The 57671-nt window shown below is 47.7% G+C and carries 43 protein-coding genes, 2 pseudogenes and 1 riboswitch (1 of these 46 running past the window's edge); of the genes and pseudogenes, 41 read left to right on the top strand and 4 right to left on the bottom strand.

Annotated elements, in window-relative coordinates; all coding sequences use genetic code 11:
- Positions 1–467 precede the first annotated feature (467 nt).
- The 12 genes from ACR0QT_RS08305 to ACR0QT_RS08360 all read left to right on the top strand — a co-directional run bounded on the left by ACR0QT_RS08305 (position 468) and on the right by ACR0QT_RS08360 (position 16367).
- Positions 468–1835, top strand: a complete 1368-nt coding sequence (locus ACR0QT_RS08305) for an MATE family efflux transporter (RefSeq protein WP_432630351.1) — start codon at positions 468–470, stop codon at positions 1833–1835.
- Positions 1836–1862: 27 nt separating this feature from the next.
- Positions 1863–2477, top strand: coding sequence for an AAA family ATPase (locus ACR0QT_RS08310; RefSeq protein WP_432630352.1), 615 nt, complete (start codon positions 1863–1865; stop codon positions 2475–2477).
- A 287-nt stretch (positions 2478–2764) separates the two neighbouring features.
- Positions 2765–4630, top strand: coding sequence for an ABC transporter ATP-binding protein (locus ACR0QT_RS08315; RefSeq protein WP_432630353.1), 1866 nt, complete (start codon positions 2765–2767; stop codon positions 4628–4630).
- Positions 4627–6468, top strand: a complete 1842-nt coding sequence (locus ACR0QT_RS08320; RefSeq protein ID WP_432630354.1) for an ABC transporter ATP-binding protein — start codon at positions 4627–4629, stop codon at positions 6466–6468. The genes ACR0QT_RS08315 and ACR0QT_RS08320 overlap by 4 nt, the downstream gene beginning before the upstream one ends.
- Before the next feature lie 311 nt (positions 6469–6779).
- Positions 6780–7766, top strand: coding sequence for a Gfo/Idh/MocA family protein (locus ACR0QT_RS08325; protein WP_432630355.1), 987 nt, complete (start codon positions 6780–6782; stop codon positions 7764–7766).
- 155 nt (positions 7767–7921) lie between these two features.
- A complete protein-coding gene (locus ACR0QT_RS08330) occupies positions 7922–8845 on the top strand; it encodes an AEC family transporter (protein WP_432630356.1) in 924 nt (307 codons plus the stop codon).
- Positions 8846–9040: 195 nt separating this feature from the next.
- Entirely contained in the window at positions 9041–9502 is a 462-nt protein-coding gene (locus tag ACR0QT_RS08335; protein ID WP_432630357.1) for a site-specific integrase, read from the top strand.
- Between the two features lie 149 nt (positions 9503–9651).
- Positions 9652–10878, top strand: a complete 1227-nt coding sequence (locus ACR0QT_RS08340) for an RNA-guided endonuclease TnpB family protein (RefSeq protein WP_432630358.1) — start codon at positions 9652–9654, stop codon at positions 10876–10878.
- Between the two features lie 241 nt (positions 10879–11119).
- Positions 11120–11536 carry a hypothetical protein gene (locus ACR0QT_RS08345; protein WP_432630359.1) on the top strand — a complete coding sequence of 139 codons (417 nt, stop codon included), beginning with the start codon at positions 11120–11122 and terminating at the stop codon, positions 11534–11536.
- A complete protein-coding gene (locus ACR0QT_RS08350; protein WP_432630360.1) occupies positions 11485–13011 on the top strand; it encodes an ATP-binding protein in 1527 nt (508 codons plus the stop codon). Before ACR0QT_RS08345 ends, ACR0QT_RS08350 begins: the two co-directional genes overlap by 52 nt.
- Before the next feature lie 285 nt (positions 13012–13296).
- Complete coding sequence (locus ACR0QT_RS08355; protein ID WP_432630361.1) at positions 13297–15219, top strand: S8 family peptidase; 1923 nt, start codon at positions 13297–13299, stop codon at positions 15217–15219.
- A 179-nt stretch (positions 15220–15398) separates the two neighbouring features.
- Entirely contained in the window at positions 15399–16367 is a 969-nt protein-coding gene (locus tag ACR0QT_RS08360) for an amidohydrolase family protein (protein WP_432630362.1), read from the top strand.
- 33 nt (positions 16368–16400) lie between these two features.
- On the opposite strand, the gene ACR0QT_RS08365 is transcribed toward ACR0QT_RS08360, so the two are convergent.
- Positions 16401–16940, bottom strand: a complete 540-nt coding sequence (locus ACR0QT_RS08365; protein ID WP_432630363.1) for a methylated-DNA--[protein]-cysteine S-methyltransferase — start codon at positions 16938–16940, stop codon at positions 16401–16403.
- Positions 16941–17546: 606 nt separating this feature from the next.
- Here ACR0QT_RS08365 and queD point away from each other — a divergent pair.
- From queD to queF, 5 genes are all read left to right on the top strand, one after another.
- A complete protein-coding gene (queD, locus tag ACR0QT_RS08370) occupies positions 17547–17972 on the top strand; it encodes a 6-carboxytetrahydropterin synthase QueD (protein WP_432630364.1) in 426 nt (141 codons plus the stop codon).
- A 71-nt stretch (positions 17973–18043) separates the two neighbouring features.
- Complete coding sequence (gene queE, locus ACR0QT_RS08375; RefSeq protein ID WP_432630365.1) at positions 18044–18751, top strand: putative 7-carboxy-7-deazaguanine synthase QueE; 708 nt, start codon at positions 18044–18046, stop codon at positions 18749–18751.
- Positions 18752–18959: 208 nt separating this feature from the next.
- Positions 18960–19607 carry a GTP cyclohydrolase I FolE gene (gene folE / locus ACR0QT_RS08380; RefSeq protein WP_432630366.1) on the top strand — a complete coding sequence of 216 codons (648 nt, stop codon included), beginning with the start codon at positions 18960–18962 and terminating at the stop codon, positions 19605–19607.
- 219 nt (positions 19608–19826) lie between these two features.
- Positions 19827–20537 carry a 7-cyano-7-deazaguanine synthase QueC gene (queC, locus tag ACR0QT_RS08385; protein ID WP_308451615.1) on the top strand — a complete coding sequence of 237 codons (711 nt, stop codon included), beginning with the start codon at positions 19827–19829 and terminating at the stop codon, positions 20535–20537.
- Between the two features lie 203 nt (positions 20538–20740).
- Positions 20741–21238, top strand: a complete 498-nt coding sequence (gene queF / locus ACR0QT_RS08390; protein WP_177977261.1) for a preQ(1) synthase — start codon at positions 20741–20743, stop codon at positions 21236–21238.
- Positions 21239–21255: 17 nt separating this feature from the next.
- Here queF and ACR0QT_RS08395 read toward each other — a convergent pair whose 3' ends face one another.
- Entirely contained in the window at positions 21256–22593 is a 1338-nt protein-coding gene (locus ACR0QT_RS08395; protein ID WP_432630367.1) for an MATE family efflux transporter, read from the bottom strand.
- Positions 22594–22965: 372 nt separating this feature from the next.
- Between ACR0QT_RS08395 and ACR0QT_RS08400 the strand changes: the two genes are divergently transcribed.
- The 7 genes from ACR0QT_RS08400 to bsh all read left to right on the top strand — a co-directional run bounded on the left by ACR0QT_RS08400 (position 22966) and on the right by bsh (position 31633).
- Entirely contained in the window at positions 22966–24444 is a 1479-nt protein-coding gene (locus tag ACR0QT_RS08400) for a DUF2812 domain-containing protein (RefSeq protein WP_432630368.1), read from the top strand.
- A gap of 226 nt (positions 24445–24670) precedes the next feature.
- Positions 24671–24786, top strand: a riboswitch (FMN riboswitch).
- A 432-nt stretch (positions 24787–25218) separates the two neighbouring features.
- Positions 25219–26409 carry a bifunctional diaminohydroxyphosphoribosylaminopyrimidine deaminase/5-amino-6-(5-phosphoribosylamino)uracil reductase RibD gene (gene ribD / locus ACR0QT_RS08405; protein ID WP_432630369.1) on the top strand — a complete coding sequence of 397 codons (1191 nt, stop codon included), beginning with the start codon at positions 25219–25221 and terminating at the stop codon, positions 26407–26409.
- A gap of 27 nt (positions 26410–26436) precedes the next feature.
- The gene (ribE, locus tag ACR0QT_RS08410; RefSeq protein ID WP_432630370.1) at positions 26437–27129 is read left to right on the top strand and encodes a riboflavin synthase; all 693 of its coding nucleotides are present in this window, start codon (positions 26437–26439) and stop codon (positions 27127–27129) included.
- A gap of 159 nt (positions 27130–27288) precedes the next feature.
- Entirely contained in the window at positions 27289–28503 is a 1215-nt protein-coding gene (locus ACR0QT_RS08415; protein ID WP_432630371.1) for a bifunctional 3,4-dihydroxy-2-butanone-4-phosphate synthase/GTP cyclohydrolase II, read from the top strand.
- 214 nt (positions 28504–28717) lie between these two features.
- A complete protein-coding gene (ribH, locus tag ACR0QT_RS08420) occupies positions 28718–29185 on the top strand; it encodes a 6,7-dimethyl-8-ribityllumazine synthase (RefSeq protein ID WP_432630372.1) in 468 nt (155 codons plus the stop codon).
- A gap of 161 nt (positions 29186–29346) precedes the next feature.
- Entirely contained in the window at positions 29347–30372 is a 1026-nt protein-coding gene (locus ACR0QT_RS08425; protein WP_432630373.1) for an NUDIX domain-containing protein, read from the top strand.
- A 268-nt stretch (positions 30373–30640) separates the two neighbouring features.
- Entirely contained in the window at positions 30641–31633 is a 993-nt protein-coding gene (bsh, locus tag ACR0QT_RS08430) for a choloylglycine hydrolase (RefSeq protein WP_432630374.1), read from the top strand.
- Here bsh and ACR0QT_RS08435 read toward each other — a convergent pair.
- Positions 31602–32441 carry a YihY/virulence factor BrkB family protein gene (locus ACR0QT_RS08435; RefSeq protein ID WP_432630403.1) on the bottom strand — a complete coding sequence of 280 codons (840 nt, stop codon included), beginning with the start codon at positions 32439–32441 and terminating at the stop codon, positions 31602–31604. The two genes, bsh and ACR0QT_RS08435, sit on opposite strands and share 32 nt — an antisense overlap.
- 558 nt (positions 32442–32999) lie before the next feature.
- On the opposite strand from ACR0QT_RS08435, the gene ACR0QT_RS08440 reads away from it, so the two are divergent.
- The 17 genes and pseudogenes from ACR0QT_RS08440 to ACR0QT_RS08520 all read left to right on the top strand — a co-directional run bounded on the left by ACR0QT_RS08440 (position 33000) and on the right by ACR0QT_RS08520 (position 57431).
- Positions 33000–34745, top strand: a complete 1746-nt coding sequence (locus ACR0QT_RS08440; RefSeq protein WP_432630375.1) for an ABC transporter ATP-binding protein — start codon at positions 33000–33002, stop codon at positions 34743–34745.
- Between the two features lies 1 nt (position 34746).
- A complete protein-coding gene (locus tag ACR0QT_RS08445) occupies positions 34747–36507 on the top strand; it encodes an ABC transporter ATP-binding protein (RefSeq protein WP_432630376.1) in 1761 nt (586 codons plus the stop codon).
- Between the two features lie 514 nt (positions 36508–37021).
- A complete protein-coding gene (locus ACR0QT_RS08450; RefSeq protein ID WP_177977270.1) occupies positions 37022–37525 on the top strand; it encodes an NAD(P)H-dependent oxidoreductase subunit E in 504 nt (167 codons plus the stop codon).
- A 3-nt stretch (positions 37526–37528) separates the two neighbouring features.
- Positions 37529–38815, top strand: coding sequence for a complex I 51 kDa subunit family protein (locus tag ACR0QT_RS08455; protein ID WP_432630377.1), 1287 nt, complete (start codon positions 37529–37531; stop codon positions 38813–38815).
- Positions 38812–40533 (top strand): NADH-dependent [FeFe] hydrogenase, group A6, encoded by a 1722-nt coding sequence (locus tag ACR0QT_RS08460; protein WP_432630378.1) that lies wholly within the window; start codon positions 38812–38814, stop codon positions 40531–40533. The genes ACR0QT_RS08455 and ACR0QT_RS08460 overlap by 4 nt, the downstream gene beginning before the upstream one ends.
- Before the next feature lie 153 nt (positions 40534–40686).
- Positions 40687–41877 carry a LysR substrate-binding domain-containing protein gene (locus ACR0QT_RS08465; RefSeq protein WP_432630379.1) on the top strand — a complete coding sequence of 397 codons (1191 nt, stop codon included), beginning with the start codon at positions 40687–40689 and terminating at the stop codon, positions 41875–41877.
- Between the two features lie 588 nt (positions 41878–42465).
- Positions 42466–44544 (top strand): annotated as a pseudogene (locus tag ACR0QT_RS08470) (alpha/beta hydrolase domain-containing protein); the annotation flags it as partial.
- A 54-nt stretch (positions 44545–44598) separates the two neighbouring features.
- Positions 44599–46890 (top strand): annotated as a pseudogene (locus ACR0QT_RS08475) (glycoside hydrolase family 3 N-terminal domain-containing protein); the annotation flags it as partial.
- Between the two features lie 396 nt (positions 46891–47286).
- Positions 47287–47433, top strand: a complete 147-nt coding sequence (locus ACR0QT_RS08480; protein WP_432630404.1) for a hypothetical protein — start codon at positions 47287–47289, stop codon at positions 47431–47433.
- A 310-nt stretch (positions 47434–47743) separates the two neighbouring features.
- The gene (locus ACR0QT_RS08485) at positions 47744–49288 is read left to right on the top strand and encodes a DUF1538 domain-containing protein (protein WP_432630380.1); all 1545 of its coding nucleotides are present in this window, start codon (positions 47744–47746) and stop codon (positions 49286–49288) included.
- Between the two features lie 142 nt (positions 49289–49430).
- Positions 49431–50120, top strand: coding sequence for a P-II family nitrogen regulator (locus ACR0QT_RS08490; protein WP_432630381.1), 690 nt, complete (start codon positions 49431–49433; stop codon positions 50118–50120).
- Positions 50121–50387: 267 nt separating this feature from the next.
- Entirely contained in the window at positions 50388–51176 is a 789-nt protein-coding gene (locus tag ACR0QT_RS08495) for an electron transfer flavoprotein subunit beta/FixA family protein (RefSeq protein ID WP_432630382.1), read from the top strand.
- Positions 51177–51269: 93 nt separating this feature from the next.
- A complete protein-coding gene (locus tag ACR0QT_RS08500; RefSeq protein WP_432630383.1) occupies positions 51270–52523 on the top strand; it encodes an FAD-binding protein in 1254 nt (417 codons plus the stop codon).
- A 1-nt stretch (position 52524) separates the two neighbouring features.
- Positions 52525–53952: an FAD-binding oxidoreductase gene (locus ACR0QT_RS08505; RefSeq protein ID WP_432630384.1), complete on the top strand. Its 1428-nt coding sequence runs from the start codon at positions 52525–52527 to the stop codon at positions 53950–53952.
- Positions 53953–54304: 352 nt separating this feature from the next.
- Positions 54305–55132: a purine-nucleoside phosphorylase gene (locus tag ACR0QT_RS08510; RefSeq protein WP_432630385.1), complete on the top strand. Its 828-nt coding sequence runs from the start codon at positions 54305–54307 to the stop codon at positions 55130–55132.
- Positions 55133–55294: 162 nt separating this feature from the next.
- Positions 55295–56653, top strand: a complete 1359-nt coding sequence (locus tag ACR0QT_RS08515; RefSeq protein ID WP_432630386.1) for a sodium-dependent transporter — start codon at positions 55295–55297, stop codon at positions 56651–56653.
- Between the two features lie 97 nt (positions 56654–56750).
- Positions 56751–57431, top strand: coding sequence for an HAD family hydrolase (locus ACR0QT_RS08520; RefSeq protein ID WP_432630405.1), 681 nt, complete (start codon positions 56751–56753; stop codon positions 57429–57431).
- A gap of 76 nt (positions 57432–57507) precedes the next feature.
- On the opposite strand, the gene ACR0QT_RS08525 is transcribed toward ACR0QT_RS08520, so the two are convergent.
- Positions 57508–57671, bottom strand: partial view of a peptidoglycan-binding protein gene (locus ACR0QT_RS08525; protein ID WP_432630387.1) — the 3' portion only. The gene runs 1138 nt beyond the window's last position; only the last 164 of its 1302 coding nucleotides appear in the window; its start codon lies off the right edge, out of view — the gene reads right to left on this strand; it ends in the stop codon at positions 57508–57510.

Genomic DNA, 57671 nt, shown 5'->3' on the forward strand with positions numbered 1-57671 from the left:
AGGAATCCGAATGGATGGATCTTCGAATAAAAACATCTTTTAGATTGAGCAGAATTTTGCTATAATTAGGATACATCTATAAGGGGTCACCTCCGTAGCATTAAACTTTGGTCGGTAAAATGATTTGGGAGGCTTCTTATGGATGTATTTTATTACAACAAAAAGAATGTTGGAAGTATGTTTTTCAACACACCCCAACATTCAGTATAGAACCTGTTTTTATACAAGAAGTTTGTCCCGAAAAATCAACAAGGTTTGTGTAGATCCAAGAAGAGATACGGAAAACTAGGTACAGAAAAAAGAATACGGGTATCCAAAATCAGTGTGTAGCTTGTCAGCGTAAGTCCAACTTGTCAACTTACGGGGAAAGATGCACACTTTTTTGATTTTATGGGGCAAACGTTGCTGTTTGCGCAACGCATAAACAACAACGCACAAGGAAAAGAGAAGAAGGAGGAGAAAAGAAAATGGCAGAGAGCAACAAAATGAAGGAGATGCCGGTGGGAAAGCTGATGATTCAGATGGGAATCCCGATGATCTTATCGATGGCGCTTCAGGCAGTCTACAACATTGTGGATAGCGCCTTTGTCGGAAATATGAGAACGGGAAGTGAGTCAGCGCTGAATGCGTTGACACTGGTTTTTCCGATCCAGATGTTGATGGTCGCAGTCGGAATTGGAACAGGAGTCGGAACGAATGCGCTTCTTGCGAGAACCCTAGGACAGGGAAACCAGAAGAAAGCGGGAATGGTTGCGGGCAACAGCCTGTTTCTCGGGGCAGTGATTTATCTGATCTGTCTTTTGTTTGGAATTTTTGGAGTGAGAGCCTACATCTCGTCTCAGACAATCGATCCGGAAGTGCTTGAGATGGCGGTGAGTTATTTAAGAATCTGCTGTGTCGTCTCATTTGGAATTATCTATTTTTCTCTGTTTGAGAAATTGCTTCAGGCGACGGGACGTTCCCTCTACTCGACGATCGGTCAGGTAGTCGGTGCGGTTGTCAATATCATCTTAGATCCGATTATGATTTATGGACTCGGTCCGGTTCCGGAGATGGGAGTTCGCGGTGCGGCGTATGCGACGGTGATCGGTCAGGTGGTGTCTGCGGGACTTCTTTTGATCTTTCATCTGAGACTCAACCATGAGTTTGAGCATGGTGCGAAGATGATGAAGCCGAATGGTGCGATTATCCGGGAAATCTATACGGTCGGACTTCCGGCAATCATTGCGCAGGCGCTGATGTCGATCATGGTATATGCGATGAACCTGATTCTCAAATTCAGTCCGTCCGCGCAGACTGCATATGGGCTCTTCTATAAGGTTCAGCAGTTTGTGCTCTTCCTTGCCTTTGGTTTAAGAGACGCAATCACGCCGATCCTTGCGTTTGGTTATGGAATGCGAAGCAGAAAGAGAATTCAGGATGGAATCAAATATGGAATTTTGTATACGGTGATTCTGATGATTTTTGGTATCTTTGTGACAGAAGGATTTCCGGTATCGTTTGCGACGTTATTCAATGCGGGGCAGTCGCGAGAGTACTTTATCGGGGCAATGCGTGTGATTTCGATCAGTTTCCTCTTTGCAGGAATCAATGTTGCCTACCAGGGCATTTATCAGGCATTAAACCGCGGACTCGAATCGCTCGTGATCTCTCTGCTCAGACAGCTTGTGATCATTTTGCCACTCGCAGGCGTGTTCTCGATTTTCGTGAAAAATGGTCAGGCAGATCTTACGTTGATTTGGTGGTCGTTTCCGATCACGGAAGCTCTGTCCTGTCTGGTTGGCTATGTGTTCTTGAAGAAAATCACAAAGACAACCGTGGATGTTCTGAATTAATTTTGAGTGAAAAAGGAGGAAGACGCAATGAAAAAGAGAATCATCACAATCAGCAGAGAATTTGGAAGCGGGGGACGTTTTATCGGGGAGGAAGTCGCAAAGAAACTTGGAATCGCTTACTATGACAAGAATCTGATCAACCAGATTGCACAGCAGTCGGGACTGGCTCCGGAGTATATTCAGGAGAGTGCGGAACTCTCCCCGCGAAAAGGACTGTTTGCCTATGCATTTTCCGGACGGGACAGTGCCGGGAAATCGATGGAAGATCTCGTCTATGAGGTCCAGAGAAAGATCATTCTGGAAATTGCAGAGAAAGAACCGTGTGTGATCATCGGAAGAAATGCGGATTTTGTTTTGAGAGATAGGACGGATGTGCTCAACGTGTTTATACACGGAAATCTGCCGGAGAAGATGCAGAGAATCTGCCGGATCTATGCGGTTTCTGAGCAGGAGGCGAGGAAGATGATGGCGGACACGGATAAGAGAAGGATGACGAATTATAATTTTTATACGGACCAGAAGTGGGGAAAGGCGAGCAACTACACGCTGTCATTAAATAGCTCAGAACTGGGGTATGAGAGATGTGAGAAGATCATTCTGGAATGTTCGGGAATGTATGGAGATGGAGTAGCTATGGAGTAGTCGTACATGGAAATCTGCCAGGGATAAGACTTTCTGAACGAAAAATTCTGTGTGATACAATGGTAGGGCGGATTGTGCAGTGCATGATGAACGGGAACGAGCTGGATGTGACAAGTTGACAAGTTAGACGATTAGCTGAGAGCTGGGGGCAAACAGAAAACAGGATTTGCAGGATTTAGAAAAACGCGGTAAACTAAAACTTAGAATGATTCAAGTTTGGAAAAACAGATAAAAACCGGAAATATCAAGTTTTTGTAAATCGGTGAGGGGTTGGGGAAGGGTTGCTTATGTGGAAGTATATTCGGCGTTATCTTCATTTTGCGGTATTGGCGGGGCTTTTTATGGTTGGAGAGGTGACGATGGACCTGCTTCAACCGAGAATGATGAGTCGGATTGTGGATGAGGGTGTTCTGGGACTGAATCATGGCGGGGTCGGAGATCTGGCTGTGATCTGGAATCTGGGTCTGAGGATGATCCTCATTGTGCTCCTGGGATGTTTCTGTGGTTCGATGAACAACGTTTTCGTACACATTTCCGGACAAAATATTGGAAATGAGATGCGAAAAGATTGTTTTGATCGGATCATGAAATTCTCCTTTCCCCAGATGAATCAGTTTGGAACCGGTTCTCTGGTGACGAGGGTGACGAATGACATCACGCAGGTGCAGAATTTCGTCTCCCAGTTTGTCCGTGGCATGCTTCGCACTCTGCTGTTGACATTTGGAAGTATGTACTGGATGTTTCGCCTTGACGCGCGATTTGGGGAGATTGTCGCATGTGCGTTTCCGTTCCTTGTCGGCACACTCGCGTTCTGCCTGTGGAGATCAAGACCACTGTTTTTGAAATTGCAGGATCAGCTCGATCAGATCAATGCGATCATGCAGGAGGATATTTCTGCGATCCGCATCATCAAAGCCTGTGTCCGCGAGGCTTATGAAAAAAAGCGGTTTGGAAAGGCAAATGAGGGGCTTGTCGGGATTCAGCTTCGGACGCTCGTCATTTTTGCGTTTATGAATCCGGTCATCAATGCGATGATGTATCTGGTTGTGGCATTGATTCTGCTTGTCGGCTCGTTTGAGGTAGGAGCGGGGAGAACGACACCGGGCAGTATCATGGCGGGAATCACTTACACAACTCAGCTCCTTCACGGAATTTTGATGATGGTTATGCTGTTTCAAAATATCTCAAGGGGATTGGCATCATGGAAGCGTGTGAAGGAAGTGCTTGAGAGCAAACCGGAGATCAGAGATGGAAAGTTTGTTGGAACTTGTGCAAAAACGGAACAAAAAATAGAGCTGAAAACAAAATCGAAGAGTGAGCCGGGAGACGAAAAGATTGGGGAACGGAGAGGCGAAGAGAAAGGCATAGAAAGCGGAGAAGAAAACGGAGACAAAAACGGCGATCTGAAGGGCGAGATTGAGTTTCGGGATGTCTCGTTTGCCTATCCGGGAAACACAGAGATGGTCTTATCCCATATCAATCTCTCGATTCACGGAGGGGAGACGATCGGCATTATGGGGGCGACGGGATGTGGAAAGACAACCCTGCTGAACCTGATTTCCCGTTTCTATGATGCGACGGAGGGCAGTGTCCGCGTTGACGGAGTCGATGTCAGGGAGTACCGGCAGGAGGCTCTGAGAGAAAAAATTGCGGTTGCCCTTCAAAAGAGTGAGCTGTTCTCGATGACGATCGGCGAGAATATCAGCTGGGGAGATCCAAATGCGGATGAGAAGGCAATCAGGCGATCTGCCGTGATCGCGCAGGCAGACGAATTTATCTCATCGACAGAACTGCAATATGACACGCAGGTCGCAGAGCGCGGAATGAGCCTGTCCGGAGGGCAGAAACAGCGAATCTCGATTGCGAGAGCGGTGCTCAAACCGGCAGAGATTCTAATTTTTGATGATGCGACGAGTGCGCTTGACTTAAAGACCGAGGCTTTGCTTTATCGGGCGCTGAGGGAGTCTCATGCGGACTGCACGAAGATCATTGTGGCGCAGAGAATTGCTTCTGTTTGCCATGCAGATCGGATTATTCTGATGGAGAATGGAGAGATTTCTGCCTGTGGAACGCACGAGGAACTTTTGCGAACCTGTCCTGCCTATCAGGATATCTATCGCTCTCAGATCGGGGAGGAGGGAGTATTTGCATGAACGAAGGAAACGAAAAAATTCCGAAGTTGGTTCAGGGAAACCTCCCCGGAACGAGAACGAGGGGACAGAGATTTGCACAGATTGAGTATGCAAACGATATTCGCGGAACCTTAAAGCGACTGCTCGCTTATTTTGCGCGAGAGCGGGCGGTTGTCTTTGCGATGCTTGGTGTGGTTGTGTTTGGAACAGTCTGTGGCATTTATGCGCCGAGTCTTCAGAGCCGGGCGGTGGATATCATTGCGAAGGAGAAACATGGAAATCTGGGTTCCTGCCTGATCGCGATGATTTTCGTCTATCTCTGTTACAGTGTCAGTGGGCTTTTCCAGAGACTTTTAAGTGCCAGACTTGGTCAGAGCGTTGTAAAGCAGATGAGGGAAGAATTGTTTGGAAAATTTGTCGATTTGCCGATCCGATACATGGACACCCACTCACACGGAGATGTGATGAGCCGGATGACAAACGACATCGAAAATATCTCGACGACGGTATCGCAGTCCCTGCCATCCTTCTGCTCCGGGGTGCTCACGATCGTTGGAACGATGATCGTCATGATCTGGTATTGCTGGCAACTGGCGCTGTTAAGCCTGATCACGGTCTTTCTGACGTTGCTTGCAACGAAGGTTCTTTCGGGACAGGTGCGCAAGTTCTCAAGAAAGCGTCAGATGCTTCTCGGACAGTTAAATGGCACGGTCGAGGAGATGGTCTCAGGCTATGCGACGATTCTCGCTTACAACCGTCAGAAAATCACAACACAGGAATTCTGTGAGACCGCGGATGCCCTCACAAAGGCGGGAATCCGGACGGATATTTTCAGCGGAGTCATGGGACCGATCATGAATGCGATCGGCAATACGGGATTTGTGATCATTGCCGTCTTTGGCGGATATTTTTCCTTAAAGGGAATGATCTCCGTCGGTGTGATCTCGGCATTTATCGTCTATGCAAAACAGTTCAGTCGTCCGATCAATGAGATTGCTCAGATTTACGGTCAGTTGCAGACTGCGGTCGCAGGAGCGGAGCGGGTGTTTCGTGTTCTCGATGAAAAAAATGAGGAAATGGATGGAGAACCGTTTGTCCGTGCGGTTCATGCAGAACAGGGACAGGCTTCGGTGGAATTTCGGGATGTCAGCTTTTCGTATGAGCCTGGAAAACTGGTGATCCATGACTTCTCACTGACGGTTCCTGAAGGAAAAAAGATTGCGCTCGTCGGGGCGACCGGAAGCGGAAAGACGACGATCGTAAATCTTTTGATGCGGTTTTATGAGATTGACAGCGGGGAGATTCTGATCAATGGTCGTGATATCCGAACGATTGCGCGGGATGATCTGCGAAAACACATGGCGATTGTGTTGCAGGATACAGTTCTGTTTTCCGATACCGTCCGCAATAACTTAAGATATGGCAGAGAAGGGGCGAGCGAGGAGGAGATTGAGCGGGCAGTGGAAATGAGCTACTGTGCGGAGATGATTCACCATCTTTCAGAGGGATACGATACAGTTCTCAAGGGCGCAGGAGCGACGATCAGTCAGGGGCAACGCCAGCTCCTTGCGATCGCCCGCGCGTTTGTCGCAGACCCGGAGATTCTGATTCTCGATGAGGCGACCTCAAATGTCGACACGCGGACGGAGAAGGCGATTCAGACTGCGATGCAGAAAATCATGCAGGGGCGCACGAGCATTGTGATCGCACATCGCCTGTCAACGATCCGCGACTCGGATCTGATTGTCGTGATGGATCACGGCGAGATTGTGGAGAGCGGAACCCATGAAGATCTGTTAAAGAGACAGGGCAAGTATTATGAGTTATATATGACGCAGTATTCCGGATTTGCGATCTAGCCTGTCGCATGACTGTTTAGAGATAGGCACTTTTGGAACCGAAAGTGCCGTAAGATAACGTGGTGGTAGCGGGAATTTGCCGTATTTAAATGCGAAGCCACGGCAAATTCCGTTACTGGGCACGTGCGCGTGAACAGTGACAATCATTTCGGAGTCATTTCTGTTGTAACAGAACAGATCTTTTGATAAAATAAATTTGTCGTAACTGGGAAGATGCGGAATCGTTACCATCTGTTCATCTGTCAGGAAACGATTTATGGGTGGAAAGAAGGGATTCCACTCGTACAGTGAAAGAAAGTGGGGGAGTTTACATGAAGGTTCATTTTGCAGTGATTGGGACAAATGTGATTACAGACACCTTTCTTGAGGCGGGAAGGAGTGTTCCGGGATTTTGTTTAAAGGGAGTCTATTCCCGCTCGAAAGAAAAGGCAGAGGCCTATGCGAAAAAGCAGGGGGCGGAGCTGACGTTCGATGATTTAGACGAGCTGGCTGAGTGCAAGGAGATTGATGCCGTGTATGTGGCAAGTCCGAACAGCCTTCACGCCGATCAGAGCATTCGGATGTTGCGTGCCGGAAAACATGTTCTCTGCGAAAAAACGATTGCTTCCAACAGCCGGGAATTTCAGCAGATGAGAGAAACGGCGTTAGAGAATGGAGTAATTTTGCTTGAGGCCATGCGAAGCGTGTACTCACCGGGATTTACGGCAATCAGGGAAAATCTCCCGAAACTTGGAACGATCCGCAGAGCGACGTTTCAGTATTGCAAGATTTCGAGAAGGTACGATAACTTCAAAAATGGAATTATCGAAAATGCGTTTAATCCGGAGCTGTCAAATGGAGCACTGATGGATATCGGAGTTTACTGCGTGCATCCGCTTGTCGCTCTGTTTGGAATGCCGGAGAAAATTTTAAGTAGCAGTATCAAGTTCTCAAATGGAGTGGAGGGAGCGGGAACGATTCTTGCACAGTACAAGGAGATGCAGGCGGAGTGCCTCTACTCGAAGATCGCGAATTCCAAGCTTCCGAGTCAGATTCAGGGAGAGAATGCGACGATGGTGATCAGGGAAATCCCAAATCCGCGGAACGTTACGATCTATTACCGCGATGGACGAGAGGAAAACCTGGATATTCCGGAAGTGTCCAACAACAATATGTCTTACGAGATTCAGACATTTATACGGCTGATTCAGGAAAACAAGGCAGATCATCCGTATCTGAAGAACTCGGAGATGGAGATGCAGGTGATGGATGAAGTGCGCAGACAACAGGAAATTGTCTTTCCGGCGGACCGCAAGTAAAATCGCCGTATTTGCAGTTTTTTGATGGTTTGCCGGTAAGAGGATCGTCACGGAGGAGGTCATTGAGGAGCACGTCGATGAAATTGGAAGTATAAAGAAAAAGTGACTCCGTGAATAAAATTGTTGGGAAAGGAAATGGGAAGAAAAGAGGAATTATGATTGCGGTAATTTTGATGAAAAAAATATGCTCACTATTCCTGATTATGGGAATGGGAGCAATTTTGGTAAGACTTAAAATTCTAAAGGCAAATGAGAGCAAAGTACTTTCTTTGCTCAGCTTATATCTGATTATGCCGTGCATGATTCTCACCTCTTTTCAGGTGGAATGTACGAAAGAGGTTCAAAGTGGTTTGCTTCTGGCATTGATTGCGGCGATTGTTGCCCATGTGATTTTGCTGATCCTTTCTGTGCCGCTAAAAAGAATATGGAATCTGGATGCGGTGGAAGTGACATCGCTGATCTACTCAAATGCCGCCGGTCTGATCATTCCGCTGATTCTTGCGATATTGGGAAAAGAATGGGTGATTTATACCTCTCCGTTTGTCTGTGTACAGCTTTTCTTACTCTGGAGTCATGGAAAATCTGTTTTGTGCGGAGAAAAAGGAATTGATTTAAGAAAGGTCTTCATGAACATCAATATGATTTCTGTTTTGATCGGGATCATTCTTTTTGCCACCGGAATCCGTTTCCCGGCAGTTGTGTCAGATGCGATTGAATCGGTTGGCAATATGATGGGACCTGTCGGCATGCTCGTGACGGGAATGTTGATTGGCAGTATGGATATGAAGAAAATTTTTTCCTACAAGCGTCTGCTTCTCGTTGTACCGCTTCGTTTGGTGGGACTTCCGTTGCTGATTCTTCTGGTATTTAAGTTCAGCGGAGTAGGAAAAATGTTTCCAAATGGAGATACCATTCTTATGATCAGCCTGCTTGCGACGATGACGCCATCCGCGTCCACAATTATGCAAATGGCGCAGATCTATGACAAAGATGCAGATTATGCCAGTGTGATCAACGTTGCGACTACGATCTTGTGTATCCTTACGATGCCACTTCTGATCGCACTTTATCAACTTTAAATATGTGGGGAAACCCAAAAGGCTGTTCCTTTCGGAAACGATCGGGACAGCCTTTTTGCAATCAGATTGGAGTAAAGATTGCAAAAAAGATTGGTGAAAAGATTGCGGAAAATCGTTTTGGAATGACTGAGGAGTAAAAAGAGACGAAGATTGGTAAAATACAGGTATCTTTATTTGGTGAAGGAGAGAACTATCATGACAATGACCGAAAAAAATCCTGTACTCAGTCAGAAAAACGTGGAAAGGTATCTGATTTGGTTGCGCGAGCAGGAGTGCAGTCAGGCAACATTACAAAAATATGCGCATGATTTGAAGGCGCTAGGAGTGTTTCTGGAGGAAAATGGATCGTTGAGATTGACAAAGACAAGTCTGATTGCGTGGAAAGAGAAACTCATCAGTCTGTACGCGCCGTCCTCCGTCAATGCGATGCTTGCGGTGGCGAATGGGTATTTGCGGTACATGGGGTGGAATGATCTGATTGTGAGACCCTTAAAAATTCAGCGCTCGCTGTTTCTTGAGGAGGAAAAGGAGCTTACCAGAGAAGAATATGTGCGTCTCGTGCGTACCGCGCAGAGACAGGAAAAAGAGCGATTATCGCTTGTGATTCAGACGATCTGTGCCACGGGAATTCGGGTGTCGGAACTCAAATTCATCTAAATGCGGGCAGGATACTCCGACCTCTTAGGTCGGGGAGGAATGCCCGCTACACCTCGCTTTCTCAAATGCTAGATTTTCAGCAAAATATATGATAAAATAATATTGCTGATGAAAGTATTATAATTTCTTAGAAAGTCAGGTGCTGAAAATTGTCCGACCTAACCAAAACAATAAAACTTCGCATCCATGTTTCTCCGGAACAGGAGATTTTGTTTTGTCAGATGACTGAGCAGTACCGCCAGGCTTGCAACTTTGTGTCAAAACACATCTTCGACAATCAGTTTAACTTGTCTTATCAAAACCTCAATAAGGAGCTGTACAACGACCTTCGCGGTCAGTTTGGCTTAAAGTCACAACTTGCACAATCGTCTATTAAGACAGCCATCGCACGATACAAAACGGTCAAAGAACAGTTATCTCAAAATCCATTCAAATACAAAAATGAGAATGGCAACTGGAAATATATTACCAAAACGCTTGAATGGCTCTGGAAACCTGTATGTTTCAGCCGTCCACAAGCAGACTTGGTTCGCAATCGTGATTATAGCTTTGTCGATGATGGGCAAACCCTATCCATCAATACGCTTGGTAAACGAACCAAATGTACCTTTGAAGGCGAACATTTCGCTGAATATCTCGATGGTTCGTGGAGCCTTGGCACCGCGAAGCTGATCAAACTCAAAGGTCTGTGGTATTTGCATATCCCTGTTACGAAAGCTGTTGAAGATTTTCAGAAAGAGAACATCCGTCATGTTGTTGGCATTGACCGTGGCTTACGTTTCCTAACTGTCAGCTATGATGAACAGGGTAAAACAGAATTTGTTTCTGGCAAGAAAATAGCAACGAAACGACACAAATTTCAAGAAGTTCGCCGTCAGCTCCAATCAAAAGGTACAAAATCTGCAAAGCGTAGACTAAAAGCCATTTCAGGACGAGAGAACCGTTGGATGTCCGATGTAAACCATCAGATTTCTAAGACACTCGTTGAGAAATATGGCAAGGATACGTTATTTGTTCTGGAAGATTTGACTGGCGTGAGCTTTGAAGAAGAGAATCTCTCCAAAACCGCAAAACAAAATTACGACCTGAGAAGCTGGAGTTTCTATCAGTTCGAGCAGTTTTTGATCTATAAGACTCACGAAAATCGCTCAGAAGTGCTGAAAGTCTCGGCAAAATACACCTCTCAGCGTTGCCCGAAATGTGGAACAATCCACAAGGAAAACCGTAACCACCACAAGCATCTGTATCGTTGTCAGTGTGGCTACAAATCCAATGATGACCGAATCGGTGCAATGAATATACAGCTTCTCGGTACAATGTGGATTTCTGGAGATACCCATCCTCGCTACGAAAAATTAACAAATACCTCAGAGTAAATCTCTTTGGTAAAACGGGCATTGTCAACTGTCCGATGATGTAGGCAGAATGAGGGAGACATCTTGCGATGTCGTTATTACCTATGCTTCTCTGACTTACAAGCTCCCGCTTCTATAAGCGGGAGTAGTTGACTTTGTTGTATGATAATTGCACGATACATAGAAATTGCATCAGCTCATTTGCATTATATGGGAAAAATAAGGTTTTTCAAGTCTCTTTCTCCATTTTTGGACAAAATGAGTGGTCGGTGTCATCAATGATTATGTTGAGTTTGCGACGAATTGTCTTGATCGGACGTTGCATTTTGAACTGGTTGGTTTTGATTCTCAGGAAGAGCAGTTGCAGGCGTTAAAAGAAGGACAGATCGACCTGATTTTCCATATCAGCCAGAATCCCTATTATGCTGAGCAGAATAAGGTGGCGCTGTCAAACACGGTTTTGACGATCCCGCTCGCAGCGGTCACGACGCAGGGGTATTTCGACGAAAATGCACAGAACACCGTTGCCGTAGAAAAGAGAAATTGCAAATTCAGGTGGTATATTCCTACAACTATCCAAATTGGAAGATCGTGCAGTACGATTCATTTAAAGACGTGGAGCGCGCTGTGCGGGAGGGAAAGGCAGACTGTTTTATTGCAAAATCGGGGCAGTCGATGAACTATGTCAATGACAAGAAACTCCACAGTGTGTTTCTGACGAAATCCGGAAACACCTCTTTTGCGGTCAGCAAGGGAAATAAGGTTTTGATGTCCATTTTAAATAAAACGCTGAAAACGATGCAGACTTCCAAGTTGTCCGGTGCGGTGTCGATGTATGAAGATTCTCTGAGAAAAGTCACGCTGGCGAATTTTATCAAGGACAACATTTTGGTTGTCACAAGCGTATTTGTCTCGATTTTTGCGCTGATTCTGATTCTCATTCTTGGACTTTTGAAAAAGGCGAGACGCGCGGAGGAAAAGGCAAAGGAGGCCCAGGTACAGGCGGAAAATGCAAATATGGCAAAGTCGACGTTTTTGTTCAACATGTCGCATGATATTCGAACTCCGATGAATGCGATTCTCGGATTTACGGCGCTTGCTGAGAAGAATTCGGACAACCATCAACTTGTCAAAGAATATCTCGGGAAGATTCAGACGAGTGGAATGGGACTGCTCTCAATTCTTGACAAGGTGCTTGAGCTTTCTCGAATTGAGTCGGGAAAGACGACTCTCGAGGAGACTCCACAGGAAGCCGGAAAGGTTTTTGACGCCTGTATGGTGATGATGAACCCGGAGATTGAGCGGAAACATCACACGGTCACTACGACAAAAGAGATTTCGTATCCATATATTTACTTTGATGCATCGCGAGTGACGGAAATCATCTTGAATGTCCTGAGTAATGCGATCAAGTACACAGGTGATGGAGGTACGATTCACTGTGCACTGACGCAGTCGCCCCATCCGAGAGAGGGGTGGATTTATCAGGAACTTTCGATCACAGACAGCGGAATCGGAATGTCAGAGGAGTTCCAGAAGCACATCTTTGAGAACTTTGCCAGAGAGCGATCCACAACACTTAGCGGAGTTCAGGGAACGGGGCTTGGCATGGGAATTGTGAAAAAACTGGTTGATCTTATGGAAGGAACGATTGAGATCAGAAGCAAGATCGGGGAAGGCTCCACGGTGCTCATCAGAATCCCGATGAGGATTGCGACGTTTGAGGATACCCAGCCGAAACATTCCACGGAGGCTGACCAGAAGAAGGAACGACTTTCTGGAAAACGGATTCTGCTGGCAGAGGACAATGATCTGAACGCAGAGATTGCGATTGCCCTGCTCGAGGAAGAGGGAATGAAGGTAGATCGCGTGATGGATGGAGTACAGTGCGTTGAGCGGGTGGAGCGATGTCCCGATGAGTATTATTCGATGATTCTGATGGATATTCAGATGCCGGTGCTTGATGGTTATCAGTCGGCAATAAAGATCCGTGGACTTCAAGATCGGGCAAAGGCAGGTATCCCGATCATTGCAATGACGGCAAATGCATTTTCAGAAGATAAGGCGAGAGCGATTGAGGCAGGAATGAATGATCATGTGGCAAAGCCGATCGATATGGATGTTCTGATTGCGACAATGCTCAAATATTTGTAAGATGCTCTCCGGGTGAGGGGATCTGATAACTTATTTGATCGTTAAGTTGGTAAGTGGAAGAACATTTTTGTGGGTGAGGGAATATCTTAGACAGAAAAATGGAAACCAGAATGGATTGTCAGAACAGGGATGGCAGATCGCAGTTGGAATGTGGAAAGGGCGCAAACAGTAGAAAGAGGAGCGCAAACAGTAGAAAAAGCGGAAATAGCAGAGAATATAAAAAATAGAAATACAGAAAATGAAAATGCAGAGAATGGAAATGCAGAGAATGGAAATGCAGGGGGAGTGACAAATTCACCGGGAAGCTCGACGAATCAGAATCAGAAACTGGAAAATATCTTAAATCTCTCGCTCGATGTCACGCCGGAGGAGAGGGCGCGCTCACAGGAACTTGAGACGGGATACAACCCGCAGGAGAAAACCTGGGAGCTGATTGTCAAATATTCAGGGAGCCTCGATGTACTGGAAAATCAGGTTGAACGGGAGTATGGCACAAGACAAAATGAGATAATTGTCGAGGAAATGCGTAACGAGTATGCGATCTTGACTTTGCCGGAATCTCTGATTGAGAGGGTCAGCGCCCTGCCACAAATTGAATATATAGAGAAACCAAAGAGGCTGTTCTTTTCGGAAACGATCGGGACAGCCTCCTGTATTTCTGCGCTTCAAGAGCCTTTTGATGAATCTGGGAATGGACGGAATTTTGATGACGGACAGGGAGCAAAAAATGAATTTAGCGGATTTGGTGAGCTTAGTAGACTTACCGGAAGAGGAACGATTGTCGCTGTGGCGGATTCGGGGATTGACTGGTTTCATGAGGATTTTCGCAGTTCGGATGGGACGACGCGGATTCTCGCACTCTGGGATCAGACGCTTGGGCGGGTATTTACAAGAGAAGAGGTCAATCAGGCGCTTGCGAGTGGGGATCGAAATCAGGCGTATCGCACTCTCCCGTCCGTTGACAGCAGTGGTCATGGGACAGCGGTTGCGGGAATTGCAGTCGGAAATGGAAGCGCGAGGCAGGGGCGTTACCGCGGAGTCGCCTATGAGAGTGAGTTACTTGTAATCAAACTTGGAAATCCGCAGGCAAATTTGCGGGCGGAGGGATTTCCACGGACAACCGAAGTCATGCGAGCGGTGAATTTTGCAGTTGTGCGGGCAGTGGAGGAGAATCGTCCTCTTGCGTTAAATCTGAGTTTTGGAAATACCTATGGATCTCACGATGGAAGCAGTCTTTTGGAGACATTTTTGAATGACATTGGAAATTACGGGAGGACGACGATTGTTGTCGGGAGCGGGAATGAGGGGGCTTCCGCAGGTCACGTTTCCGGCATTGTAAGAGAACGCAGGAATCAAAATTTGGGAGCAGGTACAAGCGGAGACGGAGCGGGATTTCGCAGAACACCGACCGGGGAAAATGCGGAAGAAGCAAAGGTGGAACTTCTTGTCGGGGAGTATGAGAATGGATTTTCGGTACAGCTCTGGAAAGATTACACTGATCAGTTCGAGATCCGGCTTCAGACACCTACTGGGGAGATCTTTGGACCCTTATCTGAGACACTCGGTGCAGTGCGCTATCGTTATCGTCAGACACAGATCTTGATTTATTACGGGAAGCCGGGGCCGTACAGTCTCGCTCAGGAGATCTATTTTGATTTTGTGCCGGATGAAGGGGCATATGTCGAGACTGGAGACTGGACATTCTGGATCAGGGCGGTTCGGACTGTTGTGGGGCGGTATGATCTGTGGCTTCCGTCTGCCGGCATTCTCGGAGAGTCCACACGGTTCTTGCGCCCATCGCCGGACACGACGCTGACAATCCCGTCCTGCGCCCAGAATGTGATTACGGTCGGGGCTTACAACAGTGCGTACCAGTCGTATGCAGATTTTTCGGGGCGTGGATTTACAAGAAAGAATCAGTTTGTAAAACCAGATCTTGTCGCACCAGGAGTCGGACTCATGGCACCGTCACCAGGAGGCGGGTATCGTCAGGTGACGGGGACTTCATTTGCAACGCCCGTCGTGACTGGGAGCACGGCGCTGATGATGGAGTGGGGAATCATAAACGGAAATGATCCCTATCTCTACGGCGAGAAAGTTAAGGCATATTTGAGGCGGGGCGCACGCCAGCTTCCGGGATTTTCGGAATATCCGAATCCTTATGTGGGGTTCGGGACGCTCTGTGTCAGGGACAGTCTGCCAAGGTAGGGAAGAATCTGAAATTGAGCGCGTGACGTTTGAAAAAAAGTGTGTTAAGATTTCTGTATGAGTCATTCAGGGGGGATAAGAAATAATGTGCTGTCGGAAACTTTTCTCGCAAAAACAGGTGCAAGATTGTTTTTAAGACTTCGAGAGTACATAATAAGACAAAGGAGAAGAGAAAAAATATGGGACGAGACATGGAACGGATCATGGATGTACACAGTCATATTTTGACGAAGGCATACAAAGATTTTATTGTGGAAAATCATGGGGAACTGGAAGATGGATTTGCGCTTCCGGACTGGGATGCCAAGAAGCATATGGAGATGATGGAGGAGTGTGGAATTGATTTTTCGATCGTTTCAGTTTCGTCCCCGCATCCGTATTATGGAGATGAGGAGGCATGCATTCGGATCACGAGAGCGATGAATGAGGAATCAGCAAAACTGAAGGTCGATCATCCGGACAAATTCGGATTTTTTGCGAGCCTGCCACTTCCGAGTATTGAGGCATCCGTTCAGGAGATTATTTATGCGGATGAGGTGCTTCATGCAAATGGCGTGAAACTGCCGAGCAACTGTCGGGGAATTTATCTGGGAAATCCGGTTCTTGATCCGGTTTTTGAAGAATTGAACCGAAGATCTCTGCCGGTGGTCATCCATCCGCACAAGCCGTCCGCAGTGACGGAGGGCGTGTTCTCTTATGGTCCGGTTCCGCTGTATGAATTTCTGTGTGATACGACGAGAACGGTTCTGGATCTGATGTCAAGCGGAGTTTTGGAGCGTTATCCGAATATAAAGGTGGTTGTTCCGCATTGTGGTTCATTCCTGCCGAATATTCTGAAACGATTTCGTTCGTTACAGCCGATTTTGATCAATCAGGGACTCTTGGAAAATCCGATCGACATCGACAAAAATATGGAGAATCTGTATTTTGACCTTGCGGGAAATCCGGCACCGGATATGCTTCCGCTGTTGCTGACAATCACGACACCGGATAAAATTATGTACGGTGGAGATTTCCCATTTACTCCGGTTGTGAAGAAAAACTTGCAGGATCTTCTGGAATTGCTTGAGAGGGATGACAATCTTCGCCCGTATAAGGAGCAGATTCTGCATGGAAACGCAGAAAAGCTGTTTGGATTGAAACTTTAATTGAAATTTTAATTGTTGCAGGATTTACAGAGATTACAGCGCAGTGCCCTTTTTCGGGACGAAGAGGTGGTTCATGTCGGTGTGCTCGAGGGTCAGCAGTTTGATTTTTTTGTCGATTCCACCGGCATATCCGGTCAGACTGCCATTTGATCCGACAACGCGGTGACACGGAATGAGGATAGAAATCGGATTGTGTCCGACTGCACCGCCAACTGCCTGAGCAGACATTTTGGAGGTTCCGTTTTCTTTGGCAAGCTGTTTGGCGATCTCCCCGTAAGTCATTGTGTGACCGTAGGGAATTGTAAGAAGGATCTTCCACACGGCTTTGCGAAAGTCTGAGGAAGTCTGTGGGTGAAGCGGGGGCAGAAAATCTGGTTTTTTGCCAGAAAAATAGAGATCGAGCCAGTGTTTTGTCTGTGAGAAAAGTTCCGTCTCCAGTGCTATTGTCGTTTCCCTGCGGATGCTGTCGGCAAAATATTTTTGACCGTCAAACCAGAGACCGGTGAGTCCAATATCATCTGACGCAAGAAAAAGCGATCCAAATGGAGAATCGTAGGTTGAGGTGTAAATCATAAAATGCCTCCTGTTGGGATGTGGATGTATGGTTGGTTGATCCTGTTTTTAGGTGTTCTTATTATAGCATAAATTCAACGATGCGTGGCAGTTGGCTTTTGTGAGTGACATCGCCGTTTTTGAATTTTTTGTATGCATCATTTGTCAAGTGAAAGTGGCCGGTGAAAAGAAAAATTAGAAAAACTGTTGACATTTTCTCTCAAACTGCATACAATAAACGATGTTTCAGTTACAAAAAATGAAATAGAGAAAGACAGTTCGTTTGTACCATCCTGTCTATAAATAAAACCAGGGCTAAAGATTAGAGATTTGAAAATCATTTTGAGAAAAAACAGGCAGACTCTGGCGGGAGTCTGCTTTTTTGTTTTTATAAGGCAATTCATTGTTTTTTTATCGATCAATCGTTTCGCTTATTTTTAATTTATCTCAATAAATGAAGATCAGTTTGATGGAACTGATAATGGATCAAACAAAAAATTCTTTTTTTCTGGCTTTATTCCCTCAAAAATTATAAAAAATACAGATTTACAGATTTACAAAATTACAAACAAAACAGATCAAAACAAATCAAATTAAACAATGAAAATTCAGAGAGGAAGTTTAGACATGTACCAGTTAAAAACGGTTGCAGATTTTGATTCCGCACATTTTCTTTCCGGATATCAGGGAAAGTGTGCAAATATTCACGGTCACAGATGGCATGTGGAGGTGGAAATTCAGGCGGAGCATCTGGAGAGCGAAGGTCAGATGCGAGGAATGTTGGTGGATTTCGGAGATCTGAAACGAGATCTGAAAGCACTTGCAGATGAACTTGACCATACCCTGATTTATGAGAGTGGAACGCTGAGAGAAAAGACGGTGGAAGCTCTTCTTGAAGAAGGATTTCGCCTGACGAAAGTGGCATTTCGACCGACAGCGGAGAATTTTTCCAAATATTTCTTTGACAAGATGAGCAAACTCGGGTATCCGGTATCTAGTGCGACCGTCTATGAGACACCAAACAACTGTGCCGTTTATCGCGAGAATAAGTAAGCTCAAATAGGGAAATTCGGTGAAAAAAAGGACAAATTGATAAAGGGAAATCGATAAAGGAAAAACGAGGAATGATAGAAAACCAAGAAATGATGGAAAACCAAAAGACAACCCCTGTTTATCAGGTTGTGGAAAAATTTGTCAGCATCAATGGAGAGGGACGACGAGCAGGCGAACTTGCCGTCTTTATCCGCATGAAGGGATGCAATCTTCGCTGTACATACTGCGATACGCTCTGGGCGAATGAGGCAGATTGTGAGAGCACGGAGATGACCGTCGAGGAGATCGTTTCCTACATTGAGGAGAGCAAGGTTCGGAATGTGACGCTGACCGGAGGAGAACCGCTTTTGCGTGCGGGAATGGCAGAGCTGATCACGGCGATTTTGAACGATCCGCAGAGACGGGTGGAGATCGAGACAAACGGAAGTGTGGATCTTTCGCCGTACTGTGAGCTTGAGAGAAGACCGTCGTTTACGATGGATTATAAAGTGCCCGACAGCGGGATGGAGCATGCGATGCACTTATCAAACATGGAAAAGCTCTCAAGTGAGGATACCGTGAAATTCGTGGTAAGCAGTCGATCAGATATGGAGCGTGCGCTTGAGATCATTGAGAAGTATGATTTGAGAGAGCGGACGGCAGTCTATTTCAGCCCGGTATTTGGACGAATCGAGCCGGTTGAGATGGTTGATTTTCTGATGGAAAAAAAACTCAATGATGTGAAAATCCAGATTCAGCTTCACAAGGTGATCTGGGACCCGCAGAAACGTGGCGTGTAATTTGGATTTCGGAAAGACAGACCCCAAAACAAAATAGACAGAAAAATAGACAGAGATCAAGAAAACAAAAACAGGAAAGAAGAATCTAAGAAAAGACAAGAAAGAATTAAGAGAAAACTAGAAAGAACAAGAAAAATTAGAAAGAGCCAGATAGAGAAATCGAGAACGATAAAAAGATAGATAGGATAATGAGATGAAGGAAGACGAGATGAGAGAGGAACAGGATTGCAAAACATGTGACGGTGAAGACAATCGGAAAAAGATCGACACGGAAGCGATCAAGATGCATGTCCGCGGGATTCTTCAGGCACTCGGCGATGATCCGGACCGGGAGGGACTAAAAGAGACACCGGAGCGGGTCGCAAGAATGTACGAGGAAGTCTTTGAGGGAATGTGCTACTCGAATCAGGAGATTGCCGAGATGTTTCGGAAAAATTTTGTCCAGAGGAGCGCGGAGGATTCGAGGGATCTCGTGCTTGTGAAGGACATTGAGATTTTCAGCTATTGTGAACATCACCTTGCACTGATGTATGACGTGAGGGTCAGTGTCGCCTACCTCCCGAAGGGAAAAGTGCTTGGATTGAGCAAGATTGCAAGAATCGCGGATATGGTTGGAAAGCGACTCCAGCTTCAGGAGCGGATCGGCAGTGATATTGCAGAGATTATGGAGCTTGCGACAGATTCTCACGATGTTGCTGTGATTATCGAGGGATGTCACAGCTGTATGACTGCTCGCGGGATCAAGAAGACAAATGCGGTGACGACAACGACGACACTTCGCGGTCGTTTTAAAGTTGATCCGATGTTGCAGATGAATCTCTTTCAACAACTTCAAATGGGGAGACAGGCACGATAAAAGTCCGGTCAAAATAAAAATTCCCTTCAAATACCAGCGAAGAGGAAAAAAGAATTAAGGATATACAAAGAAATATATAAAGAAATATACAAAGAAAAGGAAAATCGGGAAAACCCTTAGGGAATACATAGGGAAATACAGACTGGAAGAATAAAAACTGGAAGACAAGAAAACGAACAGAACACGGACAAAACGAGAGAAGAGAAAGGATGGAAAGAAATGAATGAGGTAGGAACAAAAAAGAAAGCACTTGTATTATCGAGCGGTGGCGTGGATTCCACGACCTGCCTTGGAATCGCGGTAGAGAAGTACGGAAAAGATCAGGTGATTGCACTGTCGATCTCCTATGGACAGAAACACCAGAAAGAGATTGAGGCATCTCAAAAAGTGGCAGAGTATTATGGAGTGGAGCACCTTTATCTGGATCTTGCGCCGATTTTTCAGTACAGCGATTGTTCGCTCTTAAAACATTCGGACAGAGAAATTCCACACGAGAGCTATGCAAAACAGCTTGAGGAGACGAATGGGACACCGGTGTCCACTTACGTTCCGTTCCGAAATGGACTGTTTCTGTCCTCAGCGGCAAGCATTGCGCTCTCAAAGGGATGCAGTGTGATTTATTATGGCGCACATGCGGATGATTCCGCGGGAAATGCCTATCCGGATTGTAGCAGTGTCTTTCATGAGGCGATGAACAAGGCAATCTATGAGGGAAGCGGAAAACAGCTCTGGATTGAGGCACCGTTTGTCAACTGGACAAAGGCGCAAGTCGTAAAGAAAGGTCTGGAACTGAACGTGCCGTATGAGCTGACATGGAGCTGTTACGAGGGTGGGGAAACCCCGTGTGGAGTCTGCGGAACCTGTGTGGATCGAATGGAAGCCTTTCGCCTCAACGGAGTGGAAGATCCGGCGCTGACAAAGAAATTTTAAGTCGGTGAAGTTCACATCTTTGAAAGTTAAAAAAAGAAATTTGGATAGCTAAAAAAATAAAAAAGATCCAAAAAAGATCTGAAAAAGATCAGAAAAAGCCACGAAAAAATACAGAAAAGATAGAGAAACACGAGAATAACGAGAGTACAAAGATATAAAAATGCAGAAAAAAACAACAAAAGAAATATGGAGGAAGAGAGACGATGAGCAGAGAAGCAGAGCTTGAGAAAGAGGGCATCAGCCTGTTGGGAAATCAGAAGGTGAAGTATCCGGATCAGTATGCACCGGAGATTTTGGAGACGTTTTTGAACAAGCATCCGGGAAATGATTATTTTGTAAAGTTCAACTGTCCGGAGTTTACGAGTCTTTGCCCGATCACCGGACAGCCGGATTTTGCGACGATCACGATCTCTTACGTTCCGGGTGAGAGAATGGTAGAGAGCAAGTCTCTGAAACTGTATCTGTTTAGTTTTCGAAATCACGGGGATTTCCATGAGGATTGCGTGAATGTGATCATGAAGGATCTGATTCGTCTGATGGATCCGAAGTATATTGAGGTCTGGGGCAAATTCACTCCGCGCGGTGGCATTTCCATTGATCCGTACTGCAACTATGGAAAGCCGGGAACGCGCTGGGAGGAAGTTGCATGGCAGAGATTGTCTCAGCATGATCTGTATCCGGAGAAGGTGGACAATCGCTGATTGGTTCGGGTTACTGCTCAGTGAGGTTGAGGCGCCGATTTCTTGGAAAGCAGATTATGCATACTGCAAATCAGCGGAATCACCATGAAAATCCAGACAATCGGCTCTGCAATGATGATGCCCCAGTACTGGAAGATTCTTGCGAGAACAAGTGATGCCACAATTTTTCCGACAAGCTCGATACTGCTTGAGACGATCGGCGTGACATGATCGCCCATGCCCTGAAGTCCGTTTCTTAAGATGGAGATTCCAGCCGGAGCAAAGTAGAACAGGGTGTCAAATTTCAAGTAGCGTGTGGCAGTCGCAAGAATCGTCGGATTTTCTGACCCCGTCACAAGATAGATCAGGCGTGGAGCGACTGTGTAACTTAAAAGAATCATGCCGAGGGACCAGACCCAGGTCAGAATCAGTGCATGGCGGATACCGGTCCGGATACGGTCAAGGGCTCCCGCTCCCATGTTTTGTCCGCAGTAGGTCGCCATAGTGACACCCATGACGCTGAATGGAAGCATGAAAAATTCCGTGATTTTGCGGGCTGCGGTGTGAGCGACGATGATATCCTGTCCGAACGTATTGATTGCACACTGGAGAGCCAGGGTTCCGAAAAATACGAGGGACATCATCGTTGCCATCGAAAGTCCGGAGGTATAGAGTTCGCGGACTTCATCAAGACTGATGCGAAAATCGCTCAAACTAAAATGAAAGACTTCATAACGCCGGAACATGTAGATCAGGCTCAGAATCGCGGAGAGCGACTGGGCGAGAACCGTCGCCCACGCAGCTCCGGCGACGCCGAGTTTGAGGACGAGGATGAAGAACAGATCCAGTCCAACATTCAAAACGGCTGAAAAAATCAGAAACAGGAGCGGGGCTGTCGTATCTCCGACGGAGCGAAGAATCGAAGCGCAGGCATTGTAGAGCATCGTCGCAGAGAGTCCGAGAAGTACCACTCGAATGTAAGAGGTGGACTGTGGCAACAGGGTGTCCGGGACATTGAGGATTCTCAGCAGGGCCGGAAGTCCGGCAACACAGAGAACAGTAAGGAGAATGGCGGTCAGCGCGCCGAGAAGCAGACTTCCGGCTCCGAACCGGCGCACTCCGCGCTCATCTTTTGCACCGAATTGCCGAGAGATCAGAATGGCAAATCCGTTTGTGAGTCCGGACAGAAAGCCGATGAAAAGTGTGCTGATCGAGGTAGTTGCACCGACAGAGGCAAGCGCGGTCTCTCCGAGCGTACTGCCGACAACGCGGGTGTCAGCAAGGCTGTAACAGAGCTGAAACAGATTCCCGAGCGCGACTGGAAGCGCAAATTCCAGCATATTTTTGGCGGGAGATCCCTTTGTGAGGTCTTTCATAAATAAAATTCAAATCCTTTCGTATGTAAAATCATTTTTATTTTCTTGTTTTCTTTTTCTTTGTTTCTTAGTTTCTGATTTGTTTTTTATGTTGATTCGTGCACAGCAGATTGTACAGCAAAATCTTTTTCTCTGCAACGTCAAATCCATCAAATTAGTTAAAACCGTCAAAATCAATTAAGATCATCAAATTGATCAACATCGGTGAAATCAATCAAATCGCTTAAAACCATCAATCCACCAAAAGAAAAGAATCTCTGAAATCCGGTAACGAAAACGTAAGGAAAGAGTAAGTCCTTCGTTCTTGTAATGACTGAATCAAATTCTGTATAATAAAATTAATCGAAGGGTCAATGGAAGGGAGGCGGAGCGATGAGACAGGAAAAACGAGTTTGGTGGAGTTTTTCAGCATGGGAGGCAGACCTATTTGAACGGTATCTGGAGGATCAGGCATTGCAGGGATGGTTTCCGGAGAAAATTGGCAATTTCGGGATCAAATTTTCTTATGGAAAGCCGGAAAAGCGAACTTATGCGACTGTTCTCGTTCCGGGAAGCTCGACATTGACGGGAGCGGATTCATGGGCGGAAAAGAAATTTCAGGAGCGGTGTAAAGATGCGGGATGGAAGTTCCAGTGCAGGGGAATGAACTGGCAGGTTTTCTATGCGACGGATAGGACTGCGGTGAAGCGGACGGAAGAGATGAGTGAGGCAAGGCAGTTTGAAATCCAGAAATCTCTTGTGTGGGGCTGGTCGACGCGAATTCTGTATCCCATTTTGATTGTTTTGAATTGCTGGATTTTGTATCGAAGTTTACAGAATCCGGGAGTTGTGCTTGCAGATCCCTTGAATTTCCTCTCTGTGATTGTGACGACGATGATCATGGTTTCCTGGGGCATGCTCTATGTTCGACTTGTGTTGTGGGTACACAGAAAGAAAAAGATTCTGAAGAGGAGCGGGGAGCAGACGACATCGCCAGAGAAACTTACGGCGACGGAGGTGAACCGGCGACTGAAGTGGAGAAAAATCGGGCAGGCAACGTGGATTTTCCTGATATTCATCATCTTGTCAGCGATGGGGGCGGTTTCCCTGCCGGTTTTTATCAGCGGTATGGTCTCCATGTTTCTTATGCTGGGAATTGTTCTGTTCATGCAGAGATGGATTCGTGAAAATGGAAGTGGAAACAGCAGGGAAGACTGGATCGGTTATTTTGTGGGTGTTGTTGTGATCAGCATGATCGCATTTCCGCTGTGCAATGCGATGGTTGGGCATTTCATGCGGGTAGAAGAGAAAAGTCAGACTGAGACATATTCAAACAATTCAAATGGTTCAAGCAATTCGAGTAACTTAAGCAATTCAAGCAATTTAAGAAACTTAAACGAGAAACATACTGTGTTTGCAAGTTATCAGACGAGCGATATGCGTGTGAATGGTGCGGGAAATCCGGTTGGAGTGACGATTTTCAAGAGCCCGATTCCATGGGTGATCAGTCAGACAAAGAAAAATTATCCCAAGGATATGACGGATCTGTGGGAGCAGAGAGAACAGGAACTTCCTGAGACGGAGACTTTTTTAAATCTTCCAGAGAATGTGCAGGTGATCTGGTGTCGTTACACGATCCGAAAAGAGGAGGCGACGGCAGTGGATGTGGAGGTACAGGACGGCTTGACGGAGAGTCAAATTGAAAATGAGAACATCGAGGACGAGGCAGTTGCTGTGGATGAGGTGGTGCTGAGTGATAAAAACCGCCTGGCGATTCTTGATTTTGGAGGTGGAACGGATGATTCAGGGCTTGAGGAAGCGGTGAAAGCCTTTGTGGATTCTGCTAATCAGAAAACTTTATATGAGCGGTAATGTTGTCGCTACTGTTCAGAGGTAGGCACTTTTGGAACCGAAAGTGCCGTAAGATAACATGGTGGTAGCAGATTTTGCCGATTTGGAATGCGAAGCATCGGCAAAATCTGTTGCTGTTTGCGCAACGCGTGAACAGTAACATGTTGTTAGGATATTGAGAAAAGAAGTCAGAAAATTAGATTGACAAACGGAAAAGAGAAGAGTATATTAAGAACCAACAACAGAACAACGTCTTCAGGGCGGGGAGTGTTTCCCCACCGGTGGTGATAGCCCACGAGCCGTAAGGCATGATTCGGTGAAATTCCGAGGCCGACAGTATAGTCTGGATGAAAGAAGATTATGACACAATCGCACATACGCAGAATAGACAGATAGAACTATTTGGATATCCGTTAGGTATCAGGATCAGATTAGATATGAACTCGATATCAGACAAAAGATTGATCAGTCACAAAATATCATCGCTCTGGAATGAAAATTCCGGAGCTTTTTGTATTTATGAGAATGAGATTATGAGAACCTGACAAGCGATACGATAAGAATTAAAAAGAAAAGTTTATTTGGATATTTTGAGTATGTCGAGATGGGAAAACCTTAAAACAGATTGAAGTTGAAGTGAAAACCAGAAATGCCCTGAACAGAGAAAAAATTTGTGTTCAGGGCGTTTTTTATTTCCTAAAATCTTGTGTTTCTTAGGTTGTGAAAATGTTCTAAGACGAACTCCTGTTGGATTCAAATAATTCAAATGAAACGAAGAAAGGCGGGGAGTGAGTGGTGGCAGACCAAAATGACATCGATCAGAAATACATGCGGATAGCACTGGAACTTGCAAAAAAGGGGACGGGGCGAGTTTCTCCGAATCCGCTAGTCGGCGCGGTTCTCGTAAAAAATGGAGAGATCATCGGGAGCGGGTATCATGCAAAGTACGGGGAAGCGCATGCAGAGCGAAATGCACTTGCCTCGTGTACCGAGTCTCCGGAGGGAGCGACTCTCTATGTGACGCTTGAGCCGTGCTGTCACTATGGCAAACAGCCACCGTGCACATTGGCGGTTCTCGAAGCAAAGATTGCGAGAGTTGTGGTCGGAAGCGGAGATCCGAACCCGCTTGTCGCCGGAAAAGGAATCGAGATTCTGCGAAATCACGGTGTGGAGGTCACCGAGCATGTGCTTGAGCAGGAGTGCAGGGAGCTCAACCGGGTATTTTTCTGGTATATCCGAACCGGACTTCCGTATGTCGTGATGAAATATGCGATGACACTTGACGGAAAGATTGCGACGGCTACGGGTGCATCGAAGTGGATCACAGGTGAACAGGCGAGGGCGCATGTGCAAAGTCAACGAAATCGTTATACGGCGATTATGGCAGGCATCGGGACCGTGCTTGCGGATGATCCGCTGTTGACTTGCCGGATTGAGGGTGGACGAAATCCAATCCGCATCATCTGTGACACCAATCTACGCACATCGCTCTCGTCTAAGATTGTGGAGACGGCGGACCGTGAGAGTGCTCCAGTCATTCTTGCGACCTGTTGTCAGGATGTCGAGCGTATAAAGCAATATGAGCAGAGAGGATGCCAGGTTTTGATTGTACAGGAGTGTGATGGTCATCTTAATCTGAATGATCTGATGCGAAAACTTGGAGAAATGAAAATTGACAGCATTCTCCTTGAGGGTGGAGGAACGCTCAACTGGTCTTTCCTAAGTGCCGGACTTGTCAATCATGTACAGGCTTACCTTGCACCGAAACTTTTTGGGGGAGGAAAAGCAAAGACACCGATTGAGGGGGAGGGCGTGAGAACACCGGATCAGGCAGTCAGACTTAGCGCGGACACCATGACGGTGACAAGACTTGGAGAGGATTTCCTGATTGAGGGAGAGATCGAGCGCAGAGAGGATCCTGACACAGAGAAGACCATGACAGTGGAGAGGGAGACAAACGAAGGCGATCGAGCAAACTGTGAATAAGCGTGGATGAGAGGAGATGAGGCAAACGTGTTTACAGGAATTATAGAGGAGGTTGGAAGTGTGATCGCAGTCAGAAAAGGTGCACATTCCGCAGTCCTTGAGATCCGTGCAGATCAGATTTTAGAGGATGTGCATCTGGGAGACAGCATTGCCGTCAATGGAGTTTGCCTGACGGTAACCTCGTTTCAGAAAAATCGCTTCACGGCGGATGTGATGCACGAGACACTGAATCGCTCCTCACTCTCAGATGTAAAACCGGGAAAACGGGTAAATCTGGAGCGGGCGATGCTTGCGGGAGGACGATTTGGCGGTCATATGGTTTCCGGTCATATCGATGGAACCGGACGGATTGAGGAGATTTGGAAAGATGACAATGCAGTCTGGTACACGATTCAGGCAAGTCCCAGACTTTTGCGCTATATTGTGGAAAAAGGGTCGATCGCGATTGATGGAATCAGCTTGACCGTAGCAAAAGTTGGAACGACGGATTTTTCTGTCTCGATCATTCCGCACACTGCTCAGGTGACGACACTTGGAGAGCGAAAGAGAGGCGATCTGGTCAATCTGGAAACGGATTTGATAGGAAAATATGTGGAGCATCTTCTCACGACAGAAAATGGAGACAATGAGACGAATAAAGCGAATAAAGTGGATGAATCCAAAGGTGGAACAAACGGTGGTGGACTGACAAAGGAATTTCTTGAAAAATACGGATTTTAAAAGGATTCTTTAAAAGAATTCTTTAAAAGAATTCGAGAATTTAAGGATTCAAGGATTTAAGGCTTTAAGAATTCATTGAGGATTCGTTGATTGGACTTTTCGATTTAGCTGATTTAGAAGATGATGATTTAGATAAAGAAAAAGGCGGAGGAAACAGCGATGGAAATAAAACAGACAGAGAAGTTTGATACGATTGAGCAGGCACTTGAGGATCTTCGCGCAGGAAAAATTATTCTGGTGACGGATGATCCGGATCGGGAAAATGAGGGGGATTTCATCTGTGCGGGAGAATTTGCGACGACGGAGAACATTAATTTTATGGCGACACACGGAAAAGGACTGATCTGTATGCCGATGTCGGAGGAGTATGTGCAGAAACTTCAGATTCCTCAGATGGTATCCCACAATACCGATAATCATGAGACGGCATTTACGGTCTCGATCGATGCGGTCACGACGACAACCGGAATCTCGGCAAAGGAGCGCTCGATGACGGCGATGCGTTGTGTTGCGGAGGATGCGAAACCGGAAGATTTCAGACGACCGGGTCATATGTTTCCGCTTCTTGCAAAGAAAAATGGTGTGCTTGAGAGAAATGGTCACACCGAGGCGACGGTGGATCTGTGCCGTCTTGCGGGACTTAAAACCTGCGGACTCTGTTGTGAGATCATGAGAGAGGACGGCACGATGATGCGAACCGGAGAGCTTCGGGAACTCGCAAAAAAGTGGAATCTCACCTTTATCACGATCAAGGATCTTCAGGAATATCGAAAGATCCATGACATCCTTGTTGACCGCGTGACCGTGACAAAGATGCCGACGAAATACGGCGAGTTTACGGCTTACGGTTATGTGAATCGCTTAAATGGAGAGCATCATGTCGCACTCGTGAAGGGCGAGATCGGAGACGGGGAGGATGTGCTCTGTCGGGTTCATTCAGAATGTCTGACCGGAGATGTGTTTGGATCTCTGCGCTGTGACTGTGGACAGCAGTTTGCATCGGCGATGACGCAGATTGAGAAAGAGGGACGCGGAATTCTGCTCTACATGCGTCAGGAGGGACGCGGAATCGGTCTGATCAATAAGCTCAGAGCCTATGAGCTTCAAGAGCAGGGGATGGATACGCTTGAGGCAAATCTGGCACTTGGATTTGGCGGGGATGAGAGAGAATATTACATTGGCGCGCAGATTCTTCGGGATCTCGGCGTAAAGAGCCTGAATCTTTTGACGAATAATCCAGACAAGGTTTACCAGTTAGAAGAATTTGGAATGAAGATCAACAAACGAGTGCCGATTGAGATGCAGGCAACGCGCTATGACCGTTTTTATCTCAAGACAAAACAGCAGAGAATGGGACATCTGTTAAATATTTAATGAGATAAAACGACGAGACGATGAGAAATTAGAAAAATTAAAGAAATCCGAAGAATTAGCCAAAATAGAAAGTTTAGAAAAACAAGAAGTTCAAAGAAACAAAAATCAGAACGAAAACCAGAATAAAAAAGCAATGAAAAAATGAATGAAATAAAAAACTTGCGAAAACAAGAAAAAATGAAGAAAACAAGAAAGTGAAATGGAGGAAACAATCATGAGAGTACTGGAAGGAAAAGTAGTAGCAGAGGAAATTCGTGTGGGAATCGTAGCAAGCCGTTTCAATGAGTTTATCACAAACAAACTTGTCGGTGGTGCACTCGACGGTCTCAAACGTCACAACGTGGACGAGGCGCAGGTCGATGTCGCGTGGGTGCCGGGGGCATTTGAGATTCCACTGATCGCATCGAAGATGGCAAAGAGCGGAAAGTACGATGCGGTCATCTGTGTGGGCGCTGTGATCCGTGGAAATACAAGCCATTACGACTATGTGTGCAACGAGGTGTCAAAGGGAATCGCGAACGTATCTCTGGACAGTGGAATTCCGGTTCTGTTCGGCGTCCTGACAACAGAAAATATTGAGCAGGCGATTGAGCGTGCGGGAACAAAGGCAGGAAACAAGGGATATGACTGTGCGCTGAGTGCGATTGAGATGGTAAATCTGATTCGCGAGATTGAAAAATAGGAAGAAATCGTGAGATAATGAAAAACAGCGAAAAATAGCGGAAATCATGATATCGTGATATAATGGAGGGAGTCGGAGTCAGAAAACCGGCTCCCTTTTGCTGTTTGCAGGGCGTGTGAAAGGTAACAAACAATTTGCCAGTGGAGAGGAGATACAAAGAAATGGTCTCGTTGAGTACCTTGTGTTATATAGAAAAAGACGGTCAGTATCTGATGTTGCACCGGACCGTCAAAAAGAATGATGTGAATAAGGATAAATGGATCGGAGTTGGCGGGCATTTTGAGGCGGATGAGAGTCCGGAGGAGTGTGTGCTTCGAGAAGTTCGCGAGGAGACGGGATACACGCTGACTTCGTGGAAGTATCGTGCGATTGTGACATTTGTCTCTGGAGATGGTGAGACAGAGTATATGTCGCTGTTCACCGCGGATGCATTTACGGGGGAGCCGATTGCGTGCGACGAGGGTGAGCTTGCGTGGGTTGACAAGGAGGAAGCAGTCAAGCTGAATATCTGGGAGGGAGACAAAATTTTCTTCCGTCTCTTGAATGAGCGTTCCGACTTTTTCTCACTCAAACTTGTCTATGATGGGAAGGGTGGATTGGTGTCCGCTTCGCTCGACGGACAGGAGATGGAACTTTTTGATGTGCTCGATGAAAAGACCGGGGAGAAGACCGGAGTCCGCAGGGAGCGGGGCGTCGCCCATCGGGATGGAAGTCCGCACGGAACGGCTCATATCTGGGTGGTTCGCCCGAATGCAAATGGCGGATGCGGATATGAGGTGCTTCTTCAGAAACGAAGTGAGCAGAAAGATTCGTACCCGGGATGCTATGACATCTCGTCAGCAGGACATTTGTCGGCAGGGGAGGAGTATCTGCCGACGGCGGTGCGCGAGCTGAGAGAGGAACTTGGAATTGAAGCGACAGCCGACCAGCTCCATTTTATCGGGATGCATCAGGCAAAAAGCGAGGCGGTTTTCCACGGACAGCCGTTTAAAGATCATGAAATCAGCGCAGTCTATCTGTATCAGGAGCCGGTTCGGATCGAAAATCTGAAACTCCAGAGCGAGGAAGTCGAGAGTGTGCGGTGGATGGATTATCAGGAGTGCCTGGAAAAGTTGAAGGCAGGGGAACTCAAGAGTTGTATTCGGCTTGATGAGTTTGAAATGATAGGAAAAGCGTTGGGGTGTTGAGAAATGCTCCTCAGACGGGCAAAGGCACGCAAACACGTTCGCACTCCGGCTTTCAACGTAGCGGTGCATAAGGTCGCAAAGTACGCGACCTAAGCACCGACGTTTCAAACGGGTTTGCTTTGCCTTACCCGCCTTGCGTCGCCGTAACGTTCAAGTCGACGCGATGAGGGGATATCTACTCTGAGTTATATCGCTTTGGAACAGGTGGACAAAAAAATTAAAAAACTTACGTCCGAATAATTTAGGAAGAAGAGAGGAAAAAGAAACGATGTGTACAGCAGTAACCTACCAGACAAAAGATTTTTATATGGGACGGACTTTGGATTATGAGTTTTCTTACGGGGATGAGGTGACGATCACACCGAGAAAATATGGATTTGCGCTCCGCCATCCGCACAGAGATTTGCAGGAAAATATTTTCCACACAAAATATGCGATGATTGGAATGGCACATGTGGCGGGGACGTATCCACTCTACTACGATGCGATCAATGAGAAAGGGCTTGGAATGGCAGGACTGAACTTCGTCGGAAATGCTGTTTACCAGGAGGAAAAAGAGGGAAAAGACAATATCACGCAGTTTGAGTTTATCCCGTGGATTCTCGGAAGTTGCGCAACGCTTGGGGAGGCAAAGACTTTGCTTTCTCGTATCAATCTGACGAAGACCCCGTTCAGTGAGGGGCTTCCGACGGCTTCCCTGCACTGGATCATTGCGGATGCGAGCGGGGCGATCACCGTGGAGTCGATGAGTGATGGGCTTCACATCCATGACAATCCGGTCGGTGTGCTGACGAACAATCCGCCGTTTGAACAGCAGATGTTTCAGCTGAACAACTATATGTATCTCTCCCCGAGACAGCCGGTCAACCAGTTTTCTGAGAAACTTGCGCTTCAGACATACAGCCGAGGCATGGGAGCACTCGGACTTCCGGGAGATCTCTCATCGATGTCCCGATTTGTGCGAGTTGCGTTTACAAAGATGCATGCAGTTTCTGGAGATTCCGAGAAGGAGAGCGTCAGCCAGTTTTTCCATATTTTGGGATCGGTGGATCAGCAACGTGGATGCTGTGAGGTTGCAGATGGAAAATATGAGATCACGCTCTATACTTCCTGTTGCAATGCGAGCAAGGGAATTTATTATTACACAACATATGAAAATCACCAGATTACGGCAGTTCATATGCACCGGGAAAATCTGGATGGAAAGGATCTGATCCGTTATCCGTTGATCATGGGAGAGCAGATCCTTGATCAGAACTAGAGCAACAGTTGATTTCTGCTCCGATAAACAGGATACAGATGCAAAAGTAGAGCCAGAGCATCAGCAGAACGATTGCCGTCAGGCTTCCGTACATGTACGAGAAGTTGCTGAAATTTGAAAAGTATAATGAGAAGCCGTATGAAAATCCCAACCAACATACGGTGGAAAACAAGGCCCCGGGAATCTGATTTCGGGGCTTTTGATGTTTGGTCGGAATAATCGAATAGAGTCCCACGAAAAATGCGAAGAACAGAACGAGAGCCGTCAGATTTCGCAGACTGATAACATCGGTCAGCAGGGGATTCAAAAATGGGAACAGGCGCACGGTCAGAGCGTGAATCGCATTTCCGAGGACGAGGAGCACGAGGGAAAAAACGCAGACTGCCATGAGAATCAGCGTGTAGAACGAGCAGATCAGACGGCGGAGAAGATAACTGCGCTTTTCTGTGATCCCATAGATTCGATTCAGTCCGCGCTCAATGCTGAGCATTCCGCGGGCGGAAGACCAGAGCGTCGAGACTGCGGAGAGTGAGAGAATCGTTCCCGGGGACTTGATATAGAGGTCGTCGACAATCCCGACAACGAGGGAGTCGAGCATGTTTGGCATGATTTTCACAAGGAGTGTCAGCAAGTCAGACTTGTTGACATTGGGGATGAACTGGAGCGTTGTCAAAAGCAACATAATAAATGGAAAAAAAGCGATCACGATAAAAAAGGATGCCTGAGCCGCGTAGACGGTGACTTCATCCTCCGTGTATTTCTTCCATATTTTCCAGATTCGTTTAAATAACAGGATCAGATTGATTATCATAAATAAATTACTCCGGTGATCGCTGGCACTTGAAGATGTATGTGCCATTTGTATTACTTGTATTGTATGTATTACATTATCAGTATTATATTATCATGAGAAGAAAAAAAGTACAAGAATTCCCATCGATTCCCACAAATTGCAGATAAAAAGAATTCAGAAGAGATTCCGATGACGAAGATCCAAACAAATGAGATCCAAATAAATAAGATCCAAATAATAAGATCCAGATAAGACTCAGATAACAATCGTAGCTAGATTTTTTATGCATGCGGTGGTATACTGATGTTACTGTTCAGTAGGCACTTTTGGAACCGAAAGTGCCGTAAGATAACGTTGTGGTAGCGGGAATTTGCCGTATTTAAATGCGAAGCCACGGCAAATTCCGTTACTGGGCACGTATGCGTGAACAGTAACATACTGATAACGCTGTATTTTTTTTAATACAGTTTAGACACTTTGTTATGGTTCATGGGGAAATATTTTCGGAAAGATTTTTGGGAGAAAAAATACCGGGTGAATTGTAACGATATTTTTACTGGAGGGTTGTAGGTTATGAAGCGATTGCTGAAGTACTTAAAAGAGTACCGGCGTGAGAGTATTCTTGCACCGCTGTTCAAAATGCTGGAAGCCAGCTTTGAACTCTTTGTCCCGCTCGTCATGGCACAGATCATCGACGTCGGCATCCGCGATCAGAACGGAAGCTACATCGTGAAGATGGGCGGACTTTTACTGCTTCTCGCTGCAATCGGACTCACCTGCTCTCTGACGGCGCAGTATTTTGCTGCAAAGTCGGCGGTAGGAGTCTCGACAGCGCTGAGAAGAGATTTATTTAAACATATTGGAACGTTGTCGTACAGTGAGCAGGATACGATGGGAACGGCGACGCTGATCACGCGAATGACGAGTGATATTAACCAGGTGCAGTCCGGACTGAATCTGGCACTGCGTTTGCTTCTGCGTTCCCCGTTCATCGTCTTCGGTGCGATGGTCATGGCATTTACAGTCAATGTAAAGGCAGCGCTTGTATTTGTTGTTGCAATCCCGGCGCTGAGTGTCGTAGTCTTCGGCATCATGCTTGTGAGCATGCCTCTTTACAAGAAGGTACAGCGTCAGCTCGACAGCGTAACCCGCTCGACGAGAGAGAACCTGACCGGTGTGCGCGTTATCCGTGCATTCAACCGTCAGGAGGATGAGATCAAGAACTTCGATCAGGAGAACAGCCTGCTTGTTGATATGCAGGTCTTTGTCGGAAAGATTTCCGCAATGATGAATCCGGTGACCTATGTGATCATCAACGGTGCGACGATCGCGATCGTCTGGATTGCCGGAAAACAGGTAAATCAGGGCATTATCACTCAGGGTCAGACGGTGGCTCTCGTCAACTACATGTCCCAGATCCTTGTTGAGCTGATCAAGATGGCAAACCTGATCGTCTCGATCTCCAAGGCTCTCGCGTGTGCAAACCGTGTCAACAAGGTCTTCGATACGGAGAGCAGTATCAAGGAAGTGCCGAACGCAAAGACGGCAGATTCTGCAAAATCCGAGAAAGAGGACATCGATGCTGTTGTCTTCAATCATGTAGATTTTGCGTATAAAAATGCAAAAGAGGATTCCCTCACCGACATCAATCTGACCGTGAAGTGCGGACAGACGATCGGTGTCATCGGAGGAACAGGTTCCGGAAAATCGTCACTTGTCAACCTGATTCCGCGTTTCTACGATGTGCGTCAGGGAAGTGTGAGCATCGATGGTGTGGATGTGCGCGAGTATGCACTCAAAGATCTGCGTGATCGCATCGGTGTCGTTCCGCAGAAGGCGGTTCTGTTTGAGGGAACGCTCCGCGAAAATATGAGATGGGGCAAGAAGGATGCGACGGATGAGGAGATCTACCGCGCACTCGACATTGCTCAGGCGAGAGAGTTCGTCGATGGAAAGGGCAAGGGTCTGGATCTGTTCATTGAGCAGAACGGACGAAATCTCTCCGGCGGTCAGCGCCAGCGTCTGACGATTGCGCGTGCGCTTGTCAGAGATCCTGAGATCCTGATTATGGATGACAGTGCCTCCGCACTCGACTTTGCGACGGATGCAAAACTTCGCCATGCAATTCGGGAGAACACGGACGGCATGACGGTCTTTATCGTCTCTCAGCGTGCGACGACGATCAAGAATGCCGATCAGATCGTTGTTCTCGACGATGGCAAGATGGCAGGCTGTGGCACTCATGCAGAGCTTCTTGAATCCTGTGAGATTTACCGGGAGATCTGTCTGTCCCAGCTTTCCAAAGAGGAGGTGAAGTGAGATGGCAAAGCAGAAATTTGATTTTGGAAAACACAAATCCACACTCAAGCGGATTTTAAATTACATTGGTATTTACAAATGGCTGGTTCTGTTATCTCTTGTGCTCGCCGGAGTGACGGTAGCGACAACGCTGTACGCCCCGATTCTGATCGGTAACGGCGTGGATTTGATTGTCGGGCAGGATCAGGTCGATTTTGCAGGACTTTTTGCAATTCTCAGAAAAGTTGCGATTGTGATCTGCATCACCGCAGGTGCACAGTGGCTGATGAACCACATCAACAACCAGATCACCTTCCATGTGGTAAAGGATATCCGTACCAAGGCATTCAACCATCTTGAGGAGCTTCCGCTGTCCTATCTGGATTCTCATCAGGACGGTGATATCATCAGCCGAATCATCGCGGACATTGACCAGTTCTCCGATGGACTTCTGATGGGCTTTACCCAGCTGTTTACCGGTGTGCTGACGATCCTTGGAACGCTCGGTTTCATGCTGGTTGTCAACCCGCTGATCACGGTTGTCGTGGTACTGGTAACCCCGCTTTCTCTCTGTGTTGCAAGCTACATCGCAAAGAAGACGTTCTCGATGTTCAAGCTCCAGTCTCAGACGAGAGGTGAGATGACCTCGCTCGTCAATGAGATGATCGGAAATGAGAAGGTTGTGCAGGCGTTTGGCTATGAGGATGAGGCGCAGGAGCGCTTTGAGGAGATCAACTCCCGTCTTCAGAAATGCAGTTTGCGCGCGATTTTCTTCTCCTCGATCACAAACCCGGCAACGCGTTTCGTCAACAGCATGGTGTATGCGAGTGTCGGTGTCGTCGGTGCTTTTGCGGCGATCCGCGGAATGCTCAGTGTCGGTCAGCTCTCAATTTTCTTGAGTTATGCAAACCAGTACACCAAGCCGTTCAACGAGATCTCCGGCGTTGTCACCGAGCTTCAGAATGCACTCGCGTGTGCAGCCCGTGTGCTTGAGCTCATCGACGAGCCGGCATTCAAGGCAGAGGATGCAGATGCCGTGACACTCGATCAGATCGATGGAAGCGTCAAGCTCGACCATGTAAAATTCTCCTATGTGCCGGAAGTTCCGTTGATTGAGGATCTGAACCTTGATGTCAAGCCGGGTCAGAGAATCGCACTTGTCGGACCGACCGGATGTGGAAAGACGACGATCATCAACCTGCTGATGCGTTTCTATGACGTAAATGGTGGCTCGATCAAGGTATCGGGAACGGACATCCGCCATGCGACGAGAAAGAGCCTGCGTGCAAGCTACGGCATGGTGCTTCAGGAGACCTGGCTGAAGTCCGGCACGATCCGCGAGAACATCTGCTACGGAAAGCCGGATGCAACCGAGGAGGAGATGATCAATGCGGCAAAATCCGCCCATGCACACAGCTTTATCAAGCGTATGCCACAGGGATACGATACGGTGATCTCTGAGGACGGCGGAAACCTGTCTCAGGGTCAGAAACAGCTTCTGTGTATCGCGCGCGTGATGCTCTGCCTGCCTCCGATGTTGATTCTCGATGAGGCAACCTCGTCGATCGATACAATGACCGAGATCCGAATCCAGAAGGCATTCGCGACAATGATGCAGGGAAGAACGAGCTTCATCGTTGCTCACCGTCTGTCGACGATCCGCGAGGCCGATGTGATCCTCGTGATGAAGGATGGCCATATCATTGAGCAGGGCAACCATGAGAGCCTGCTCGCAAAGAATGGATTCTATGCGACGCTGTATAACAGCCAGTTTGCAAATTGATGAGAGCCATGATGTTGTGATGATTATGGCAGTGTGATGAGTCAAGTCAGCGCTTGCAAAGACTTGGCGCGTAATGATTATAATGGTGTTGATTTCGCTCCAGAAGTGAGTAAGTTCCTGCAAACCCGTGTGAATCGTCGGTACTTAGGTCGTGTATTTTACGACCTTATGTACCGTTACGATGAACCCGGAGTGAGAACGAGTTTGCAGAACTTTGCTCACTGGCGGAGCGTTTATTAGTTTCTTATAACGACAGCTATCTAATTGTGACGATTACTTGAACAGTTAGATGACTGTCGTTTGTTTTTTAACAAACATAGATTTCTTGCACTTGTTAATGATAAAAAATAAACAAAAGTGCATAAAACCTATAACGCGGTGCGCATTTTCCATATTAGACGCAAAGTGCATCTTCTCCTATACTTATTTTCAGAAAAAACGGACAGGCCAAACCGATTTTTTGGACAAGCAAGGGTTGTTCCTGAGACCTGTTTTTGAAAGGAGAAGAGTCCGGATGAGAGAAGAGGAGAATTACAGCTACAAGACCCCGTCATCCCAGCTGGTGAAGATTGCGGAGATTGCTTCCCACTACAAAGGGAGACCGGAGATGCTGATGAAGGTGATTACAAAGGTTCAAAAGATTGAACCGGCATTTTCTGCATCAGTTGCCTCCGTAATTGCGCGAGAGATGGATATCCCGCAGACACAGGTGTACAGTTTCGTCACGTTCTATGCGATGCTTTCCGTAAAACCGCGCGGAAAATATGTGATCCGCATGTGCAAGAGTGCTCCGTGCCATGTGCGCGGTGCAAAGGAGATTGTTCGAGCACTCGAAGATCTGCTTCAGATCAAGATGGGTGAGACGACGGAGGATCGGAGATTTACGCTTGAGTATTGTCCGTGCCTCGGTGTGTGTGAGCAGTCTCCGGCAATCATGATCAACGAGAAGGCTTACGTCAATCTGACACCGGAGAGTGTCCGGGATATCGTGAAGCGGTACATCCGCGGGGAGGTGTAGGAGATGGAAGAGCGACAGATTCTTTTGAGAAATCGTGGAAAAATCAATCCGAGAAAGGCATCCGAGTACATCGCGACCGGCGGATATGAGGCGCTCAAGCGGGCACTCTCGATGACGGGCGCGGAGATCATCGAGGAACTTCGCCTTGCAGGACTTCGCGGACGCGGAGGTGCGGGCTTCCCGACGTTTCGCAAGATCCAGTTCGCCTATGATGCTCCGGGCGATGTGAAGTACATCGTCTGCAACGCCGATGAGGGTGAGCCGGGAACAAACAAGGACCGTATTCTTCTCTCCTGTGATCCGTGTGCCGTCTTTGAGGGAATGGCAATTGTGGCAAAGGCAGTCAATGCTCATGTCGGATTTATTTATCTGAGAGCAGAGTACGCCTACCTCGTTCCGGTGCTTGAGGCAGCTCTCGAGACTTCGAGAGAGGAACATTGTCTGGGAACGAACATTATGGGAAGCGGATTCGACTTTGACATCAAGCTCCGCTCCGGTGCAGGTGCTTATGTCTGCGGTGAGGAGACCGCACTCTTTGAGTCGATCGAGGGAAAACGAGGAGAGCCGAGATTCCGCCCGCCGTTTCCGGGTATCTCCGGTCTGTTTGGAAAGCCGACGGTGCTCAACAACGTCGAGACGCTTGCAAACATCGCACCGATCTTTCGAAATGGCTGGGAGTGGTACCGCACGATCGGAACGGACAACAGCCCGGGCACAAAGCTGTTTACGGTCTGTGGAAATGTCAAGCGCCGTGGCGTTTTCGAGTTCCCGATGGGAATCAATTTAAAGGATCTGATCTATGAGGTCTGCGGTGGAATGGAGGAAGGCCGCGAACTGCTTGCCGTACAGACAGGTGGTGCATCCGGCGCAATCATCAATGCATCCCAGATCGACATGACGCTCGACATCGATCAGGTGTCAAACTCCGGCGGTCGTCTCGGATGTGGAACAATCCTTGTGATGGATGACCGCAACTGTATCATTGATATTGTGCGAAACAACCTGGAATTCTTCAAGGATGAGTCCTGCGGAAAGTGTACACCGTGCCGGGAGGGCGGTACGCGACTCTATCAGCTGATCTGCAAGATTGCGGAGGGACGCGGAAGCATCAAAGACATTGAGACGATTGAAGATCTGGCAGAGACAATGCGTTTAACCGCACTGTGTGGACTTGGTCACTCCACCGCAGTTCCGGTGACGAGCAGTATCCAGAACTTTTATTCCTGTTACTTACGTCATATTGACCGGGAGTACTGCCATGTGTGCAGTGAGGAGGACGATGCGGTATGATTAATCTGACAATAGATGGAGAAGCGATTGCGGTAGAGGAGGGAACGACGATCTTAGAGGCAGCCAGAAGGCTCAACGTTCACATTCCTACGCTCTGCCATCATGAAGATCAGGCTGTCAAGGCAGTCTGCCGAATCTGTGTGGTCGAGGTCGAGGGACAGCGCCTTCTGCCGACGGCATGCAGTATGCCGGTTTCAGAGGGAATGGTCGTAAAAACGGCATCCCCGAAAGTCATCAAGGCGAGAAAGAACATCATGGAGCTGATTCTTGCAAGACATCCGCAGGATTGTCTCGTCTGCTCCAAGAATGGAAAATGTCAGCTTCAGAAAGTGGCGCGCGACTTAAATATGAACCGCCCGAACCGCTATGAGCGCGATGTGAGAGAGAGTCGATTTGACGACTCGTCGCCGTCGATTGTCCGCGATATGAGCAAGTGTATTCTCTGCGGACGCTGTGTCGAGGCGTGCACAAAAGGACAGGGCATCACGGTTATGGCAAAGGAGAACCGCGGATACGGAACCTCAGTCGTTCCGCCGTATGGCAAGAAGCTCGTCGATACCTGCTGTGTCAACTGCGGTCAGTGCATTCAGGTCTGCCCGGTCGGCGCACTCTCGATCCGCGACAATACAGATGAGGTCTATGACCAAATCGCAAAGGGAAAACACGTTGTCGCTCAGATTGCTCCGTCAGTGCGCATCACGCTCGCAGAGTCTCTCGGCTATGCCCCGGGCACGGTGACGACAGGAAAGATCATCCACGCGATGAGAAAGATCGGATTTTCCAAGGTCTTTGACTCGGATTTCACTGCCGATTTAACGATTATGGAGGAGGGAACGGAGTTCTTAAATCGCTTGAAAAACGGCGGCACCCTTCCGATGATGACTTCGTGCTGTCCGGCATGGGTGAAGTACTGTGAGACTTACGGCTATGAACAGCTCTCTCATCTCTCAAGTGCGAAATCCCCTCAGCAGATGTTCGGCGCGGTGATCAAGACGTACTATGCGAAGAAGGCAGAGATCGACCCGAAGGAGATTTGCAGTGTCTCCGTCATGCCGTGTACCGCAAAGAAATTTGAGTGCAAGCGTTCGGAGATGTGCGACAGCGGTTATCAGGATGTCGATATCTCGATCACCGTTGAGGAGCTTGCCAAGATGATCCGCACCGCGGGAATTCATTTCGATGATCTCGAGGATCAGGAATTTGACAGCCCGTTCGGTCTCGGAAGTGGAGCAGGTCAGATCTTTGGAACGACCGGCGGTGTGATGGAGGCAGCCCTGCGCACGGTCTATGAGGTTGTGACCGGAGAAACTTTACCGCGACTTGAGTTTGACCAGGTGCGTGGAACCGAGGGAATCCGTGAAGCGGAGATTGATCTCAACGGAATGAAGGTTCGCGTCGCAATTGTTCATGGTCTGAGCAATGCAAAAAAGGTGCTTGATGAGGTCAAGGCGGGAACTTCCCCGTACCACTTCATCGAGGTCATGGCGTGCGAGGGCGGATGCATCGGAGGTGGCGGAAATGCGCCGAAGACGCGCCGGATTCTTGCAGAGAGAAGACGTGCGATCTATGAGGAGGACAGAAACCTGCCGATCCGCAAATCCCATGAGAATCCGTATGTGCAGAAACTTTACGAGGAGTATCTTGGCGAACCGCTCGGTGAGCGTTCCCATAAACTGCTCCACACGACGTATCACAGCCGGAGAGATTTACTCAGATAAGATATTTTATACTAGATATTTTATATTATAAGAAATAATGAAATTAAGATGGTAGTATAATAAGAAGATAATAATATAATAAGAAGAGATAAGCGCAATCATAAGCGCAATCACGATTATAAAAAATACAAAAGAAAGAGGGGAAGAGAGAAGATGAATGAACGGCAACTGCGTTACCTTGAGACGATTGCAGAGCAGGGAAGCATCCAAAAGGCTTCCTCTCTGCTCAAGCGCGATGCCTCGACCTTAAATCGAGTTGTCAGGTCCGTGGGGGAAGAACTTGGAGTTACGCTGTTTCGGCGCAGTCACAGTGGGGTTGTGCCGACACCTGAGGGAGAGGTCGTTCTGACGTTTGGCAGAAAGATTCGAGAGATCTTTATGGAGATCCGCACACTCGGGAACATCGAGACTTCCTACATGCGCGAGTGGACGGAGAGCGATGTCCGCTATCTGATTGAGATTCGTCAGCAGAAAAACATTTCCCGGGCAGCAGATGAACTTTTTATTGCCCAGCCGTCGTTGAGTCAGGCGGTGATTCAGATCGAGGAGAGCCTCGGAATCTCACTGTTTTTGAGAACGAGTGAGGGAGTCGAGGAGACGATGGCGGGAAGCATCATTCTCGATCAGCTTGAGCGGGTGCAGGCATTTTCGCGTCAGATGCGCGTGGAGCTTGAGGCGTATCAGCAGATGAAAAAGGGGATTCTGACAGTGGGAATCCCGGTTAATCTCGCTGCCTATGTGCTTCCAGCAGTGCTTCCGGAGTTCTCGGAACTCTATCCGGGAATTCAGGTCAAGTTCCGCGAGAACAACTCGTTGGAGCTTGAGCGTCTGCTGTTTCAGAAGAAAGTCGATTTCTGCGTGATGCATTTTCAGGAGGAGTCCCCGGGACTTCAGTATGAAAAGTTTCTCGAAGACCCGTTTTATCTGGTGCTTCCGATGAGCTGGCACGGCAGATTTCCATTTCAGAAGAATCAACCGCTGACGGCGGTTCAGATCTCACTGCTCGCGCAGGAACCGTTTATCCTCGTCGAGAGCAGGCAGAAACTGCGTCTCGTCGGAGACCAGATTCTGAATCGCGCGGGAATCATCCCGGATGTGAGATACGTCTCAAAGAGCATGGAGACGACGAAGCGTCTTGTCGCAGCGGGACTCGGGGCAACCTTCCTCCCGCGCTCGTATTTGACTCTGTTTTCGGGAACGGAGGGGCTTGAGTATTTCCCGATCGACCGGAGCATGCACGCGCTCTGGCAACTTGTGGCGGCATACCGAAAAGAAGAAGAACTTCCGCTGAGTGCAAGAAAATTTCTTGAGATCTCGAAGCGGGAGATGGAAAAGGGACTGTGAGAGCAGTTCCTTTTTTATATGATAGGAAATTGCGTCCTATCATATAAAAAATGCTCCGCAAGTCCCTGACAAGAGCGATATGATATTTTCACAAAGAAAGCGTGAACAAAAACGACACAAATGCACACAATACATAACAAAATAGAAAAAACAACAAAAAGATGTTAAAAAAGTGCTAAGAAAGCTAAAAAAGTCCTGTATCATTTGTAAAAAATATATGATACAATAAAACCTATCAGGCCTGAAAAGTGAAAAACGTACAAGAGAGGAGAAGGGACTGTGAAAAAAACAGGGGGAAACAACAGTCACAAGAATCTTGGAAAAGTCCGCAGACAGACTGCTTCTGCAATGGCAGCGGTACTGACGGCAACGAGTATTCTTCCGGCTTATGCATGGACAGCACCGAAGGGAGCATCCAAGTATAACTGGTACATCATGGATACGGACGAGAATATTGACGATGAGGATGAGGACACCTACGCCACATCGTCAAACGCTTCGAAAGCGACGGCATCAAATGCATCATCTGGCAAAGCGACAGCATCAAATGCGACAGCATCGAATGCAACGGCATCAAATGCACTTGCAATGGCAGTTCGCTCGTTTAACAGACCGGTTCAGTTTGTGGATGAAAACGGGAATGTGATTGAGGGGGATGAAAAGAACATTCCGGAGACATCTTCAAGCTACCCATATCTGAGTCAGACAAAAGAGCGCACGAAGGGAGGAATTGATCTTTCGGATTACGGATATGTGGAAAATGAATATTTTCTTGCTGGAACTGCCAATGTTTATCAGGCGCAGGGAAGCAAGCTTGCGACAAAGAGCGATGCAGATTATGTAGACCGCGTGATTGTCTTTAAACCGGAAAATCCAGATGATTTTAACGGAACCGTCTATGTGGAGATTCTGAATGCGAGCAGTGGGGTTGACCTTCCGGATATCTGGCGAAGAAGCTATGAGTATTTTATGCGGGAGGGGTGTATTTATGTCGGCATAACTTCCAAGAGTGGAAACGTAGATGCCCTGAAGAAGTTTGACAAAGACCGTTACAAAGCGCTCAAATGGACGAACAATGGAATTATCTGGGATATTCTTGGCCAGGTTGGCGCAGAGTTAAAGAGAGACGGATCTACTCTTTTATATGGAGAGAACGGGAATGGAGCAGATGCCTGCTATCTGATCGGTCAGTCACAGTCGGGATTTTATGTCAATACCTTTAACAATTATTTTGGAGAGGCAAACTATTTAGTCGATCCGGAGTATACCGATGCAATCGAAACAGGAGAAGATGTGGATGACCTCTATAAGGAGGGCGCAGATCACATCTATGATGGTATCTTAAATGTTGTCGGCGGTGCAGCTGCGATGCCGGTGGACATTGATAAGGGAAGTTTCCAGTTTGGTGTGCCGAATAAGGCATCTAGGATTCCGTTCATTCTTCTTGTCGGAGAGAATGATTATAACCCGAGTGTAGTCAGAAAAGATTCTGATGAGCCGGAAGTGGATATGTATCGCCACTACGTCTTTGCAGGCGGTGCACATTCAAGCAAGATCTTCCTCCCGGATATGAAAGATGAGATCCAGATGAAGGCAGGAAGACCGGCAGGGGATTATGTTGCATTCAAGAAAGATGCCAAGACGGGACGCCCGAATACGAACACCGATCTTGATATGGATGTGTTTGTCAATGCGGCACTTCACAATCTTGATGAGTGGGCAAACGGAAGCGAGGTGGCTCCTTATGGCCCGACGACGGATGAAGTCCATGGAAAAATGGTTTCTTCCGGATATTTCAGCATGTTTGTTCCGGATCGTGATGAAAATGGAAATATGGACAGCGGAATCCTTTCTCCTCAGGTGAGTGTTCCGGTTGGAGCATATTACGGTGGTGCAAACGGAGCGTACAGCACCGATGGCGGTTCGATGGTCTACTTTGATGATGAGACACTGGGGGATCTCTACACGGATCGGGAAGATTATCTGGAAAAATATGCAGAGGCACTTGATGAGGCGATCGCAGAAGGCTGGATTCTCGAGGAAGACCGCGAGCGCATGATGAAGCATGCGGAAAATGAGCCGATCTTCGGAAATCCGGGAAGTGATGACGAAGAGATCGAGGATTCCATGAAGAGTGCTCCGACTGTTGCAGAGAAGAATCGTGTACAGCAGACAGCCGGAAATATTTCTTATACAGACGCTGAGTACCAGCTGGGTGGAAAGGCAAATGTATATGGAATTCAGAGAGAAAACAGCCTGTATCGCCGTAGAATGTACCGCATGGATTACACAAATTACGCCCGCGTTTGTGTCCCTGAGAATTTTAAGGGTGAGGTTGTGGTTGATCTGATTCTCGATGGAGAACAGGACCGGGATGTCTCCTCTTACATGAAGGCTGGAAAGACCTATGTTGGAATTACGGCAGATCCATCTTCCGCAAAGGCGAAGGGGGGAAACTGGGAGATCTTGAGCAACAATAAGGGTGAGACAAAACGGACAGAGCTTGGACTCAGATGGGATATTATCAGCCAGACAATCACTGCTATTCGAGACGGTGGTTTTGACGAGGCAGTTTCCGGAGATGAGGACACGTTAAAGATCGTTCTTGGACTGGACAGCAAGGAGAGAGACCTTGTCTATACCTATCAGCAGATGTTTGAAAAGTTTGACGCATATTCTGTGGAAGCAATGAGTCTTGGAAAGAATGCGAAACTGACTGCGATGAACGAACTGGATCAGTCTCTGGCAGATAAGGGAACGGAGACAGGACTCTGGTCTTCTGTGATCCAGTATCAGGAGAACGGAAGCGGGGAACCGGTAATCGGAGCAACCGCAAAAGACATTATCGAGAAAGATGGAAAGTATTTTAAGGATTCCAATGGAAATGGAGTTCTGGATGCATATGAGGACTGGAGACTTGATGCGGAGACGAGAGCGAAAGATCTTGTCGCTCAGATGAGTATTGATGATAAGATTGGCATGATGTTTAACAATTCGAGAGGAATGGGCATCAATGCAAAAGAGAAGGATTCCACAGGACTTTTAGATGAGACGGAGAAGAAGGGAGATACCTCAATCTTCGGTCAGACGGAGACTCTTGGAACAACTGCGACCATCGAGGAACTCAAACTGCGTCATTTTATTCTGAGACAGAATCCGGAGCCGGAAGATATGGCAAGCTGGATCAATCAGATGAACTATGTGGCTGAGGGGACAGATCTTGGTATTCCGGTGCTTGTAAGTTCAAATTCCAGAAATGAGAATGGACAGATGACATTTGGAATGAACGACGCGTCAGGTGTATTTTCCACCTGGCCGGGAACGATGGGTCTTGCAGCGGCAGCGAAAGGCGATATTGCGTCTGGAAAGGATGCTTCTCTGATTTCCCAGTTTGCTGAGATCGGAAAGAGCGAGTGGAATGCCAGCGGTCTGAAAAAAGGCTACATGTATATGGTAGATACGATGACTGACCCGAGATGGCAGAGAACATATGGAACTTTTGGAGAAGATCCGAATTTCATCGCAGATGCGGCAGAACGTCTTGTAGTGGGCTTCCAGGGAGGCAGTGAGGGCGTACAGACGGATGGTGTTGCGCTGACGATCAAGCACTTCCCGGGCGGCGGAGCGAGAGAGAATGGTTTTGATCCGCATTACAAACAGGGTCAGTGGAATGTTTACCAGACGGAGGACAGTCTTCGCAAATATCATCTGCCGGGCTTTGAGGCAGCGGTGGATAACCATGTTTCCTCCATCATGCCGTATTATGCAAAACCGGCTCCTGATAAGAGCGAGACGCAGTACGATAAGAATGGCAAACAGCTGAGTATGCAGCAGGTTGGTTTTGCATTCAATAAGGAATTTATTCAGGGTCTCCTCAGAGACCAGATGGGTCACGAGGGCTATGTCAACAGTGACAGTGGTATTATCAATAACATGGCATGGGGAGTGGAAAAACTGGATGTTCCGGAGCGCGCCGCCTATGCAGTCAATGCAGGAACCGATATCATCGGTGACACGAATGATGTCTGGTCAATGAGGGAGGCTTATGAGCGTTCCGCAGATGGAAGCAAGAGTGATTACTATGACACACATGAGATCGCTTACGGTTTCACAAAGGACGAGGTAACCGTGACGGAGGAAGCGCTCAATCAGGCAAATGAGAGACTGCTGAAGGAAATGTTTGAGCTTGGTTTATTTGAGAATCCGTACCGTGATCCGAATGAGGCCAAGGCAACCGTGGATAACCCGGAAAACTGGGATGCGGCATATGAGGCACATCAGAAGTCCGTTGTCCTGTTGAAGAACAAAGAGAATATTCTTCCGCTTAGTGAGACCAAGCTTAGTGGAAAACGTGTTTATGTCGAGTATTTTGCCCAGAATGGCGGAAGTGCCCAGACCGAAGCACTGAGAAAGAATTTAGAGAGCAAGTACCAGATGACGCTGACGGATGATTACGCAAATGCAGATTACGCAATTCTGTTTGTAAATCCGAGTTCTGGAAATTACTTCTCTGCAACAGCTGGATATCTGGAGTTGGATATCTGCGATGGAAAGACTGTGCACAATGTCGATGAGGAAGGTCGTCCGGTTGCGGCAACCCATGAGGAGACCACGCTCAAAGATGCAGGTAAGATTCAGACGATTGCGGATGCTGTTCATGCGAATGGCGGTAAGGTGATTACGAATGTCAACTTTACACTTGCATGGCTCCTTGGAAATGTGGAGCCGTACTCCGATGCAGTTCTGGCAGGCTTTGATACCTATGCGGATGCAACGATGGATGTGATGACCGGCAAGTATCAGCCGAGCGGAAAAATGCCGATCACACTTCCGAAGAATGACGATGTGATCGCTGTCAATGCAGATGGCGTCTGTGTTTCCAGAAATGATGTTCCTGGATATGCGAAAGATCAGTATATGCCGGAAAGCATGAAGGACGAGAATGGAAAAGCCTATGCATATCGCGACAGCGAGGGTAATTATTATGAACTGAACTATGGTTTGACATATTCCTCTTCACCGGAGACTCCGGATAAGCCAGAAGAGCCGGAGAAGCCAGAGAATCCGGATCATGGAAACACTGGTGATAATGGCAATAGCAGCAACAGTGGAACAAACACCGGACATGGTGGCGGAAGCGGAAATGGAAGCGGAAGATCCCATACTTCCTCGACGGGAGTAAGTACGTCTGTGATTGCGGTAGCTGGAGACTGGATGAAGAATGAACAGGGAAGCTGGACATTCAAGATGACAGACGGAACAATGGCGAAATCAGCGTGGATTCCGATCAGTTGGAATGGTGCTGTTGAATGGTATTATTTTAATGAAGATGCGACAATGGCAGTCGGTTGGATTCAGCTTGACAGTCAGTGGTACTATCTCAGCGATGAGGAAGGAAATCGAGGCAGAATGTATACCGGCTGGCACGAGATTGGTGGAAAATGGTATTATTTCCATACGGAATCAGATGGAACTCGTGGTCGCCTCTTGACTTCGACGACGACCCCGGATGGATATCAGGTAGATGCAGACGGAGTATGGAACGAAAATAAGTAAATCATGAGGAACTCATAAGGAATTCATAAGGAACTCATGGGAGTTCCTCGAAAGGAAAACGGTTTTTTGCTGATAAAATGGATCAGTGAAAAACCGTTTTTTGTTGTTTGAATGGATTCTGGTAATAAAAAAATTACGTTAAAGTTTCTTAACAACCAAAGAATATTTCGAGATTTTGTGTTAAAATAGGGTCTCAATCTCAAAAGTGTCCATAAAATATAAAAAATAAGTACACAAAATGGGAGAAAGCTAAAAAAGAAAGGGCGCTCGAAAGAAAGAACGCGAAAAATGAATACGAAATGAGAGGAGAATGAGTTTGATCAGAGAGAAGACAAAATTACACGAAAAATTGCAGGAAGCTCTCAGCGCAGTACTTCCGATCATTGCGATTGTGCTGGTGCTCTGCTTTACGGTCGCTCCGATCTCGCCGGGAATTTTGCTGTGTTTCCTGTGCGGAGCGGTTTTGCTGATTGTCGGAATGATGTTTTTTACGTTGGGAGCAGAGATGTCGATGAGCCCGATGGGAGAGCGTGTCGGCTCAAGCCTGTCCAAGTGCCGGAGCCTTCTTGTGCTGACAGCGCTGACGTTTGCGCTCGGTTTTGTGATCACGATCTCAGAGCCGGATCTTCAGGTACTTGCGGGACAGGTGCCCTCGATCCCAAATATGACGCTGATTTTATCGGTGGCAATCGGTGTCGGGATCTTTCTTGCGATCGCCCTGCTTCGTATGCTTCTCGGCATTGCGCTTCCTCCGCTCCTCGTCGGCTGTTATGTCTTTGTCTTTCTTCTGGCGTCCCAGATTCCGAAAGATTTCATCGGTGTCGCGTTTGACTCGGGCGGAGTGACGACGGGACCGATGACCGTGCCGTTTATCCTCGCACTTGGAGCCGGTATCTCGGCAGTCCGCGGTGACCGCCATGCAACCTCCGACAGCTTTGGCCTCGTCGCTCTGTGTTCAGTCGGACCGATCCTTGCGGTGCTTCTTCTCGTGAAAATCTTTCAGCCGGAGAACAGTACATACGCGGTCACTCAGATTCATAGGGTTGCAGATTCTGTGGAACTGGCAGGAATGTTTATGGAAGAACTTCCGGAGTATCTGAAAGAGATTGCGGTTTCCCTGCTTCCGATCCTTGGATTTTTTGGACTTTTTCAGGTTCTTGTCTTGAAGATTGGCAAACGCTCATTGACGAGAATCGGAATCGGTCTTGTATACACCTATGTGGGACTGGTACTGTTTCTGACGGGGGCAAATGTCGGATTCATGCCGGCGGGAATATATCTCGGTGAGGTGCTTGCAAGTCTTCCGTATCGCTGGATTATCGTGCCGATCGGCATGTTGATCGGTTACTTTATCGTAAAAGCGGAACCGGCCGTCTATGTGCTCAATAAGCAGGTGGAGGAGATCACAGACGGAGCGATTCCGGCAAGTGCGATGGGCGCGAGCCTCTCGATCGGTGTGGCGTGCTCGGTTGGAATTGCGATGCTTCGCGTGCTCACGGGAATCCCGATTCTTTGGATTTTGATCCCCGGATATGGGATTGCGATCGGACTCTCGTTCTTTGTGCCGAAGATTTTCACCGCGATCGCATTTGACTCAGGTGGAGTTGCCTCCGGTCCGATGACTGCGACCTTTCTGCTTCCGTTAGCGCAGGGCGCGTGCAGTGCCGTGGGCGGAAATATCGTGCAGGATGCGTTTGGTGTGGTCGCAATGGTTGCGATGACACCGTTAATCACAATTCAGATTCTCGGTGTGATTTTTCAGCTCAAGAGCAAAAAGGCAAAGGGAAGAGCACCACTTCCGGCAGGTGCGACCGCTTGGGATTTGCTGGATGAGGATGCAATCATTGAGCTGTGAGTAGAGTGAGTAGAGTGGTAAACAAGAAAAATAACGGTGAACGAGAAAAATTTAAGTGAGAAGGAGATTGAAGATTGAAAATCTCCATCAAAAGTAAAATATGAGGGAGAGAACGTGCAGGAAAGTGAGGTGACCCCAGAAGATGAGCGAACTGTGCATGATGGTGACGATCACCAACCGGTCGATGTACCGGAAATTTCAGAATTTTTATCAGGAACAGGGACTTACCGTGTCCTTTGGAACCGTCGGTCGTGGAACCGCCGGCAATGAGACGCTGAATCTGCTTGGACTGGAGAACTCGGAGAAAGCGTTGATCTGGTCGTTTGTGACGGAGAATGTCTGGAAAAAGATCAAGATGGGACTTCAGACGAAAATGAGAATTGACCTTCCGGGAATGGGAGTGGTATTTATGATTCCGCTTTCAAGTATCGGAGGCAAGAGGGCGTTGCAGTTCCTTACGGAAAATCAAAATTTTGAGAAAGAGGAGGAGTCGACCTTGAAGGATACCAAATACGAGCTGTTGATTGCAATCTCCAATCAGGGCTATACGGAGATGGTGATGGATGCGGCGCGCAGTGCGGGAGCGTCCGGTGGTACGGTGATTCACGCAAAGGGAACAGGAATGGAGCGCGCGGAGCATTTCCTCGGGGTTGTGCTCGTCGCAGAAAAAGATGTCGTCCTGATTGTCGTGAAAAAAGAGCAGAAAAATGACATCATGCAGGCAATTATGAGAGATGCAGGTGTGAAGAGCAAGGCGGGAACGATCGTATTTTCTCTCCCGGTGACCTCGACTGCGGGCATGCGCCTGATTGAGGACGCAAAAGAGGAATAAAAGAAGAGCAAGGAAAGAGAATCGCGGGTAGGAGTCTGCGATGGGAATCGAATCAGTTCAGTTCTCATCGCAAATTTCTGCCCGTTTTTTTGTGTATACAAGTCGACTTTATCGCTTTGAAGTGATATACTGTAAAAGATGAGAAAAAATGGCTGTTTAAGTCGGGGTAGTTCACTACAAGAGTTCCGGCAGAAAACAACATTTTGATAACAGATTTGATAAGAGAATAAAAGAAACGAAGAAACAGGAGAAGGGGAAGAGAGCAAAATGAAAATCATTGTGTGTATGAAGCAGGTTCCGGCGACATCAAAGGTGGACATTGATCCGGAGACCGGAAATCTGAAGCGAGGAAGCGCGGGGCAGAGAACGAATCCTTATGATCTCTATGCACTCGAGTGTGCCTTGCAGATTCGGGAAAAGACCGGGGGAAGCGTGACTGTCCTGACGATGGGACCGGCTCAGGCGGAGAGCATGATCCGCGATGCGTACAGCATGGGAGCCGATGAGGGTGTGATCTTGAGTGATCGAAAATTTGCCGGTTCCGATGTGCTTGCGACTTCCTACACGCTCACACAGGGCATTGAACTTTTGGGTGGGGCAGACTTGATCCTCTGCGGTCGCCAGACGACGGACGGAGACACCGCGCAGATTGGACCGGCGATTGCAGAACATCTCCATATTCCGCACTGTGCATGGGTATCCGCGATTGAGAAGGTGGACGAGACACAGATCACGCTTCGCCAGAACTTTGGAAGTGTGACTCAGATTTCCCGGATGCATTACCCGTGTCTGGTGACGGTGGACAAGGATATCTGTGTTCCGCGTCTTCCATCGTGGCGGTTGACGAAGGAGACGAGGGAGCGTCCGGTTCGGATTGTGACATTTGAGGATCTACCAAAGCCGGATCTGACACGTTTCGGTGCCGTCGGCTCTCCGACGAGAGTGGAGCGGATCTTTGCCCCGGAAGCAGGAGCAGAGAGCATGAAAATTCTCGGAAGTGCCGAGAAAAAGGCAAAGAAACTTGCCGAAATCCTTGCCGAGCGAAAGTACATTTAAGTCGAGTTAGTTCACTTTTAGAACGATAAGAGAATAAAAATTGAGAAAATACAGAACTGAAACAGGAAATACGAAAATTCGGGGGAAAGAACGATGAAATTTTTGAGGTTTGATCCGGAACTCTGTACGCTCTGCGGAGTGTGCACGAATCAATGCCCGTTTGGCGCGATCACAATGGAAAAGACGGGAATCACACTCAATGAAAACTGCCGGATGTGCGGAGTCTGTGTGAGAAAATGTAAGAGTCAGGCACTCTATTTTGAACAGAAAGCGGGCGGGGAGGACATCAGCAGTTGGAATGGGATCCTTGTCTATGCCGAACAGGAGCGCGGGGACATTCATCCGGTTGTCTATGAGCTGATCGGTGAGGCGAGAAAACTTGCGAGGAAAGTTGGATTTTCAGTCTATGCGGTGATCGTGGGAGCGGAAGGCACAGCAAAGAATGCCGAAAAACTTCTGCCTTACGGGGTGGATGAGGTCTTTGTCTACGAGCACCCGGGATTTGCGGGATTCAAGGCAGATTGCTATGCAGACGCAGTGGCAGACTGTATTTCCAGACTGCGCCCGTCCGTTGTCTTAGTCGGAGGAACGTCTCTCGGCCGTTCGCTTGCCCCGCGTCTCTCGACGCGTTTCCACACGGGACTCACGGCAGACTGTACGAAACTCGAGATGAAGGCAAATACCGATCTCGTCCAGATTCGCCCGGCATTTGGCGGAAATATCATGGCGCAGATTGTGATCAGCGATGCGCGCCCACAGTTTGCGACGGTTCGCTATAAGGTCATGGATCGCGCGGAGCGCGTGGCAGGATATGGAATCGAAGAAAATGAAAAAGGCAAGATCACGCTCTGCGAGGTCTCGGATGCGATGGTGCGTTCCGGAATCGAGGTACTTTCCGCAAAAGTTCTCGAGCATGAGCGCTCGATCGAAGAGGAAGAGGTTCTTGTCGTCGCAGGAAGAGGAGCGGTCAAAGTTCTTGGAGAGCTTGAAGAACTTGCCAATCTTTTCGGCGGTCAGCTCTGCTACACACGCCCGATGATTGAGATGGGATATGGCGATACGGCTCACCAGATCGGTCTTTCCGGACGAACCGTGAAGCCAAAACTGATTTTGACATTTGGAGTCTCCGGTGCTGTGCAGTTTACTGCCGGAATGAACGGTGCTGAGTGTATTGTGGCGGTCAACAAAGATCCGCAGGCTCCGATTTTTGCTCTTGCCGATCTCGCAGTCGAAGATGAGGCGGAGGCAGTTTTGCCGACTCTGATTGCAGAGATCAAAGAGAGGAAAACGAAAACCGAAGATGTTATAGAGAAGATGAGAGTCGCAGACAGAAAGGATGGGGAGTGAGATGCCGTTTCCATATAAAAAGATGACAGAGGAAGATTTTGCTTATATTCGGAAGGTGACGGGTGCAGATCGCGTCTGGGTCGGCGACGAGATCGCGAGTGAGTACTATCACGATGAGATGCCGGAGTACGGCATTTTCCCACCGGAACTCTATGTGGAGGTTCTCGACAAGTATGAAGTCAGCGCAATCATGAAATATGCGTGGGAACAGAATATTCCGGTTGTTGTGCGCGGTGCCGGAACCGGACTTGCGGGCGGTGCAAACTGCAAATTCGGTGGAATCCTGCTCTCCGTCATGAAAATGAATAAGATGATCTGTCTCGACAAGGCAAATATGACAATGACGGTTCAGCCGGGTATGCTTTTGACGGATGTCGCGGCGACGGCGATGGCAGAGGGACTTTTCTATCCGCCTGATCCCGGTGAGAAGACCGCGTCGATCGGTGGAAACGTGATTACAAATGCGGGCGGAATGCGCGCAGTTCGCTATGGACTGACGAGAGATTTTGTGCGCTGTATCGAGGCCGTGCTCCCGGACGGTGAGATTGTCCAGTTCTCGTCCAATGTCGTGAAGAACACGACCGGATATGACATCAAGGATCTCGTGATCGGATCGGAGGGAACGCTTTGTATTCTGACGGAGGTCACGCTCAAACTTCTTCCGGCTCCGAAGTACACGAGAACGCTTGTGATGCCGTTTGAAAATCTTGAAGCCTGCATCGATATGGTGCCTCGTCTCCTTCAGATGACTGCTGTGCCGACTGCAATTGAGTTTCTCGAGCGGGAACTGATCGATATTGTGGAGCGCAATCTTCACAAACTGCTTCCGGTCAAGGAGGGAGATGCCGTTCTGATCGTGATGTACGATGCCGGAAGTGAGCAGGAACTTTTGTCCGCGTGCACCGAGGCTTCCGATATGGCACTGGAATCCGGCGCGATTGATGTCTATCTTGCGGACACGCCGGAGCGGATTGCATCGGTGTGGTCGGTGCGTGGTGCGATTCTTGAGGGAATGAAAGCAGAGAGCATTGCGCAGGAGGAGTGCGATGTCGTTGTCCCACGCTCGAAGATTGCCGAGTATGTGCGCCTTGCAAAGGCGATCGGTGAAAAATACGGAATCCGTGTGGAGCCGTGCGGTCATGCCGGAGACGGAAATATTCACACAGAGATGCTTCGCGACGAGAAGATGAGCGATGAGGACTGGCAGAGCGGAACGAAGGCCTGCTTAAGAGAACTCTATGCGGTCGCAAAGGAGTTTGGCGGTCAGCTCTCCGGCGAGCATGGAATCGGAAATGGTCGTCTCGAGTACTTAAAGCCGTTTGTCGGAGATCGGATGTATCGCCTCTATCAGTCGATCAAGCTCGCCTTTGACGAAAAGCTGATCCTCAATCCGGGAAAGATCATCACGTTTGAGCAGAATGAAGCGTAAAGAGTAAAACGTAAAGATTAAACTGTAAAAAGTGAACTGTAACGAGTAAACCGTTTCACTGGGATTTAAGGGAATTTGAGAGAATTTGTAAGAATTCGAGAGTGTTGAGAAAATTGAGGAATTTGTGGGAGACCTTGTGTGCGTGTATGACAAGGTCTTCTTTTTGTGTCAGAATCTGTGGCGGAATCAGCCTGCTTCTTGACGAATGTCGATCAGAACGGTATACTTAATAGGCAATCTGTACAGAAATAAAGGGGGCGCCTGAGAAATGTCTGTGGCACGGATCAGGAAAGGTAAGAGTCAAAAAAACAAAACAAAAACAGGCAATTGATAAGAAAAGGAGGAGATATTTATGACAAAGGCTTATGAGCGTCTTTTAAACTGCTACGAGTGCTTTAAGAAGAAAGTGAATTTCACCCCGAAGGTGGCACTGATTCTTGGATCGGGTCTTGGCGACTATGCGGATGGAATCAAGATTGAGACAACGCTTGATTACCATGAGATCGATGGATTTCCAGTCTCGACGGTGAGTGGACATAAGGGACGCTTTGTGTTCGGTTACGTCAATGAGGTTCCGGTTGTGATCATGCAGGGTCGTGTGCATTACTACGAGGGATACTCGATGGAAGATGTAGTGCTTCCGACTCGTCTGATGAAGATGATGGGCGCAGAGATCCTGTTCCTGACGAATGCAGCGGGTGGAGTCAACTTTGACTATAAGGCTGGCGATTTCATGATGATCACCGACCAGATTGCAAACTTTGTGCCGTCTCCGCTCATCGGACCGAATATTGAGGAGCTTGGCCTGCGCTTCCCGGATATGAGTGAGATTTACAACAAGAACCTGTGTGAGATCATTCGCCAGACTGCAAAAGATCTGAATATTGACCTCAAAGAGGGAACGTATATTCAGCTGACCGGACCGAACTTTGAGAGCCCGCATGAGGTAAAGATGTGTCGAATTCTCGGCGGTGATGCGGTTGGAATGAGCACGGCGTGCGAGGCGATTGCGGCAAACCATATGGGAATGAAGGTCTGCGGAATTTCCTGTATCTCTAATATGGGAGCCGGAATGAGTGATCAGCCACTCACACACGAGGAGGTCAAGGAGACTGCTGACCGCGTGGCTCCGCTGTTTAAACAGCTGATCACAGAGTCTGTTACCCGCATGGGAAAGTAAGAATGAATGTAAGATGATAAGAATTTGAGTCGGGGCAGTTTACTTGCGCGATACGAATTGAGTGAATTGAGTGATTGAGTGGCAGGGAAGGATGACTTTATTTTATTCTGGCATTCATTCAATAAAAAAGAAAATGGATATGGAAGAGGAAAACGAAAAGAAATGGAACAGAGAGAAACTTTTGGATCAAGACTTGGCTTCCTGTTGCTTTCAGCAGGATGTGCCATCGGAATCGGAAATGTGTGGAGATTTCCGTATGTGACCGGACAGAACGGAGGCGGTGTATTTGTACTGTTCTACCTGATCTTTCTGGCACTGATGGGAGTTCCGGTGCTTTCGATGGAGTTCTCGGTGGGACGTGCAAGTCACAAGAGTCCGGTAAAGGCATATCAGGCGCTGGAGCGTCCGGGACAGAAATGGCATCTGCACGGTTATATTGCACTTTTCGGCAACTATATGCTGATGATGTATTACACGACCGTAGCCGGATGGATGTTTAACTACTTTTATAAGTTCCTGATCGGCGCATTTTCTGGTCAGGATGCAGAGGGTGTTCAGGGCGTTTTTGGTGGAATGCTTGCAAGTCCGGGTCAGAATGTGCTCTGGATGGGAATCGTCATTGTGCTCGGAATTCTTGTCTGCGCACAGGGACTTCAGAACGGTGTAGAGCGAATCACCAAATGCATGATGATGGGACTTCTCTGCCTGATCATTGTGCTTGCAGTTCATGGAATGATGCTTCCGGGTGGTTCTGAGGGACTGAAATTCTACCTTCTGCCGGATTTCAAGCGCGCAAGCGAGGTTGGAATCGGAAATGTAATCGTTGCAGCGATGAACCAGTCCTTCTTTACATTGAGCCTTGGTATCGGCGCAATGGCAATCTTTGGAAGTTATCTTGACAAGAAGAATACCTTGCTCGGTGAGGCAGTCAATGTCGGAATTCTTGACACCTTCGTTGCAATCATGGCAGGTCTGATTATTTTCCCGGCTTGCTTCGCATTTGGAGTAAATCCGGACAGCGGTCCGAGCCTGATTTTCATCACTCTGCCGAACGTTTTTGCATCAATGGCAGGTGGTCGAATCTGGGGAAGCCTGTTCTTCCTGTTCATGGCGTTTGCAGCCTTTTCCACAGTTATCGCAGTGTTTGAGAACATCATTGCCTGCGATATGGAGCTGTTCCATATGGACAGAAAGAAATCTTCCCTGATGAATCTGGTACTGTTGTTTGTTCTCTCTCTGCCGTGTGCACTGGGATACAACCTGCTGTCCGGTATTGAGCCGATGGGAACCGGTACTGCGATTCTCGATCTTGAGGATTTCATTGTCAGCAACCTTCTGCTTCCGCTTGGATCACTGGTTTATCTGCTGTTCTGTACCTGGAAACTTGGCTGGGGATATGAGAATTACCAGAAAGAGGCGAACCAGGGCGCAGGCATAAAGACACCGAAGTGGATGCGCGCCTATGCAAAATATGTGCTTCCGCTGTTGATTGTTCTGCTGTTCTTGCAGGGAGTGCTGTAACTTAGTTAGAAATGTAGCAACTTAAAATACATGCCCCCGCTTGTATCGATTATAAGTGGGGGTAAACTTTTTTACTTTCGTCTGGGAGGAATGGATGATGATTCGGTACTGTATTTTTGATCTGGATGGAACGCTTTTAAATACGCTCAAGGCTTTGAATTACACGACAAATCTGGTGCTCAAGCATTTTGGCTATCCGCCGGTCGGTGAGGAGCAGATTCGTCAGTTTGTCGGAGATGGATACAAGTGCCAGATGGAGCGGGCTTTGCGTTACAGCGGAGATGAAAAACTTGAGCACTATGAGGAGAGTCTTACTCTGTACACAGAGCTTTTTGCGAAGCATTGTCTGTATGAAGTCAAGCCGTATGCGGGAATCCCGGAACTTCTTGAGGAACTGAAAAAGAGGAACATTCGGATTGCGGTTCTCTCCAACAAGCCTCATGCTCGCACCGTTGAAAATATTGAGCATGTGTTCGGAAAAGGCTATTTTGACTATATTGCCGGAGAACAGCCCGGAGTTCCGAAAAAGCCGGACCCGGCAGGTGTTCTGCGGATTCTCGATGCATGGGGTGAGACACCGGAGCATGGACTCTATTTTGGTGATACAAACACCGATATGAAGACAGGGCTTGGGGCAGGACTCACAACCGTCGGTGTGAGCTGGGGCTTCCGTCCGCGCACAGAACTTGAATCATTCCATCCACAGTATGTGATCGATCATCCGAGTGAGGTGATTGAGAAGATTCTTCCGGAGATTTCTCCGGAGAATGCGAAGTAAAAAAGAAGACGCTGAATGTCGCAAAAAACGGCAGTCAGCGTCTTTTTGTGTGAAAAAAATTTCGGTTTTTTGGTCTCTAACCGTACAGTTCCCCGATTCCGGACACTCCGACATAGATGTGGGAAATCTTATACCAGGTTGCAAAATCGACGACACCGGTCTGTGGGAGACCGAAGATTGACTGGAAGCGGGAGACAGATTCTGCTGTTCCCGGACCATAGATGCCGTCCGTGCTCACGC

The organism is Brotaphodocola sp. (assembly GCF_050873365.1).
Classification (GTDB): domain Bacteria; phylum Bacillota; class Clostridia; order Lachnospirales; family Lachnospiraceae; genus Brotaphodocola.

Excerpts from the sequence above, each read along its gene's own strand:
- ACR0QT_RS08330 (WP_432630356.1), top strand. The coding sequence starts at position 7,922 with ATGATTGCGGTAATTTTGATGAAAAAAATATGCTCACTATTCCTGATT.
- queE (WP_432630365.1), top strand. The coding sequence starts at position 18,044 with ATGATAGAAAACCAAGAAATGATGGAAAACCAAAAGACAACCCCTGTT.
- ACR0QT_RS08520 (WP_432630405.1), top strand. The coding sequence starts at position 56,751 with ATGATTCGGTACTGTATTTTTGATCTGGATGGAACGCTTTTAAATACG.
- ribH (WP_432630372.1), top strand. The coding sequence starts at position 28,718 with ATGAGAGTACTGGAAGGAAAAGTAGTAGCAGAGGAAATTCGTGTGGGA.
- ACR0QT_RS08400 (WP_432630368.1), top strand. The coding sequence starts at position 22,966 with ATGAGACAGGAAAAACGAGTTTGGTGGAGTTTTTCAGCATGGGAGGCA.
- ACR0QT_RS08445 (WP_432630376.1), top strand. The coding sequence starts at position 34,747 with ATGGCAAAGCAGAAATTTGATTTTGGAAAACACAAATCCACACTCAAG.
- ACR0QT_RS08360 (WP_432630362.1), top strand. The coding sequence starts at position 15,399 with ATGGGACGAGACATGGAACGGATCATGGATGTACACAGTCATATTTTG.
- ACR0QT_RS08315 (WP_432630353.1), top strand. The coding sequence starts at position 2,765 with ATGTGGAAGTATATTCGGCGTTATCTTCATTTTGCGGTATTGGCGGGG.
- ACR0QT_RS08495 (WP_432630382.1), top strand. The coding sequence starts at position 50,388 with ATGAAAATCATTGTGTGTATGAAGCAGGTTCCGGCGACATCAAAGGTG.
- ACR0QT_RS08415 (WP_432630371.1), top strand. The coding sequence starts at position 27,289 with ATGGAAATAAAACAGACAGAGAAGTTTGATACGATTGAGCAGGCACTT.
- ACR0QT_RS08515 (WP_432630386.1), top strand. The coding sequence starts at position 55,295 with ATGGAACAGAGAGAAACTTTTGGATCAAGACTTGGCTTCCTGTTGCTT.
- ACR0QT_RS08365 (WP_432630363.1), bottom strand. The coding sequence starts at position 16,940 with ATGATTTACACCTCAACCTACGATTCTCCATTTGGATCGCTTTTTCTT.
- folE (WP_432630366.1), top strand. The coding sequence starts at position 18,960 with ATGAGAGAGGAACAGGATTGCAAAACATGTGACGGTGAAGACAATCGG.
- queF (WP_177977261.1), top strand. The coding sequence starts at position 20,741 with ATGAGCAGAGAAGCAGAGCTTGAGAAAGAGGGCATCAGCCTGTTGGGA.
- ACR0QT_RS08440 (WP_432630375.1), top strand. The coding sequence starts at position 33,000 with ATGAAGCGATTGCTGAAGTACTTAAAAGAGTACCGGCGTGAGAGTATT.
- ACR0QT_RS08460 (WP_432630378.1), top strand. The coding sequence starts at position 38,812 with ATGATTAATCTGACAATAGATGGAGAAGCGATTGCGGTAGAGGAGGGA.
- ACR0QT_RS08480 (WP_432630404.1), top strand. The coding sequence starts at position 47,287 with ATGTATACCGGCTGGCACGAGATTGGTGGAAAATGGTATTATTTCCAT.
- ACR0QT_RS08465 (WP_432630379.1), top strand. The coding sequence starts at position 40,687 with ATGAATGAACGGCAACTGCGTTACCTTGAGACGATTGCAGAGCAGGGA.
- queD (WP_432630364.1), top strand. The coding sequence starts at position 17,547 with ATGTACCAGTTAAAAACGGTTGCAGATTTTGATTCCGCACATTTTCTT.
- queC (WP_308451615.1), top strand. The coding sequence starts at position 19,827 with ATGAATGAGGTAGGAACAAAAAAGAAAGCACTTGTATTATCGAGCGGT.
- ACR0QT_RS08425 (WP_432630373.1), top strand. The coding sequence starts at position 29,347 with ATGGTCTCGTTGAGTACCTTGTGTTATATAGAAAAAGACGGTCAGTAT.
- ACR0QT_RS08510 (WP_432630385.1), top strand. The coding sequence starts at position 54,305 with ATGACAAAGGCTTATGAGCGTCTTTTAAACTGCTACGAGTGCTTTAAG.
- ACR0QT_RS08450 (WP_177977270.1), top strand. The coding sequence starts at position 37,022 with ATGAGAGAAGAGGAGAATTACAGCTACAAGACCCCGTCATCCCAGCTG.
- ACR0QT_RS08310 (WP_432630352.1), top strand. The coding sequence starts at position 1,863 with ATGAAAAAGAGAATCATCACAATCAGCAGAGAATTTGGAAGCGGGGGA.
- ACR0QT_RS08335 (WP_432630357.1), top strand. The coding sequence starts at position 9,041 with ATGACAATGACCGAAAAAAATCCTGTACTCAGTCAGAAAAACGTGGAA.
- ACR0QT_RS08485 (WP_432630380.1), top strand. The coding sequence starts at position 47,744 with ATGAGTTTGATCAGAGAGAAGACAAAATTACACGAAAAATTGCAGGAA.
- bsh (WP_432630374.1), top strand. The coding sequence starts at position 30,641 with ATGTGTACAGCAGTAACCTACCAGACAAAAGATTTTTATATGGGACGG.
- ACR0QT_RS08455 (WP_432630377.1), top strand. The coding sequence starts at position 37,529 with ATGGAAGAGCGACAGATTCTTTTGAGAAATCGTGGAAAAATCAATCCG.
- ACR0QT_RS08305 (WP_432630351.1), top strand. The coding sequence starts at position 468 with ATGGCAGAGAGCAACAAAATGAAGGAGATGCCGGTGGGAAAGCTGATG.
- ACR0QT_RS08320 (WP_432630354.1), top strand. The coding sequence starts at position 4,627 with ATGAACGAAGGAAACGAAAAAATTCCGAAGTTGGTTCAGGGAAACCTC.
- ACR0QT_RS08325 (WP_432630355.1), top strand. The coding sequence starts at position 6,780 with ATGAAGGTTCATTTTGCAGTGATTGGGACAAATGTGATTACAGACACC.
- ACR0QT_RS08500 (WP_432630383.1), top strand. The coding sequence starts at position 51,270 with ATGAAATTTTTGAGGTTTGATCCGGAACTCTGTACGCTCTGCGGAGTG.
- ACR0QT_RS08395 (WP_432630367.1), bottom strand. The coding sequence starts at position 22,593 with ATGAAAGACCTCACAAAGGGATCTCCCGCCAAAAATATGCTGGAATTT.
- ACR0QT_RS08505 (WP_432630384.1), top strand. The coding sequence starts at position 52,525 with ATGCCGTTTCCATATAAAAAGATGACAGAGGAAGATTTTGCTTATATT.
- ACR0QT_RS08490 (WP_432630381.1), top strand. The coding sequence starts at position 49,431 with ATGAGCGAACTGTGCATGATGGTGACGATCACCAACCGGTCGATGTAC.